The sequence below is a fragment of the Pseudomonas sp. NPDC090203 genome (assembly GCF_044746765.1).
GTDB lineage: Bacteria > Pseudomonadota > Gammaproteobacteria > Pseudomonadales > Pseudomonadaceae > Aquipseudomonas > Aquipseudomonas putida_AD.
Genome location: NZ_JBIVCV010000001.1, coordinates 517,293 through 565,555, shown reverse-complemented (window position 1 = coordinate 565,555; position 48,263 = coordinate 517,293). Strand labels below are relative to the sequence as shown.

Here is a 48,263-nt window from a genome sequence, read left to right as displayed (position 1 = left end):
TTTTTGGGGGGGTGGTTTTTCCTTTTCCTTGTTTTTTGCGTGTTTTTGTTGGGGGTGTGGGGGGCGGGCGGGGCGGCCCCCCCCCCCCCCCCCGGGGGGGGCCCCCCCCCCCCGCCCCCCCCCCCCCCGCGACGGCGTCAGATGCATCTGCAACGATGCATCCGGCCTGCGCCGTTTACTTCAAATGAACCTTCAATTCCTGCGAAGCCTGCAACATTGCCGAGCGCACTTCCGGCACCTGGCTGACCACGTTCAGCAGACCGTAGTCATGGATCATGCCGTTGTAGCGCACCGCCGTGACTGGAACACCCGCCTGATCGAGCTTGCGGGCATAGGCTTCGCCTTCGTCGCGCAGCACGTCAGCACCGGCTGTCTGCACCAGCGCAGGCGGCAGGCCCTTCAGCTGATCCAGGGTTGCGCGCAGAGGTGATGCGTAAATCTCGGCGCGTTGCTTTGGATCGGTGGTGTAGTTGTCCCAGAACCACTTCATCATGTTGCGAGTGAGGAAGTGCCCCTCGGCGAACTGCTCGTAGGAACCGGTATCGAAGTTGGCGTCGGTCACCGGCCACAGCAGCACCTGGTAACGAATGGCCGGGGTGCCCTTGTCTTTGGCCATCAGGCTGACGACCGCCGCCATGTTGCCGCCGACACTGTTACCCGCTACCGCCAGACGCTTGCCGTCGACGTTGATCTCCTTGCCATGTTCAGCCACCCATTTGGTCGCTGCGTAGGCCTGGTTGATCGCCGTCGGGTAGTGCGCTTCAGGCGAAGGGGTGTAGTTGACGAACACCGCCACCGCACCGGAACCCTCTACCAGATCACGCACCAGACGCTCGTGGGTCGGGTAGTCGCCCAGCACCCAGCCGCCGCCGTGGAAGTACATGAACACAGGCAAGGTGCCCTTGACGCCAGCCGGACGCACGATGGTCAGGCTGATGTTCTGGCCGTCAACCGAGATGGTCTTCTGGCTGACATCGGCCTTGGGCAGGGTCAGCTTGACCCCTGCCTGGGCGCCGGTCAGTACGGCGCGGGCGTCTTTGGGCGAAAGCTGCTCAATCGGTTTGCCGGTGCCCGAGTTCAGGGCATCGAGGAACGCTTGAGTGTTGTGCTCAACGCCGGTATCGGTTGCCGCGAAGGCATTGCCGATGGACAGCGCGAGCAGCGAACCAGCCAGAATCTTGCCGAACGTGTTCATGTTCATCTCCTGAGCAGGCGGGTGAGTTAGACGGTCACGTGCAGACGGACGTCAACGTTGCCACGGGTGGCGTTGGAGTACGGGCAGACCTGGTGAGCCGCATCGACCAGCGCTTGAGCGTCGGCTTGATCCAGACCCGGCAGGTTGATGTTCAGGTCGATGTCCAGACCGAAACCGCCAGGAATCTGGCCGATGCCGACGTGGGCAGTGATCGAGGCATCAGCCGGGATGCTGCGCTTGCTTTGACCGGCAACGAATTTCAGTGCGCCGATGAAGCAGGCCGAGTAGCCGGCAGCGAACAGTTGCTCAGGGTTGGTCGCTTCGCCACCGGCGCCGCCCAGTTCTTTCGGGGTGGCCAGTTTCACGTCGAGAATCTTGTCGCTGGAAACAGCACGGCCATCACGGCCACCGGTTGCGGTTGCGACTGCGGTATAGAGAGCTTGCATGATATTTCCTCACTTGATGATGTTGGGCTGAAGCTGGTTGTGCTTCGCGCTAAAGGTTTGTGCGCTAAGCAAGTGAGATGAAATGTACTGCGCAAATAGTTTGCGCGCAAGATTAATTTTCAGATTTTCTTCGCTTGCAGCTCATTTTTTGCTTATCTATCTGATTTATAAGCGTAAAAAAATCACGTAGGAGCGGCGCTTGCCCGCGACCGCGGTGTTCCAGTGGATACATCGACATCTGACTTACCGCGGTCGCGGGCAAGCGCGCTCCTGCAGCCAAAAAAAAGGCCAGCGCGATGGCTGGCCTTTCGGAAAGAGAAGCGGCTTACAGACTGTCGTGCAGATTCCCACGCACGTTGACCAGATCTTCCTGCAGCGCCTTGAGCTGTTCCAGCGAAATGCCGCTGGCGGAAAGAATGCACGGCGGGATGCTGCGCGCCTTGTCGTACAGGGCCTTGCCCTGATCGGTCAGGTACAGTTGCACAACACGTTCGTCTTCCTTGCTGCGAGTGCGGCGGATCAGGCCTTCGCCTTCGAGGCGCTTGAGCAGGGGGGTCAGCGATCCGGGGTCGGTCAGCAGCCGTGAGCTGATTTCGCCCACCGTGATCCCTTCGCGCTCCCATAGCACCAGCATCGCCAGGTACTGCGGATAGGTCAGGTTCAGTGCCTGGAGCAGCGGTTTATAGACCTTGGTCATCATCAGCGAGGTGGAATACAAGGCAAAACACAATTGGCTGTCCAGCAGCAATTCGTTACAGCTGCCAGCGCCGGCTGCGGTGTCGCTTGGGTCGGCGGTCATCGTGGGTGTCCTCGGGGTGTCAGTCATGGGCGCTAATTTAGTGTGGTGATGTTTAATGCACCAGATAATTTAGGCAATCGGTCATGAGGCTTTTCTCTATCGGCCTGCTCACAAGGCCCAGGCGTCAATTGGAACACGAACTGTGAATCAACTCATCACAGAACGTCGATGTTATTGGCCCGCTGCGGATTTCCTCGGCCGGCCCGACTGCGTAGCATGCGCGCAGAATTCATACAGAGGACCGGTCGTGATCGTGGATGTTGTGATGTACCTGTTGTTGGGCGCGGCCATGGGCACCTTGGGCGGGCTGTTCGGAATCGGCGGCGGGCTGGTGGCGATTCCGGCGCTGGGCGTGCTGTTTGGCCTGGATCAGCAACTGGCCCAAGGCACGGCTCTATTGATGGTACTGCCCAATGTGCTGTTGGCGCTGTGGCGTTACAACCAGCGTAACCGGATTTCCGTGCGCAATGCGATGATGCTGATCGTGCCCAGCTTCGTCGTGTCCTGGCTGACCTCGCTGTGGGCCGTGCGGGTCGACGCCCAGAGCATGCGCATCGGCTTCGTCGCATTTCTGGTGGTGCTGACCTTGTTCAACCTGATCCAGATGTACTGGCGCAAGGGCAACGCCGATGCGCAGCTGCGTCACAGCAAGTGGCTGTGGATGCTGGGCGTGGGGTCTGGTGTGACGGCGGGCATGTTTGGCGTGGGCGGCGGTGTGATCGCGACGCCGATCCTGACCGGCGTTTTCGGCGCGACCCAGGTGGTCGCCCAAGGCCTGGCGCTGGCCCTGGCGGCCCCTGCGACGGTGATCACCCTGACCACTTACGCCTTTCACGGTCATGTGAACTGGCTGATGGGCATCCCGCTAGCCATTGGCGGCCTTGCGAGTATCAGCTGGGGTGTCGCGCTGGCCCACAGCCTGCCGGAGCGCCTTTTGCGCTCGCTGTTCTGCGTGTTCCTGGTGATCTGCGCGATCATGCTCTGCTTCAGGATCTAGAGCTTGAAGCCCTCGGCGATGTGATCGGCCAGGCATTCGGTGATCGGCGAGGGATTGTTCGGGTTGCGCAGCAGCACGATGCTGGCCGAGGGCAGTTGCGGCAAGCCCTCGTCCTCGCCGAGTACCCGCAGATCCGAGGTGATCAGGCTCTGCAGTTGGGCCGTGACCGCAAGCCCCGCGCTGACCACCGCCATGATCGCCGAGAGGCTGGCGCTGGTGTAGGCCACACGATATTCACGGCCTGCTGCATCCAGTGCGTTGCTTGCCCACAGCCTGCAGAAACAGTCGCTGTTGAACATCGCCAGGGGAATCGGCGTTTGTTCGTGTGGGCAGAATCCGGCAGCCTCGGCCCAGACGAAACGCTCCTGACGCAGGATCTGCCCGATTTCCTTGCCGGGCTCGCGAGTGACGATGCTCAGGTCCAGGTCCTGACGTTGCAGCAACTGCGCCGATGACTCGCAGTGCACCTCCACTTGAATCAGCGGATAGGCTTGTGCGAAGCGCGAGAGAATGCCGGGCAGGAAGCGCATCACGTAATCGTCCGGCGTGCCGATTTTCACCGTGCCGACCATGTGCGGCTCGCGCAGGGTGTTGAACACTTCGCTGTGCAATTTGAGGATGCGCCGGGCATACCCCAGCAGGACCTGGCCTTCAGCGGTGAGGTTCAGCACGCGGCCGTCTTTCTGGAACAGCGGGCGCTGTACGACGTCGTCTTCCAGCCGCTTCATCTGCATGCTCACCGCCGACTGCGTGCGGTTCACCACCTCGCCGGCCTTGGTGAAACCGCCCTGATCGGCAATGGCGACAAAGGTGCGCAGCAGCTCGCTGTCGATACTTGGATAGGTGGCCATTGCATCAATCTCCCAGATGGGGTGCATCAGAAACATTCGTTGGTTTGATCTTATTCCCAGGCAGACAATCTAGCCATCCCCACTTGGAGGGCAAGACGATGAAAGGTCAAAAAGGTTATGTACTGGTACTGAAAACCCTGTCGGGTGAGTCCACCCTTGAGCGCTGGATGAAATCGGGCGTGGCCCAGGTAGCCCGCTGGCGCAAGCTGCATCACGAGCGCGCCATACTGGCGAGCCTGAGCGATGACGCCCTCAAGGACATCGGCCTGAGCCGTGCCGATGTGCTGGAGGAAACCGACCGCCCGTTCTGGGACGACCCGCTCAAGCATTGATGCGATGTCGCGCGCCCGTAGCAGCACGGCTTGCCGGCGGGGCGGTTTCAAGATCGCTCCCGCCGGCAAGCCGTGCTGCTACGGGCCCGTGTTATGCCTCACCTGATCGCACCACCCCCAAGCCCACACATGGCGGCGTTGGCCCGGATCAGGTAGCTTTGCGGATCGATCAGGAGGTTCTGAATGTCCGCAGATCTGTCGACTCAACAACTGTCCGTCAAGCAAGCACGCCGGGTGGCATTGGTCGCCCAGGGGTTCAACGGCCGCCAGCCGCCTGCGACGGTCACTTCGCGTCACGTCATGCAACTGATCGAACGCCTGGGTGTGGTGCAGATCGATTCGGTCAACGCCCTGGTGCGCTCGCATTACCTGCCGCTCTATTCGCGCCTTGGCAATTACCCGCAGAAGCTGCTGGATCAGGCCGCATGGAGCCAGGGCCGACAACGCAAACTCTTCGAATACTGGGGCCATGAGGCCTCGTTGTTGCCCATCGAACTGTACCCGCTGATGCGCTGGCGCATGCAGCGTGCATCCCAGGGCGAAGGCATTTATCAACAGCTGGCCAAATTCGGCCGTGAACAAGCCTCGACCCTTGCCCGTGTCCTGCAGGCCGTGCGCGACCAGGGCGCATTGGGGGCGGGCAGTATCAGCACCCGCGAAGATCGCGCCGGGCAATGGTGGGACTGGAGCGCCGAGAAGCTCGCGCTGGAATGGCTGTTCGCTGCGGGCGAGGTGACGGTCGCCGGGCGCCGTGGGTTCGAACGACTCTACGATCTTCCGGAACGTGTGCTGCCGTCCCCGATCATCAATCATCCCGAACTGACCGAAGCCGATGCCCAGCGCGGCTTGCTGCTGCACGCGGTCAAGGCCTTGGGCATCGGCACCGAGAAAGACATCCGCGATTATTTCCGTCAGGATCCGGCGCCCGCCAAGATTGGGCTTGCAGAACTGGTAGAAGAGGGCGCCATCGAGGTGGTTCGGGTCAAGGACTGGAAACAGCCGGCCTATGTGCTGCCGAACACCAACGTGCCGCGAAAAGTCACTGCCAGCGCACTGCTTTCGCCTTTTGATTCACTGGTGTGGGAGCGGGCGCGCACCGAGCGTCTGTTCGATTTTCACTACCGGCTCGAGATCTACACCCCGGCGCACAAGCGGGTGTACGGCTACTACGTGCTGCCATTCCTGCACAACGAACGCATCGCCGCGCGCATCGATCTGCGTGCCGAGCGCGCAGCCGGGCGGCTGGCGGTGCATGCCGTGCATGAGGAGCAGCCGGGGCTGGACGAGGAGGGGATGCACGCGCTGGCCGCTAACCTGCGGCAACTGGCGAACTGGCTGGGGTTACCAGAGGTACTGATCAACTGCCAGCGCGCCAGTGCGGCACGCCTGCGGGTGGCGTTTGTTGCGAAAGGGTTGGACCATTTGTAACTCTTTGATGGACGCACACCCACTGTAGGAGCGCGCTTGCCCGCGACGGCGGTTTACCTGTGACGCCTATGTCGACTGACACGACGTCGTCGCGGGCAAGCGCGCTCCTACAGGAAGCGCCGGCTACCTGCGCACCTGCTTCAACGTCTCGGCAATCAGAAACGCCAGTTCCAGCGACTGATCGGCGTTCATCCGTGGGTCGCAGTGGGTGTGGTAGCGATCCGACAACCCATCCTCGGTGATCGGCCGTGCGCCGCCGATGCATTCGGTGACGTTCTGCCCGGTCATTTCGATGTGGATGCCGCCGGCGTAGGTGCCTTCCGCCTGGTGCACCTGGAAGAACTGCTTCACCTCGCCAAGAATCTGCGCAAAGTCGCGGGTCTTGTAGCCGCTGCTGGCCTTGATGGTGTTGCCGTGCATCGGGTCCGAGCTCCACAGCACCTTCTTGCCTTCGCGCTCGACGGCGCGAATCAGCCCCGGCAGATGGTCGCCGACCTTGTTGGCGCCCATCCGCGCGATCAGGTTCAGGCGGCCGGGGTCGTTGTCCGGGTTGAGAATGTCGATCAGGCGAATCAGGTCGTCGGTGTTCATGCTCGGGCCGACCTTCACGCCAATCGGGTTCTTCACCCCGCGCAGGAACTCCACATGGGCACCGTCCAGCTGGCGCGTGCGATCGCCGATCCACAGCATGTGCGCCGAGCAATCGTAGAAGTCGTTGGTCAGGCTGTCGCGCCGCACGAAGGCTTCTTCGTAGTTCAGCAGCAGGGCTTCGTGGGCGGTGAAGAAACTGGTTTCGCGCAGTTGCGGCGAGGTGTCCATGCCACAGGCGCGCATGAAGGCCAGGGTTTCGTCGATGCGGTTGGCCAGTTGGCTGTACTTGTCGGACAGCGCCGAGCCCGCGATGAAGTCCAGGTTCCACTGGTGCACCTGATGCAGGTCGGCAAAACCGCCCTGGGCGAACGCGCGCAAAAGGTTCAGGGTCGCGGTGGACTGGTGATAGGCCTGCAACAGGCGGTCAGGGTCCGGTACGCGGCTCTTCTCATCGAAACCGATGCCGTTGACGATGTCGCCGCGGTAGGCGGGCAGGGTCACCCCGTCGATGGTCTCGTCATTCGACGAACGCGGCTTGGCGAACTGACCGGCCATGCGCCCGACCTTGACCACCGGGCAGCCGGCGGCGAAGGTCATGACGATTGCCATCTGCAGCAACACCTTGAAAGTGTCGCGGATCTTCGCGGCGGAGAATTCGAAGAAGCTCTCGGCGCAATCGCCACCCTGCAACAGGAAGGCGCGGCCTTCGGTGACCTCGGCAAACTGGCGGCGCAACTCGCGGGCCTCACCGGCGAACACCAGCGGCGGATAACTGGCCAGCGTCTGCTCGACACGCAGCACGTGCTCGGCGTCAGGGTACTGGGGTTGTTGCTGGATAGGCAGGGTCCGCCAGCTGTCGGGGCTCCAGGGTTGGCTCATCATGAACTCGAAGTCAGTGCGATCGGACAGCCATGTTAGCAGCAAGCCCCGAGAATTTGCGTGACCTGCCGGGGCGCAATCGCTGACAATCCGCCGCTTATCCAGGCCGTTGTCGCGGCCCGTAGCAGTCCGGCTTGCCGGCGACCGCATTTTTGCAGCCGCCGCGCCCCTCAAGCCGTACACCGACCGACCATTGGCAAGAGAACAGCAATGACCCAGGAGCGTGTAGAGCGCGTGCTGGCCGAAGTCCATGATGACTTCGGCATGATCCGCGTGCTGGAAGTGGAAGACTACCGCTTCCTGGAGTTCGGCGACGCCATCGAGCAGAGCTGCACCTTCACCGCCGATCCCGCGTGGCTGGAGTACGACTACACCCGCGCCATGCTGATCGGCGCGCTGTGCCATGAAGCGCCGGAAAGCGCCCTGTTCATGGGCCTTGGCGCGGGTACTCTGACCCAGGCTTGCCTCAAGTTCCTGCCGCTGGACGACGTCGAAGCCATCGAGCTGCGCCCCGATGTGCCGCGCCTGGCCATGGAATACATGGGTCTTTCGGACGATCCCCGGCTGTACATCCGCATCGGCGATGCCCTGGAACTGCTGCCCACGGCCGAAAGCGCCGACCTGATCTTCGTCGACCTGTACACCGACACCGGCCCTGCAGTCGGGCATCTGGCGTGGGGCTTTCTGGAGAAGTGCCAGCAGCGGCTGAACCCCGGTGGTTGGCTCATCATCAACCAGTGGGCGTCGGACGACGGCAAGCCGCTGGGCGCGGCGCTGTTGCGCGGCCTCTATCACCGCCACTATTGGGAGCTGCCGGTGAAGGAGGGCAACGTGATTCTCATGGTGCCGGCCGACCTTGACCAGACGCTGGACATCGACGCCCTGACCCAGCGTGCCGAGGCCCTGGCCCCGCATCTGGGTTATTCCCTGCTGTCGTTGATCCAGAGCGTTCGCCCGGCCACCTGAGCCGCCTGTTCATTGACCGGTGAAGTGCCCCGGCCTGCGTTCTATCAGGGCGCGCAGGCCCTCCTTGGCATCCTCGCTGGACATCACCTGCCTGACCTGAGCCAGCAACTGTAGCGCGGCGGCCTGCTCGCCTTCGCGCACCGCCTGGCGCGCCGAGGCCAGAGTCGCCCTGACCCCCAGCGGCGCCCGCTCGGCGATGCGCCCGGCCAGGTGCAGCGCGCAGGGCAGCAGGTCCTCCTGTGCCATGATTTCCTGCACCAGCCCCAGGCGCAGTGCTTCGTGGGCATCGAATTCATCGCCCGTCAGCAACCAGCGCATGGCGTTGCCCCAACCCGCCAACTGGTGCATGCGCAGGGTCGCGCCACCAAAGGCGAACAGGCCGCGCTGCACCTCGATCTGCGAAAAGCGGGCGTTGCTCGCGCACAGGTTGATGTCGGCGGCCAGCATCAGTTCGATCCCCAGCGTCAGGCAATAGCCCTGCGCTGCGACGATGACCGGCTTGGTAACTCGCGGCCCTGCGAAAACACCCCAGGGATCGTAGCCGCCTTCGGGCAGTTGCCAGCCATTGGCGAGGGTCGGGCCGGTGTCGGCCAGGTCCAGCCCGCCGGTGAAGTGATCACCATGGGCGAAGACCACGGCCACCCGCACCTCTGGGTTGCGCTCGAACTCGCCGTAAGCGAGGCTGAGCTGGTTGAGCATTTCCATGTCGAATGCGTTGCGCTTGGCCACGCGATCCAGCCCGATGAGCAGGATGGCGCCGCGCTGTTCCCGGGTGACGTGGCCTTTGGTCGGAGAGGTCATGTCGCAAGTTCCTGCTGATGAGTAGGAAAGGAGAGTGGGCTGCCTGACTGATCAAGGTGAATCGTTTAAGCTGCTACCACCAGTAATACCGGGCACTAGAAAAATAGACAGTGGCACAGCTTTGCGCAAAGCCTGTGACACTTGGACGCAAGGTCTTATCCGGCCGAAAAAAATCCTCACATTTTTCGGCATTTCCGGTATAGTGCGCGCCGGCCTTTCATAGGGCCCTCGTCACGGTATGGTTTGTGAAGCCTTCTTCACTGGCCGGTTCGCTTGCGAACAGTCCCTGACGATCCATTCATCCATACGTTTTCGCAAATCCCCGCCGACAAAGCAGCCAGGGTGACCTTCGGGTCTTACACGGCACGCGCAGCTTTGAAGCATGGGTCTTTGCGGATGCACTCAGAGGCAGACCCATGACCCAGGAAACCGGCGGCTTCGCCGCTCTTGATCTTCACCCAAGTATTGTTGCCGCCGTAATCGCCACTGGCTACGAAGAGCCTTCGGCCATTCAGCAGCAATCGATCCCTATTATTCTTGCCGGCCACGACATGATCGGTCAGGCGCAGACAGGTACCGGTAAAACCGCAGCCTTCGCCCTGCCAATCCTGAACCGCATCGACCCGGCAAAACGTGAGCCGCAAGCGCTGATCCTCGCGCCGACTCGCGAACTGGCCCTGCAAGTGGCCACCGCGTTCGAAACCTACGCCAAGCAGATGCCAGGCGTGACCGTGGTTGCGGTCTACGGCGGTGCGCCAATGGGCCCGCAGCTCAAGGCCATCCGCAACGGCGCGCAAATCGTCGTCGCTACCCCGGGCCGTCTGTGCGACCACCTGCGTCGTGACGAGAAAGTCCTGGCGACCGTGAACCACCTGGTTCTCGACGAAGCCGACGAAATGCTCAAGCTGGGCTTCATGGATGACCTGGAAGTGATCTTCAAGGCCATGCCGGAAACCCGCCAGACCGTACTGTTCTCGGCAACCTTGCCGCAGTCGATTCGTGCGATCGCCGAGCGTCACCTGAAAGACCCGAAACACGTCAAGATCCAGAGCAAGACCCAGACCGTCACCGCGATCGAGCAGGCTCACCTGCTGGTTCACGCCGACCAGAAGACCTCTGCCGTTCTGAGCCTGCTGGAAGTCGAAGACTTCGACGCCCTGATCATGTTCGTGCGCACCAAGCAGGCCACCCTGGACCTGGCCAGCGCCCTGGAAGCCAAAGGCTACAAGGCCGCTGCGCTGAACGGCGACATCGCCCAGAACCAGCGTGAGCGCGTCATCGACTCGCTCAAAGATGGCCGTCTGGACATCGTTGTCGCGACCGACGTTGCTGCCCGTGGTCTGGACGTTCCGCGCATCACCCACGTATTCAACGTGGATATGCCGTACGATCCAGAGTCCTACGTTCACCGTATCGGTCGTACCGGCCGTGCCGGTCGCGAAGGCCGCGCGCTGCTGCTGGTCACCCCGCGTGAGCGCCGCATGCTGCAAGTGATCGAGCGTGTCACCGGTCAGAAGGTTGCCGAAGTTCGCCTGCCGGACTCCCAGGCCGTTCTCGATGCCCGCATCAAGAAACTGACCAACAGCCTGGCGCCGCTGGTTGCCGACGCTGAAGCCAGCCACGGTGATCTGCTGGATCGTCTGACTGCCGACATCGGTTGCTCGCCACGTGCACTGGCCGCTGCGCTGCTGCGCAAGGCTACCAACGGTCAGGCCCTGACCCTGGCAGCCATCGAGAAGGAACGTCCACTGGTGCCGAACAGCGCGCCACGTGGCGATCGTCCGGATCGTCCATCGGGTGACCGTCCTGATCGTGGCGACCGCGAGCGTCGTGCGCCAATGCCGCTGGCCGAAGGCCGTGCCCGTTGCCGTACCGCGCTGGGCGCGCGTGATGGCATCGCTGCCAAGAACCTGCTGGGCGCCATCCTCAACGAAGGTGGTCTGGCCCGTGAAGCCATCGGTCGCATCCAGGTGCGTGACAGCTTCAGCCTCGTCGAGCTGCCGGAAGAAGGCCTCGAGCGTCTGCTGGCCAAGCTGAAAGACACCCGCGTTGCCGGCAAGCAGCTGAAACTGCGTCGCTACCGCGAAGACTGATCAGCCCCTGTGCTGATCGTCTGAAATAAAAAATCCCCGACTGGTTCGGGGATTTTTTTTGCCTCATGGAATGCTATCCGCCGTTATCGCAGCGACGACCTTGCGACCGACCCGCCGGCAAGCCGTGCTGCTACGTGATGCAGGGTGTCATCCTTCCAGCGGTGACCACGAACCCGTAGCAGCACGGCTTGCCGGCGGGAGCGATCTCGAGGATGTCGTCGCCGGCAAGCCGTGCTGCTACGGTTTTGTGGTGTCCGACAGAGCTCGATCAGACCGCCCCATCCCCGTAGCAGCACGGCTTGCCGGCGGGAGCGGTCTTGAAGTGCTCACCCAAACCGGTAGATATCCATCCCCAGCGCACCCATGGTGAAACCCTGATGCGCAATGCTGAACTGGCCACCCGCACCACGGGCGAAGTAGAGGGGCAGCAGGTGCTCGTCACTCGGATGATTGCGCACCGCGTTCGGCGCCTGTCGGCGGTAGTCGTGCAGGGCTTCGTCGTCGCCAGCGGCGAGTCTTTCCACCATCCAGTCGCGGAATGACAGCGCCCAGGGCTCGACGCTCTCTGGCCCTGCATGCCAGTCCAGTTCGCGCAGATTGTGAGTAATGCTGCCCGACCCGATCACCAACACCTCTTCCTCGCGCAATTTCGCCAGCGCCTGGCCGACGCGGGTCTGCAGCTCAGGACCCATACGTGTTGGCAGGGATACCTGAACAACCGGGATGTCCGCCTGCGGGTACATCAACGACAGCGGCACCCACACGCCATGGTCGAACGGTCGGCGAGTGTCCATGCGCGCAGTCAGATCGGCGTCCGCCAGCAGCTCCATGACGCGATGAGTGATGTCCAGCTGGCCCCGCGCCGGGTATTGCACGGCGAACAGCGCCGCCGGGAAGCCTCCAAAGTCATGCCAGGTTTCCGGCTGTGGGTTGCCGTTGACCAGCAACTCGTTGCTCTCCCAGTGGGCAGAGACGATCACGATGGCCTTTGGTCGGGGAAGCTCGGCCGCCAGACGTGCCAGCGCCGGGCCGCTTTCGCCGGGTTCCAGTGCAAGCATGGGGGAGCCGTGAGAAATGAACAGGCTGGGGAGCATGTCGGGAGTCCTGAGCGTATAAGATGACTGCATGATCGGGCAGATCATCGATCTAAATCTAATATAAGTTTTAGGGCTTTTTGATCGAAGTATCAGGAGTATTTATGGAGCCGCAGTTTTGGCATGAACGCTGGGCGATCAATCAGATTGGTTTCAATCAGTCGGACGTGAATCCATATCTGGTGAAGTTGTGGCCCGAATTGAATGTGAATCGAGGTGAACGGGTCCTGGTGCCGTTGTGCGGCAAGACCATCGACATGACCTGGCTGGTTTCCCAGGGGTTGCACGTGGTGGGCGCCGAGCTGTCGGAAACGGCAGTGGCGGCCTGGTTCAGTGAAAACGGGCTGACGCCGGTGGTCGAGGAGCGACGGGGATTCAAGGTATACCGTCACGACAATTGTGAAATCTGGTGTGGTGATTTCTTTGCGCTCAAACCGGGAGATGTGGGTAATTGCACGGCGTTCTACGACCGCGCGGCGTTGATTGCGCTGCCTGCGGACATGCGCTGGCGCTATGTCGAGCAACTGAACCGGCTGGTGGCTCAGGATTGCCGAGGCCTGCTGGTGACGCTGGACTATGATCAGTCGCAGATTCCCGGGCCGCCTTTTTCGGTCGATGAAGACGAGGTGCAACAGCTGCTGTCGCCGGAATGGCGGGTGAAGATGGTCGGCGACTGGGATGTGCTGGAGCAGAGCGCCAAGTTCAAACAGGCAGGCGTGACACGCTTGATGGAGTACGCCTACCGGCTGTTCCGCCGCTGAGCGTAGCAGCACGGCTTGCCGGCGGGGGCGGACTTGAGATCGCTCCCGCCGGCAAGCCGTGCTGCTACGGGGCCGTGTTCGGGCGTTGATTGTGGTTGGTTGAGGACGAGAAAGGGCGACTCGAAGTCGCCCTTTCTGGTTTGCCTTGAATCAACCGCGACGGCGCAGGGCCTCGATGCGGTCTTCCAGGGCCGGGTGGCTCATGAACAGGCCGGCGAGGCCGTGTTTCAGGCCGCCGTTGATGCCGAAGGCGGTCAGGCTGTCGGGCATCTGTACCGGAACGCCTTGTTCCGAACGCAGGCGCTGCAGGGCGCTGATCATCGCGCCAGTACCGGCCAGGCGTGCACCGGCGTCGTCGGCGCGGTATTCGCGTTTGCGCGAGAACCACATGACGATGGCGCTGGCCAGGAAGCCCAGCACGATTTCGGCGAAGATGGTCGCGATGTAGTACGCGATGCCCTGGCCTTCCTCGTTCTTGAAGATCACCTTGTCGACGAAGTTGCCGATGATCCGGGCGAAGAACATCACGAAGGTGTTCACCACGCCCTGCACCAGCGCCAGAGTGACCATGTCACCGTTGGCGACGTGGCCGATCTCGTGGGCCAGCACCGCTTTCACTTCCTCGGGCGAGAAACGCTCCAGCAGGCCCTGGCTGACGGCGACCAGCGCGTCGTTCTTGTTCCAGCCGGTGGCGAAGGCGTTGGCTTCATAGGCCGGGAAAATCCCGACTTCCGGCATCTTGATGCCAGCGTCGCGGGACAGTTGTTCAACGGTCTGCATCAGCCATTGTTCGTGGCGGGTGCGTGGTTGGGTGATGATCTGGGTACCGGTGCTCATCTTTGCCATCCATTTGGAGATGAACAGCGAGAACAGCGAACCGGCGAAACCAAACACGGCGCAGAAAATCAGCAGCTGATTGAGGTTCAGGTCAACCCCGTTGGCCGCCATGAACCCGTTGAAGCCAAAAAGGCTCAGGGTGATGCTGGCAATCAGCACGACCGCAAGGTTAGTGGCCAAAAACAGCAAGATGCGCATCATGGTGTGGAGTGTCTCCTCGTGAAGAATGTGTAACGTGTTGCGGGGTATATAAGGTGATGTCGGTGGCTATTCAACCGGGCGACTATTTCAAACTGTGTCGTTTCGAGCCGCCAGGGCAATTATGGCCCATTGGCGAGAGGGCGGGGGTAGAGCGATTGGTCGCGCAGACCTGTAGGAGCGCGCTTGCCCGCGACCGCGATCTGCGGGGAAATCATGTGCCTGCTGACACACCGCAGTCGCGGGCAAGCGCGCTCCTACAACAAAGCGGGATTACTGCTTGTAGGATTTGAGGAAGTTGCCAATCCGCCCAATGGCCTGTTCCAGATCGTCCACGCGCGGCAGGGTCACCACGCGGAAGTGGTCCGGCCATGGCCAGTTGAACGCCGTGCCCTGAACGATCAGCAGCTTCTCGGAAAGCAGCAGGTCGAGTGCGAACTTCTCGTCGTTGTGGATCGGGCAGACTTTCGGATCGATGCGCGGGAAGGCGTACAGCGCACCCATCGGCTTGACGCAGCTCACGCCCGGAATGTCGTTGAGCAACTCCCAGGTGCGGTTGCGCTGCTCTAGCAGGCGCCCGGGCGGCAGGATCAGGTCGTTGATGCTCTGGTAGCCACCCAGCGCGGTCTGGATCGCGTGCTGGCTCGGCACGTTGGCGCACAGGCGCATGTTGGCCAGGATGTCGATGCCTTCGATGTAGCTCTGGGCGTTGTGTTTCGGGCCCGAGATGGCGATCCAGCCGGAGCGGAAACCGGCCACGCGGTAGGACTTGGACAGGCCGTTGAAGGTCAGGCACAACAGGTCCGGCGCCAGCGAAGCGGTGCAGATGTGCACGGCGTCGTCGTACAGGATCTTGTCGTAGATTTCGTCGGAGAACACCACCAGGTTGTGCTGACGGGCGATTTCCAGCATCCCCAGCAGCACTTCTTTCGAATACACGGCGCCGGTCGGGTTGTTCGGGTTGATGATGACCATGGCCTTGGTGTTCGGCGTGATCTTGGCCTTGATGTCGTCGAGGTCCGGCCACCAGTTGGCCTGCTCGTCGCACAGGTAATGCACCGGGTTGCCACCGGACAGCGCCACGGCGGCAGTCCACAGCGGGTAGTCGGGAGCTGGGACCAGCACTTCGTCGCCGTTGTTGAGCAGTGCCTGCATCGACATCACGATCAGCTCGGAAACGCCGTTGCCCAGGTAGATGTCTTCGATGCCGACACCTTCGACCTGCTTCTGCTGGTAGTACTGCATCACCGCCTTGCGCGCGCTGAACAGGCCTTTGGAATCGCTGTAGCCCTGGGCGGTCGGCAGGTTGCGGATCACGTCCTGGAGGATTTCGTCCGGCGCCTCGAAACCAAACGGCGCCGGGTTGCCGATGTTCAGCTTGAGGATGCGATGGCCTTCCTCTTCCAGGCGTTTGGCGTGCTTGAGCACGGGCCCGCGGATGTCATAGCAGACGTTGGCGAGCTTGTTCGATTTGCTGAACTGCATGTGATTGATCCCAAAATATAAGGGTGCGCGCTGGATGGAAAAGGCGGACCGCTAAGCACAACGCCATCAAAATGAATTTGTATGCCTGTAAGGCCGGTGACAGACTGGCGTCAAACGAAGGCGCAATCATACGTGCCACCCGACCCGTGGAAAAGACACAGATCGGGCTTTTTCAGCTGTGGAGGTGTACCCGTGGAGAAGCTTGCGAAAACCCTTGAAGAATGGAAGCAGATGCTTGACCCAGAGCAGTATCAGGTCTGCCGCCTGAAGGCCACCGAGCGGCCTTTCACCGGCAAGTACAACAGCACCAAGACCGCCGGCGTCTATCACTGCGTGTGCTGCAACGAGCCGTTGTTCGACTCCGAAACCAAGTTCGATTCGGGCTGCGGCTGGCCCAGCTTTTATGCGCCGATCGAGGGCAGCGCGGTGGTGGAAGTGCGTGACGTCAGCCACGGCATGATCCGCACTGAAGTGGTCTGTGCCAAATGCGATGCTCACCTGGGCCACGTTTTCCCGGACGGCCCGCCGCCGACCGGTTTGCGTTACTGCATCAATTCGGTCTGCCTGGACCTGGTGCCCCGAGACGCCTGATGCACTGATATCACCGTGGATAATTCGATAGCGCGCCAATCAGTGGCGCGCTAACTTGGCGGTTTAACTTTCGAGGCATCGTCATGAGCGACAATTTGCTGAACATCCCGGTGCAGACGATCAAGGGCGAGCAAAAGACCCTCGCCGATTACGCAGGCAAGGCAGTGCTGGTGGTCAATACCGCGAGCAAGTGCGGCTTCACCCCGCAGTACAAGGGGCTTGAAGAGCTGTGGCAGCGTTATCGCGACCAGGGGCTGGTGGTGCTGGGGTTTCCCTGCAACCAGTTCGGCAAGCAGGAGCCAGGTAATGAAGGTGCAATTTCCGAGTTCTGCGAGCTGAACTACGGGGTGAGCTTTCCGCTGTTCAAGAAGATCGATGTCAACGGCAGCGCCGCCCATCCGTTGTTCGTGCAATTGAAAAAACAGGCGCCGGGGTTGCTGGGCTCTGAGCGGATCAAATGGAATTTCACCAAATTCCTCATCGGCCGCAACGGCCAGTTGGTCAAGCGCTACGCGCCATTGACCAAGCCCGAAGACCTTGAGTCCGATATCAAAGCCCTCCTGAAGTAAACACCCCGTAGCGGTCCGGCTTGCCGGCGTCGTCGATCATGAGGCCGCCCCCGCCGGCAAGCCGTGCTGCTACGAGTCAGCGTTCAGACTCCAATCTCGCATACGCCCACGCCCCCGTAGCAGCACGGCTTGCCGGCGGGGGCGATCTTGAGGGCGCCGGTCAGTGATCCTGCGTGACCGGGATCCACTGGTCGAGAATGGCGATAAGCTCTTCGCGATGGAACGGCTTGGCCAGGTAATCGTTCATGCCGGCGGTTTTGCAATGCTCGCGTTCTTCGGGCATGGCGTTGGCGGTCAGGGCGATCACCGGCAGGTCTGGCCATTTCTCGCTCTGGCGAATCTGCCGGGTGGCTTCATACCCGTCCATCACCGGCATGTTGCAGTCCATCAGCACCAGGTCGAACTGGCCGCGCTCAAGCTGCTGCAACGCCTCACCGCCATGGCTGCTGACCACCACTTCACACCCCAGCTTGCCCAGCATGCCCTTGGCGACGAGCTGGTTCACCGGGTTGTCCTCGACCAGCAGAATCCGCGCGCGATACGACGCCGACTGGCTGCTGGCCAGGCGCGCACTCGGCTGTTGGCCTTCGATCCCCAGCACCCGGCCCAGCGCCCGATGCAGGACACTGCGCGACAGCGGCCGCGCCTGCTGCTGCAGCGGCGCCATCGCCTGCACCTGCTCGCCGGGCATGAAGTTGCCGTAAGCGGTCACCAGCAGGATCGGAATGCGGGTGGCGGGACGGATGCCGATCAGGCATTCGGGGCAGTCGGTAATCAGCAGGTCGGGCTCGATCTGCGGCTGGGGCGCGTTGGCCGAAAAATGCCGATACTCGATGCCCCATTCCGGCAGCAGGCCGCTGAGCAACTCCACCAGGCCACTGCCCGGCGTGCTCACCACCACCACCCGGCCTTTCATCGCAGGCCAATGCGGTGCCGGCGTGTGAGCGGGCAGGGGCAGGTCAACATAGAAGCGGCTGCCGACCCCGGGGGTGGATTCGATGCGCAGTTGCCCGTCCATCGCTTCGCACAGGTTGTGCGTCAGGCTCAGGCCCAGCCCCGTTCCGCCGTACTGACGAGTGATGGCGGCCTCGGCCTGGGTGAACGGCTGGAAGATCCTGGCCTGGGCGTCCTGGGCGATCCCGATGCCGGTGTCGCAGACCTCGATCCGCGCCTTGTCCGCCTGTTGGGTCAGACGCACGTCCACACGTCCGACCTGGGTGAACTTGAGCGCGTTGGAGAGCAGGTTGCTGACGATCTGCCGCACCCGCGTCGGGTCGCCCAGCACCAACGCCGGGAAATGCGGATCGATCAGGCAGGTCAGCTCCACTTTTGGCGCGGCGTTCTGTGACAGCAGGTTGGCCGTGTCTTCGATCAAGGTGCCCAGGTCAAACGGAATGCGTTCGAGCTCCAGTTGACCCGCATCGAATTTCGACAGGTCGAGGATATCGTTGAGCAACTCCACCAGCACTTTGCCCGAGTCATGGGCGATCGACAGTTGCTGGCGTTGTTCGGCACTCAGAGGGCCGTCGAGCGACAGCGCGAGCATGCCCAGCAGGCCGTTGAGCGGGGTACGGATCTCGTGGCTCATGTGCGCCAGAAAGGCCGAGCGGGCATTGGCCATGTCCAGGGCGGTGCTGCGGGCAATTTCCAGTTCCTCGTTGGACTGGCTCAGCCGCGTGTTGCTGGATTTGAGTTCCTGGGTGCGCGCCTCGACGATGTCTTCAAGCTCGTTGAGGTGGTCGGTCAGGCGGTTTTCCGCTTCCAGGCGCCGGCCGAACTCGCTGGCGACATGATCGAATTGCTGGTTGGCGACGTGGATCAGCACACCGATCTCGTCATTTTCATGGCCGGGCGGGCAGGGTAGCGGGGCCTGTTTGGGGCTGCGCGAATCGCGACTGGCCAGCGCGCGAATGATCCCGGTCAACGGCTTGGTCAGCGTCAGGTAGAACAGCCCCATGAGAATGCAGGTCAGCACCAGGCTGCGCACGAAGCCGTTGAGCAGGGTGATTTCCGCCCGTTGCAGGAAGTGGCTGCCGAACGCGAAGGTGTCCACTTCCAGGAACAGCGTGCCGATGGCCTCCTTGGGCATGTGGTCCAGATGCAACACGTCCTCGAACTGCCGGCTCTTGCCAAACAGGCTGTCGCTGAGCATCCGGTAGCGGCTTTCGGCCAGCGGGCGGGACACTGCGGCCAGCAGCACATTGTTGTTATCGGTCAGGCGTGCGCTGACCACCGCAGGCGAATGCAGCAGCCCCAGGGTCAGCTCCTGGGCCAGTTCAGCGTCGATGTTGTAGGCGATGCGCGAGGCGGGGTTGTGACTGATTTGCAGCAGGGAGCGAATTTCACGATCGATCGAGGCGTCTTCGCTGGCATAATCGATGGCAATCTGAACAAAGCTGAGCAGGGTTCCCAGCAGGAAGCCGATCAGAACGGTCAAACGGGCCTGTTTGAACGATAGCCGGTGGGTGATCGGTATTTCCATAAGGGCGCTGTCACTTCCTGGGTCCTTCGCGGGCAAAGCATAGCCGATCGCAGACCGGCTTTAACCAGTTAAATCAAGGAGACATCGTGGATTCTAGGTTGAACGCATTCCTGGAACGCGCCGAATCGGTTCTGGCGCGACTCGAACCTCTGCTGCCTGCCGTGCGCGAGCCAGTGGACTGGGACAAGGCACTGGCGGCGCGCTGGGTGCGCGAGGGCCGCAGCGGCTATCTGCTGCCGCTGGACGTGACCCTGGACATGCGCCTGTCGGACCTGATCGGCGTTGACCAGCAGCGCGCTCAACTGGGGCGCAACACCCAGCAATTCATCGACGGGCTGCCGGCCAACCACGCGCTGCTCTGGGGCTCGCGCGGCACTGGCAAATCGTCGCTGGTACGTGCGCTGCTCGCCGAGCATGCCAAGGCCGGCCTGCGCCTGATCGAGATCGAACGCGATCATCTGGGGGACCTGCCGCGGGTGGTCGAGCAACTGCAAAAGCTGCCGCAGCGTTTCGTGCTGTTCTGCGATGACCTGTCGTTCGATTCCGGCGAAGGCGACTACCGCGTGCTCAAGAGCGTGCTCGATGGCTCGCTGGAGCAGGCGCCGGACAACGTCCTGCTGTACGCCACCTCCAACCGCCGCCACCTGGTGCCGGAGAAGGAGAGCGACAACGCCCATTGGCAACGGGGCGATGACGGCGAAATTCATCCAAGCGAAGCGGTCGAGGACAAGATTGCCTTGTCTGATCGTTTCGGCTTGTGGCTGTCTTTCTATCCATTCACCCAGGAACATTTCCTGGACGTGGTGGAACACTGGATTGGCGAACTGGCGGCCAAGGCCGGGCTCTCGTGGCAGCGGGACCATGAACTGGACATCCTGGCCGTGCGCTGGGCGACCGGTCGTGGCAACCGCAATGGCCGCTGCGCCTATCAGTTCGCCCGTTATTGGGTTGGTTTGAAAATGCTGGAGCAACATCCATGATCGATTTGAGTGCAGCAGGCCAGGGTCTCGACGGCTACCGCCTGCTGGCCGCACAGCTTGAGTCCTTGCTTGCGGACGAGCGCGATTTCATCGCCAACGCCGCGCAGTTCTCGGCGTTTCTTTACACCCAACTGGACGACCTCAACTGGGCCGGGTTTTACCTGAACCGCAACGAAGAGCTGGTGCTCGGGCCGTTCCAGGGCCAGATCGCCTGCGTGCGGATCCCGTTTGGCAAGGGCGTGTGCGGGGCTGCGGCACAAAGCCGTGAAACCCAGCGCGTGCTGGACGTGCATGAGTTCCCGGGGCACATCGCCTGCGACAGCGCGTCCAACAGTGAGTTGGTGGTGCCGCTGGTCAAGGAAGGGCGCCTGATTGGCGTGCTGGACCTGGACAGCCCGAGCCTGGCGCGTTTCAGCGAGGCGGATCAGGTGGGTATCGAAGCGCTGGCGCAGATTTTCCTGCGTCTGACTGACTGCTGAGGCCTCAGCTTTAAACCGTAGCAGCACGGCTTGCCGGCGGGAGCGGTGTGTCTGTGACGAATATACCGTCTGACACACCGCCCCGCCGGCAAGCCGTGCTGCTACAGGATCAACGTCAATCGTAGATGGCTTTCTTCTTCCACTGCGCATCCGATTCGTCGGCTTTCAGGCCTTCGGTCAGCTCGTTGTGGTCGTCTTCGGTGGGGGCGATGGTGTCCAGCACCATGGCGTTGGCCCGCGCCAACTGACGCTCCATGGCCTGCAGGTGGGTTTTCCACGGTGCCGGCTCGGCCTGGTTCTTCAGGTATTGCACGCCACGCTCGAACGCCAGCCGCGCTTGCCCCGGCTGATCCTGATTCAGTGCCTGGGTGCCCAGGTTATTGAAGAACTCAATGTGCAGCAGCACCAGCATGTTGCGAATCTCGCGAATCCAGTGCTTGGCTTCGGCGGTCTGCAGGAAACCGTCGTGGGCGGCGCGCGTCACCTGACCATGCATGGCTTCGAGCAGAAAGCGCACATCCTTGGCCTTGGCTTCGGTCTGGATGGGGCTGGCCGGGTTGTCCACCTTGATGTTGTCGCCCTGGGCCACCAGCGCTTCGAGTTCGGTTTCGCGTTCCTGGATGCCAGGGTTGTTTCTTCTTTCCAGGGCGATCAGCCGTTTGACGACGTTCAGCTCCAGACGCACCAGCAACAGCTTGAGCGCCGGGCTCATCAATTGCCCGGGGAAGGTCTCGGACAATTCGCAGCAGCGACGCAGGCGATCGTTGAGCTCGACCAGCGTGCGCGCGCGCTCGACCTTCTTCGCCTCTGCGACGTGGTTCAGATAGCCGACGGCGATCAAGAGTACGATGCCTGTTACAACCATCAGGGTGATAATGAGTGGTGTCACCGTACAAGCCTCAATCCGGGTAAATGTGCGCCGAGTGTAGTGGCTATGCACTAGCACTGGAAGGGTGGTGGTCGGGATGTCCATATAGAGATACATCCGCCTGATCCCTGTATCGGCCACCCATTACCTAAATAGAGGGGGAAGTCATTGATTTGAATAAATTTTCATTGGGGGGTTGACGACCTCCCCAACCATCCATAGAATGCGCGCCACTTGCAGCGTAAAGCACACAGCGAAGCGCAGCAGGGAGTGAATGTTGTAGTGTGTCCCCTTCGTCTAGTGGCCTAGGACACCGCCCTTTCACGGCGGTAACAGGGGTTCGAGTCCCCTAGGGGACGCCAAAGCGGGAATAGCTCAGTTGGTAGAGCACGACCTTGCCAAGGTCGGGGTCGCGAGTTCGAGTCTCGTTTCCCGCTCCAATTTTAAGCAGCTTGGCCTTCGGGCGGAGCTGAGTGAAACCAGGAAGCATCTTCGGGTGTATTTCTGGAACTGAAACACTACACCATGGTGTTTCAGGCAGTGTCCCCTTCGTCTAGTGGCCTAGGACACCGCCCTTTCACGGCGGTAACAGGGGTTCGAGTCCCCTAGGGGACGCCATATTGCGGGAATAGCTCAGTTGGTAGAGCACGACCTTGCCAAGGTCGGGGTCGCGAGTTCGAGTCTCGTTTCCCGCTCCAAATTCACAAGAACGCCGCTCAATAGAGCGGCGTTTTTGTTTGTGCGCGTTTTTTAGTTCCTTCCTTTATATGGCTGCGCGAACCTGCCGCGCAGCATCTCTGCGAATCAGCGGGCCGCCTGCGTATCCTTTTTCAGTGCCGCCTGTTCGGCAGCCAGTCGAATGGCGTTGAAGTCCGGATCAAATCCCTGCGACACATCGACATGTTTGTTCAGAATGCCTTCGCGCTGATAAATGTCGGCGGTGTTTTGCAGGCCCTTGATCACGCCGTCATCAATGCTCACGCGCTCCATGGTGGTTTCCCTGGCGGTGGCCAGGTGCACTTCAACCGGTAGGCCGGTGACTTTGGCCTGGGCGGCGGCGTACTCGGCAGGGTGAGTGTTGACCCAGCGATAGGCGCGATCCAGGCGCACGACGAAGTCGTCCAGTTGAGCGCGTTTTTCGGTGATGGCCTTGCTGGTGGCGGCGAGGTAGGAGTGATTGGTCAAAAGGTCCGGGCCGTTGGGCAGGATACGTGCGCCACTCTGGGTGGCCACGGTGGTGTAGGGCGCCCAGGTGGCCCAGGCGTCGGCGTTGCCATTGTCCAGGATCAGCCGGGACTCGCTGGGCAGCAGATACACGAAGCTGACATCGCTGGATTGAAGGCCGGCCTCGTTCAGCGCGCGGATGGCCAGGTAGTGCCCGATCGAGCCGCGTCCGGTGACGATGCGCTTGCCTTTGAGATCGGCCACGCTCTTGATGGAAGAGTCGTTGCGCACGATCAGGGCCGTGGTGTAGCGGCCACTGACATGGGTGATGCTGATGACTTTCAACGAAGCACCGGCGCCCAGTGCAAACACATAAGGCGCATCGCCCAGGGCGCCGACGTCTACGGCCCCGGCATTCAGGGCTTCACCCAAGGGCGAGGCCGACGGGAATTCGGAGAATTTGATTTCGTAAGGCACGTCCTTCAGTTCGCCCGAGGCCTGAAGCAGGACTTTGAGCGCCGATTTCTGGTTGGCGACGAGCAGTGGCTCCAGGGCTTCGGCAGCCTGGGTAGATTGATTGACGGCCAACAGCAGTAATGCGGCAGACAGGAGGCGGGTGAGAGGGATGTTCATGGGGGATCTCCAGGCTTGAATGCGAGAGCGGCCTCCGCCTGGAGAAGGGGTCGGCCATCGAATGGGTGAATGCCCGCGGTGGGGCGATTTAAGGCGGTGGAAATGTGGGGGATGAGCCATCGCCGCCGCGGGCAAGCGCGCTCCTACAGCGCGCGCTGATTATTTGCCTTGCACCAATCCTGTAGGAGTGAGCTTGCTCGCGATAGCGGTGTGTCTGCGAGACATGTGCTCACTGACACACCTCAATCGCGGGCAAGCGCGCTCCTACAGGAGGGGGCGGTCAGATCACGTAGAAACCATGGGTGCCGTCGCGAGCCAGTTGGTCCACCAGGCCGAACTCCCAATCCAGATACGCCTGCATCGCTTCGCGGGGGGCATCGGTGCCTTCATAGGGGCGGCGGTAGCGGTCGATACGCTGGGAGGCGAGGTGGCTTTCGCCAGTTTCCAGTTCAAAGCCTGCCGCGACCCAGCTCGCCGTGCCGCCGCCCAGCAGAAACACTGGCTTGCCGGTCAGGGCCTCGACTTCCGGCACCACCAGGCGCGCCAGCTTGCTGCTGCCGCAGGTCAGCACGTAGCGTTCGGCGGCGGGGATCTTCTGCAGGGCGCTTGAGAGGTTGGCGCGCAGTGTCCACCAGGCGCCGGGGATGTGCTGTTTCACGTAATTGGCGCTGGCGGTGAAATCCAGCACCGCGACGCCGCCCTGTTGCTGCCACTGGCGCAGGGTGTCGGGGCTGATCTCTTCGACCTGCCACGGGGTCGGGATCGGGGCATTCCAGGCGCCTTTTTCCTTGAAGTCCTGCGGCTTGAGGCCGTCCAGCACGAAGACTTCCCAGCCCATTTGCGCCAGCCACGAGGCCGACATGTTGGCGCGTACGCCATCGTCATCCACCAGCACGATCCGGGCGCCGCGCACACTGGCGTAGTGATCGGTTTCCTGCACCAACTGGCCGCCTGGCGTCGAGCGCGCGCCCGGCAGGTGGCCTGCTTCAAATTCTTCGGGAGTACGCACATCGAACAGGTAGGTGGTGCGCGTCGTCTCGGCCTGCCAGGTGTCCAGATCAGCGCGGATGCCGCGTTTCACTTTCGCCGTGTCGGCCACTTTGCGCGCATCGGCCTGGGCGGCTTGTTGGGTCTGCTCGCTGACTGCGCCAAAGCGCTGTGCCTGGCCGTGATCCAGGGTCTGGCCAGCCAGCAGCCAGCCGATGGTGCCGTTGCGCAGTGCGGAGATCGGGTTGGGCAGCCCGGCATTCACCAGCGACTGGGTGCCGATGATGCTGCGGGTGCGGCCAGCGCAGTTGACGATGATCCGGGTCTTGGGATCGGGCGCCAGCTCGCGGGCGCGCAGCACCAGTTCGGCACCGGGCACGCTGACGCCGGTGGGTATGCTCATGGTCTGGTATTCATCGAATCGGCGGGCATCGAGTACTACCACATCAGCCTTGCTGTCGAGCAGGGCTTTGACTTCCTCGGCAGCCAGGGACGGGGTGTGGCGATGATGCTCCACCAGCTCGCCAAAAGATTTGCTCGGCACGTTGACGTCGATGAACAGCTCACCGCCGGCCTCGCGCCAGCCTTGCAGGCCTCCTTCCAAAGCCTTGGCGTTGGTGTAGCCCAGCGCGGCCAGACGGGCGAGGGCCGGCTGGACCAGGCCTTCGCCGTTGTCATAGACCGTGATTTGCGTGTCTCGGCGCGGGATGCGGGAGAACACTTCCAGTTCCAGCTTCGACAGCGGAATGTTGGCCGCGAATAACGGGTGCGCCTCGGCGAAGGGCGCTTCCTCGCGTACATCCACCAACGCCACTTCCTGGCGAGCGAGCAGGGCATTTCGGATATCGCTGTAGGATCGAGTGCTTTGAGTCATCAGTTCTGGTTCTCTTTGGACAGGTCCCAAATGTTGGGGAGAAAGGCGTTGGAATAGCCGGAGATGAACAGTTTTTCGCTGCCGTCAGCTTGATAGACGGCACGCTTGACCGCGCCGATGTTGGCGCCGTAGACGTGGATGCTGATCGACACCTGGTCGGCGAAGGCGTTGCTGACCTGATGGATATCGTTGCTGCGCGGTGACAGGGCTTCGACGTGGCCGGGGTCCAGGCGAATGGCCGGGCCTTCCTTCTCAAGCCGGCCGTCGGTGGTGCGGGCGAACCCCTGGGAGAACTCGGCGCCGCGCAACATGCCGATCAGGCCCCAGACGCGGTGATCGTGAATGGGCGTGCTCTGACCCGGCCCCCAGACAAAACTGACAATCGAAAAGCGCTGCCGGGAGTCGGCATGCAGCAGGAATTGCTGATAACGGGTGGGGTCGGGTATGGCGAACTCGTCCGGCAGCCAGTCGTCGTGCCTGACCAGTTGGCCCAGCAGCTTGCCGCCACGATGCAGCAGGTCGGTTTCGTGGGGGTGACTGTCCACCAGTTCAGCCAGTGCGGCGATGAAGGCCCGGAGTCGTTCGGGGTGTCGAGAGGTAGGCATGTCGGCTCCGCATCTAAGGATTACGACAATATAAGCATAATACCGGCGTTTAATATGCTATTTATTAATGATTAGGTTATAACGAAAAGGCATTTGATAACCCAAGTGAAGGTCGGCGGGCTATCCATGGGCGGCATTTGGAATTATGCTTTTTGCCTATCTCTTGCCTTTTTTATATGTGCCTTTCGAATGAAAATTGATGATATCGATGCCTTTGTCGCGGTGATTCGCTGTCAGTCGATCAGCCATGCGGCCGAGTCCCTGGCGCTGACCCAGCCGGCGATCACCCGACGGGTGCAAAACTTCGAGCAGGCGCTGGGGGTCGAGCTGTTCGACCGCAACACCAAACCGCTCAAGCCGACGCCCATGGGTACACAGGTGTATCAGAAGTGTCTGGCCATCCTGCGGGAAATGGACTCGCTGCGCGAACTGGTGGCCAACGATACGCCGCCCAGCGGGCTTCTGCGCCTGGGCGTGCCGCAGACCATCGGCGATGTGGTGCTGCTCGATGCGCTCAAACACTTGCGCGGGCAGTTCCCGGAACTGCGTGCCCAGGTCGCCACGGGCTGGGGCAGCCATCTGGTGAGCAAGATCGAGAATGGCGAGCTTGACGCTGCAGCGGCGCTGTTTCCTGCGGGCAAGATTTTCCCGGAAGGCATCATCGGCGAGTCCATTGGCAAAATGGAGCTGGTGGTGGTTTGCGCCGCAGACCGCGTGCCGAAGAAGCCGGTCAAACTGGCCGACTGTTATGACCAGGGGTTCGTGCTCAACCCGGACGGTTGCGGTTTTCGCGCGGGGCTGCAGCGTACCCTGGCGGATCAGGGGTTGAGCCTGAAGGTCAACCTGGAAACCTTTGGCACTGAATTGCAATTGGGCCTGGTGGCTGACGGCATGGGCCTTGGCCTGGTGCCGCGACCTTTGCTTGAGCGCAGCGCCCACCGGGAATCCCTGGCGGTGTTGCCACTCAAGGATTTCAAACCGGTGATGGATTTGTGGCTGATCTACCCAAGGTTCCTGGGCAACCTGCAGGCGCCGGTGGCGTCGTTCGGGCGTCTGGTGGCGGATGCATTGAGGCAGGGGCAGGAGGCAGCGTAATCAGTGCCTCCCTGCTCCTGTAGCAGCACGGCCGGGCGGCGTTCCGATGCCGGCGGGGGCGATCTTGAGGCCGCCCCCGCCGGCAAGCCGTGCTGCTACGGGGTATGTATTCGCAGGATTCTCAAGCAACCTTCTCACGCTTCTCCCGTTCGCGCCTGGCCACCAGTTCGCGGGTCAGCGGGATCAGTTTCCTGCCGTAATCGATGGCATCGTCCAGCGGGTCGAAACCGCGGATCAGGAAGGTGGTTATCCCCAGGTCGTAGTAATCGAGCAGCGCGTCGGCCACCTGTTCGGCAGTGCCCACCAGTGCAGTCGAGTTGCCCTTGGCGCCCAAGAGACCCGCGATTCCGGTCCACAGGCGCTTGTCCAGGCGCGCACCCTGCGCGGCCGCTTGCAGCAGGCGTTTCGAGCCTTCGTTGGCTGGCTCCCGGCGCTCGAATCCACTGGCCTGCGCCAATGCCTTGGCTCGCTCCAGTATACTGTCGGCGCGGGCCCAGGCCTTTTCCTCGGTCTCTGCCAGAATCGGCCGCAATGACAAACTGAAACGCACCGTACGCCCGTGCTTCGCGGCTTCGGCACGCACCTGTTTGACGATATCCCTGACCTGCTCGTAGGTCTCACCCCACAATGCATAGACATCGGCATGCTTGCCCGCGACTTCGATGGCCGCCTGTGAAGCACCGCCGAAGTACAGCGGGATATGCGGCTGTTGTGGCGATTTGACCAGCGAGTGCGCGCCTTCGAACCGGTAATAAGTGCCGTGGTGGTCGAAGGGTTTTTCTTCAGTCCATTCCTTGCGCACCACGCTCAGGTATTCGTCGGTGCGTGCATAGCGCTCGTCCTTGCCGATGAAACTGCCGTCGGCACGCAGCTCCTGATCATCGCCCCCGGTAATGATATGCACCGCCGTGCGCCCGCCGTTGAACACATCCAGCGTGGTGAACTGCCGGGCGGCGACGGTGGGGGAGATGAAGCCTGGGCGGTGAGCGACGAGAAACTTCAGCTTTTTCGTGACGCTGGCGGCGTAGGATGCAACGAACGCGCTGTCCGGGCTGTTGGAGTGGTAGGCGACCAATGCGCGATCGAAGCCCGCTTCCTCGTGGGCGCGAGCGACCTTTTCGACATATTCGGGCTGAATCGTCTGACCGCTGCGTGGGTGGATTTCCGAGCCGGGTTGCGTGGCGATATAGCCGATGAATTCGACGCTCATGACAATTCCTTGTGTTGATGAAAGACCGGGCGCAGGAGTAGGCGCCAGCGCTAGTCAGCAACATAAGGGGATGGGCGCAAGCTGTGAAATTCGATTTGGCGCTAAGCTAATTATAAAAATAATGCATTTACTTGAAATGCTTATATTACAAAACCGTAGCAGAACGGCTTGCCGGCGTCAGCGATCCCAGATACGCCGACGCCGGCAAGCCGGATTGCTACTTGGGTGTCGATATCAGTGGCGCGGGCCGTCCTGTCCCAGGGCCAGCAACTGTTTTTCCTGTTCCCAATCGAACGGTTCTTCGTTTTCTTCAGCCTCGAAACGGCGCTCTTCGAGGGCGGTGTACATGTCGATTTCTTCGTCGGGCATGAAGTGCAGGCAGTCGCCGCCGAAGAACCAGAGCAGGTCGCGGGGCACCAGATGGGCGATTTGCGGATAGCGCTGGATCACCTGGCAGAGCAGGTCCTGGCCCAGGTACTGGCTTTCGATCGGCTCCACAGGCAGCAGGGCCATCAGTTCGTCATAACGCTCCAGGAACAGGTCATGGCTTTCTTCGGGAACCTGTTCTGCTTCACCCAGCGCGACCAGGATGCCGCGCAGGTGCGTCAGCAGGTTCAGAGTGTGGTCGAGATTGGCGTTGGCCATGATGAGGTCCTCAGAGACAAAAACAGGCGCGGGAGTATAGATCTCCCCAAGGCCTGCCGATAGTCCGCCGAGGACCTGCGGTCGTGCAAGGCGTGCGGGTTCAGTGCCAGAGGCCGGCCAGGTATCGGTGCCCGGCTTCGGTCAGGGCGATGTGGGAGAAGGTATTGTCAGGGCTGGGCTGGCGTGTCACGAAGCCGATGAGTAACAGGGTTTGCAGGGTCTGGGTGGGTTTGCCGCTGTGAAGGTCCTCCCCCGAGGCGATTTCAGCAAGCAGGCAGCGATGAGTCATGCGTTGATCGATCATGATGCGTCCCCTTGGTGTTTTCTTGTTGTTACCGGGGAGTGTAGGACAAGGTTGGGGGATGTGCAGGCTAGAGCGGTAATCGAGCCGCCGGCCGCGCAAATTTCTGTAGGAGCGCGCTTGCCCGCGACTGCGATCTTGCCGTGCCATATCGGCTGGCTGAACGATCGCGGTCGCGGGCAAGCGCGCTCCTACAGGTGTTGCCCCTAGCGGATTTTGCCTTCGGCTGCGGTCAACTGCTCCTTGTCGAAATCATCCACGTCAATCACCTTGCGCCGCGCGGTTTCGGCGGCGCGCAGTTTCTCGGCTTCGGCCACCTGCAACACTCCGGCATTGAGCGCGGCATCGACCACATGCTCGCCAGCAGCGGGTTTCACCTGCCCACCTTTGAGCGCCTGATGCAGCCGAGCATGCAGCGGTTTGGCTTCGTGCAGGCGGTCCGCTGCGTGTTGCAGGGCACCGACCGGATCGTCTTCGGCGGTGGGGCGGTAACAGCCGGCCAGCACCGACTCTAGCGCCGGATCGCCCTTGGCGCGGCCGATGATCTGCGCGACCTCGGCATCCAGTGCATCGGACGGGCCTTTGTGGCGGCGGCCAAACGGGAACACGATCACCCGCAGCATCCCGCCCAGAATCCGGTTCGGGAAGTTGCTGAGCAACTCATCCAGTGCGCGTTCCGATTCGCCAAGCGCCTCTTCCATCGACCAGCACAACAGCGGCGCCAGTGCTTCGGGGTAGTCCAGGTCGTGGTAGCGCTTGAGGGCCGCCGAGGCCAGGTACATGTGGCTCAGCACATCACCCAACCGCGCGGACAGACGCTCGCGGCGTTTCAGTTCGCCGCCCAGCAGCATCATCGACAGGTCGGCAAGCATGGCGAAGGCCGCAGCCTGACGATTCAGCGCGCGGAAGTAGCCCTGGCTCAGGCGGTCCCCCGGCTGGTTTTCGAAATGCCCGAAGCCCAGGTTCAGCACCAGGGTGCTGGCGGCGTTGCGCACGGCGAACCCGATGTGTTGCAGCAGCAGGTCATCGAATTCGACCACGGCCTGGTCGTGATCTTCACGTCCGGCCAGGGCCATTTCCTTGAGCACGAATGGATGGCAACGGATCGCGCCCTGACCGAAGATCATCAGGTTGCGCGACAGGATGTTCGCGCCTTCCACCGTGATGAAGATCGGCGCACCTTGCCATGCGCGGCCGAGGTAATTGTTCGGCCCCATGATGATGGCCTTGCCGCCGTGCACGTCCATGGCGTGGGTGATGCACTCGCGGCCGCGTTCGGTCAGGTGGTACTTGAGTATCGCCGACAGCACCGACGGTTTTTCGCCCAGGTCCACCGCATTGGCGGTCAGCATCCGCGCGCTGTCCATCAGCCATGCATTGCCGCCGATGCGCGCCAGGGCTTCCTGAATTCCTTCGAACGCCGCCAGTGGCACGTTGAACTGCTCGCGGATCTGCGTGTACTGGCCGGTGACCAGGCTCGCCTGCTTGGCCGCGCCGGTGCCTACAGCAGGGAGGGAAATCGAACGGCCCACGGACAGACAATTCATCAGCATCATCCAGCCTTTGCCGAGCATGTCCTGGCCGCCAATCAGATACTCCAGCGGGATGAACACGTCCTTGCCGGAGTTGGGCCCGTTCATGAACGCGGCGCCCAGCGGCAGGTGACGACGACCGATTTCCACGCCCGGCGTGTCGGTGGGAATCAGCGCCAGGCTGATGCCCAGATCTTCTTCCTCACCCAGCAGGTGTTCAGGGTCGTAGGCCTTGAACGCAAGGCCCAGCAGGGTGGCGACGGGCCCGAGGGTGATGTAGCGCTTTTCCCAGTTCAGGCGCAGGCCAATCACTTCTTCGCCCTGCCACTGGCCTTTGCAGATGATCCCGGTGTCGGGCATGGCGCCTGCGTCGGAGCCTGCCAGCGGGCCGGTCAGCGCAAAGCAGGGAATGTCATCGCCACGGGCCAGGCGCGGCAGGTAGTGATTGCGCTGCTCGTCAGTCCCGTAATGCAGCAGCAGTTCTGCCGGTCCCAAGGAGTTGGGCACCATGACGGTAGACGCCAGATCGCCGCTGCGGGTCGCCAGCTTCATCGCCACCTGCGAGTGGGCGTAGGCCGAGAAACCTTTGCCGCCGTACTCCTTGGGGATAATCAGGGCAAAGAAGCCGTGGGTCTTGATGTGCGCCCAGGCTTCTGGCGGCAGGTCCATCGCCTGGCCGATTTCCCAGTCGCTGACCATGGCGCACAGCTCGTTGGTCGGGCCATCGATAAACGCCTGTTCTTCTTCGGTCAACTGACTTTTCGGATAGCTGAGCAGGGTGTTCCAGTCCGGGCGGCCACTGAACAGTTCGCCGTCCCACCAGACCGTGCCAGCGTCGATGGCATCACGCTCGGTTTCTGACATAGGCGGCAACACTTTCTGGAACCAGGCGAACATCGGCGCACTGAAATACTTGCGGCGCAGGTCCGGCAGCGCCAGCGGCAAGGCCACTGCCAGCCACAACGCCCAAGGGACTATCATCCAGCCATGGGCATGGCTGAGCGCCCCCATCACCAGCAGGTAAACCGCCACAATTCCAAGGGCGGGGAAGGGCGCGACGCGCCGATGGGTCAGCCAGGCCACGCCGATCACCAGAACCACGATCCACAACAACAGCATAGGAATCCCTCCATAAAGACGGCGAAACAGGCGCCATCGAGCACGCAGACAAGGCTCTGCCCTGCGCATCGATAGTGACCCCTGCCTGCCATGGGAGTTCGAACCGTGGCCGATGCGCGTGAGGGTGTGGCTCTAATACCCCCTTGGCCCTGCGGTCGGGTAGACTGCCTGCCCACAGGCATATGCCACTAATTCGTTGTCACCGTACGCAGGAGAATAAAAAGATGCTGAAGATCTGGGGTCGCAAGAATTCGTCCAACGTTCGCAAGGCGTTGTGGATCGCGCAGGAACTGGGGCTCGAATACGAGTCGATCAACGCGGGCGGCGCGTTCGGCCTCAACGATCAGCCTGAGTACCTGGCAAAGAACCCCAACGGCGTGGTGCCGATGATCGAAGACGGCGACTTCGTGCTGTGGGAATCCAACGCTATCGTGCGCTACCTGGCGGCGCAGTACGGTGCCGATGCGGCGCTTTATCCTGCCGACCCCAAAGCCCGGGCCCAGGCCGATAAATGGATGGACTGGACTACCTCGACCTTTGCCGGCCCATTCCGCACCGTGTTCTGGGGCGTGTTGCGCACCCCGGCCGAGCAGCAGGACTGGAACCAGATCAACGCGGCCAGGGCGACGGTCGAAAATCTGCTGCACATCGTCGACAAGACCCTGGCGAGCCAGCCGTACCTCTCGGGCAATGAATTCGGCATGGGCGACATTCCGTTGGGCAGCTTTATCTATGCCTGGCTGGAAATGCCGATTGAACGTAGCGAGCTGCCTCACCTCAAAGCCTGGTACGAGCGTTTGCAGCAGCGTGAAGCCTATCGCACGGCGGTCATGACGCCGCTGACCTGAATGCCCGCCGCGTTGAATTAATATCTACTATCAATAGAACTCGCTGTACTTGCGCGGCCTCGGCAAGCACCATGGCTATCCGGGCCGCGTTTGCAACGGAATGTTTCAGTGGCGGTCGTTTTGTATTAGTCCTCTTTTCCCTTTTCCCTTTTCCTTTTATTGGTGTGTTTTCAGTCATGAGTTCAGCTCTGTCCATCCGGCAGCTAACCAAGACCTACGGCAATGGATTCCAGGCCCTCAAGGGCATCGATCTGGACGTTGCCGAGGGTGATTTCTTCGCATTGCTCGGCCCTAACGGTGCCGGCAAATCCACCACCATCGGCATCATCTCGACCCTGGTCAACAAGACCACCGGCACGGTGAACATCTTCGGCAACGACCTGGACCGCAATCCGGCGCAGCTCAAACGCTCGATCGGCGTGGTGCCCCAGGAGTTCAACTTCAACCAGTTCGAGAAGACCTTCGACATCGTGGTGACCCAGGCCGGTTACTACGGCATCCCGCCGAAGATCGCCAAGGAACGCGCCGAGCAGTACCTGACCCAGCTCGGACTGTGGGACAAGCGCGGTGTGCCGTCGCGGTCACTGTCCGGCGGCATGAAACGACGTTTGATGATCGCCCGTGCGCTGATTCACGAGCCGCGTCTGTTGATCCTCGATGAGCCCACCGCGGGCGTCGATATCGAGCTGCGCCGTTCGATGTGGACCTTCCTCACCGAGCTCAATGAGAAGGGCATCACCATCATCCTCACCACCCACTATCTGGAAGAGGCTGAGCAGCTGTGCCGCAACATCGGCATCATCGACCACGGCACCATCATCGAAAACACCGGGATGAAGACGCTGCTCAACAAGCTGCACGTCGAGACTTTCCTGCTGGACCTCAAGGATCCGATGGCCGTTGCTCCGCAACTTGCCGGCTATCCGTCGCGTCTGGTGGATAACCATACCCTGGAAGTGCAGGTGGACAAGACCATCGGCATTACCGCGCTGTTCGGTCAACTGGCCCTGCAAAATGTTCAGGTGCTGAGCCTGCGCAATAAAACCAATCGCCTTGAGGAGCTGTTCGTGGGCCTGGTCGAGAAGAATCTGTCGAAGGTGGCGGTATGAGTTCGGAGCTGCGCCCCAACCTGATCGCCATGAACACCATCGTCTACCGGGAAGTGCGTCGCTTCATGCGCATCTGGCCGCAGACCCTGCTGCCGCCTGCGATCACCATGGTTCTGTACTTCGTGATCTTCGGCAACCTGATCGGCCGGCAGATCGGCGACATGGGTGGCTTCACCTACATGCAGTACATCGTGCCGGGCCTGATCATGATGTCGGTGATCACCAACTCCTACGGCAACGTGGTGTCCAGCTTCTTCGGCGCCAAGTTCCAGCGCTCGGTGGAAGAGTTGATGGTGTCCCCGGTGTCGCCACACACGATTCTGATCGGCTTCACCCTGGGCGGGATGTTGCGCGGGTTGATGGTGGGCGTCATCGTCACCATTCTGTCGATGTTCTTCACTGACCTGCAGGTGCACCATCTGGGCGTGACCATCGTCGTGGTGCTGCTGACCGCAACGATCTTCTCGCTGCTGGGTTTCATCAACGCGGTCTTCGCACGTAACTTCGACGATATCTCGATCATCCCGACCTTCGTCCTGACCCCGCTGACGTACCTGGGCGGTGTGTTCTACTCCATCAACCTGCTGCCGCCGTTCTGGCAGACCGTGTCCCTGGCCAACCCTGTGCTGCACATGGTCAACGCCTTCCGCTTCGGGATCCTGGGTGTGTCGGACATCAAGATCAGCATCGCCCTGGCGTTCATGGTCGTGGCGACGATCGTGCTGTACCTGGGCTGCGCTCGCCTGCTGGTGAGTGGGCGCGGGATGCGGCAGTAATCCCGTCAGGTTTTGCGGCGGTTCTAGGGGCGCCGCAAATCCTGTAGGAGTGAGCTTGCTCGCGATTGCTGGCTGTCATCCAACCCATGCGTGACTGATACACCGCGATCGCGAGCAAGCTCACTCCTACAGGACTGGATTGTTGGCTTTAACTGCGTTTGGCCTTGCGTTGGCGCCACTGCCGTCCCACCCACCAACGCCAATACCCCATCGTCCCGAAATACCCCACCAAGCCCAGCACAATCCCCGCCACCACAGAACCCAGCAGAAACGGCTGCCACAGCGTCGAGAGCTGGCCGCTGATCCATTCCCAGCTCATCTCGTCCGGAAAACTGCGCGGCGGCAGGCCCATCAGCAGCGCGCCGATCTTGTAGGTGCAGTAGAAAACCGGTGGCATGGTCAGGGGGTTGGTCAGCCAGCACAGGCTGACGGCAATCGGCATGTTGGCCCGTACCCAGACAGCCAGAAAGGCGGCCAGCAACATCTGCAGCGGCATGGGCATCAGCGCGGCGAACAGACCGATGCCCATGGCACGAGCCACGGAGTGCCGGTTCAGGTGCCAGAGGTTCGGATCGTGCAGCAGGCGCCCGAGAAAACGTAAGGACTTGTGTTCCCGGATGCTGTGCGGATCGGGCATGTAGCGTTTGATCAAGTGACGTGGCATTCGGTAATCCGGCGGCTGGACGGAAAAGTGCGGGCAAGTATGCATGGATGGTGACCGATGCAAATTCAGACTTTGTGACAATTAATAAAAAGCGCTCGCTGTCCAGTGGGCTAAGCCATGGGGGTGTCTTTCATACACCTGCAAGGAAAGCCTTATGCGCACAGGGATGGTGGCGCTTGCGCTGGGGCTGTTGACCCTGCGCTTTCTGCCGGAATTACCGCCGGTCTGGTTGCTGCTGGTCATGCCGGTGCTGGGGTTGATGCTGCTGCCGTTTCGCACCTATCCGCTGGCGTTGTTTCTGTTAGGGCTGACGTGGGCCTGTGTGTCGGCCAAGTCCGCGCTGGATGATCGGCTGCCCGCGCGCCTCGATGGCCAGACCTTGTGGCTGGAGGGCAGGGTGGTTGGCCTGCCGGGCGCGGTGGACGGCGTGGTGCGGTTTCAGATCGACAGCCCGCAGTCCCGGCGTACGGCGCTGCCGCAACGCATCCGTGTCGCCTGGTACAACGGCCCTGCGGTGGGTTCAGGCGAGCGCTGGCGGCTGGCGGTCAAGCTCAAGCGTCCGGCGGGCCTGGTCAATCCGGGTGCGTTCGACTACGAGGCCTGGCTGCTGGCGCAGCGTGTGGGCGCAACCGGGACGGTGATCGACGGGCAGTTGCTTCAGGCGGCTGCTCCTTCATGGCGCGATGGCGTTCGTCAGCGCTTGCTGGCGGTTGACGCACAGGGGCGTGAAGGCGCGCTGGCGGCACTGGTGCTGGGGGACGATTCCGGGCTGAGCGCCGCCGACTGGAAAGCCTTGCAGGACACCGGCACGGTTCACCTGCTGGTAATTTCCGGCACCCACATCGGGCTGCTGGCCGGATTGCTCTATGCACTGATAGCGGGCCTCGCACGCCTGGGCCTGTGGCCGCGCTTTGTGCCGTGGCTGCCCTCGGCGTGCGGCCTGGCGTTCGGCGGGGCGCTGGCCTATGGCCTGCTGGCGGGTTTCGAGGTGCCGGTGCAGCGCGCCTGCGTGATGCTCGGGCTGGTGCTATTGTGGCGGCTGCGCTTCCGGCATCTGGGCATGACCTGGCCTTTTCTGATCGCCTTGAATCTGGTGTTGATCGCCGAACCGCTAAGCAGCCTGCGACCGGGGCTGTGGCTTTCGTTCGCGGCGGTGGCGATCCTCATGCTGATTTTCAGTGGTCGCCTGGGCGCCTGGAGCTGGCTGCAAAGCTGGTCGCGGGCACAGTGGCTGATTGCCCTGGGGTTACTGCCTGCGTTGCTGGCGTTGAATCTTCCGGTGAGCCTGAGCGGTCCACTGGTCAACCTGATGGCAGTGCCCTGGGTCAGTGTTTTCATTCTGCCGCTGGCGCTGTTCGGCACACTTCTTCTCGGGCTTGAGCCGATTGGCCAGGGATTGCTCTGGCTGGCAGGCGGCTCGATGGAGTGGCTCTTCGCGTTTCTGGGCTGGGCGGCGGACCTGCAGCCTGCCTGGACCGGTCCGGCCGTACCGCCTTGGGTCTGGCCGCTGAGCCTGCTGGGCGCGTTCCTGCTGTTGCTGCCCAGAGGCTTGCCAATGCGCCCGCTGGGTTGGCCCATGTTGCTGCTGTGTGTGTTCGCCCCGCAGAAGAGCCTGGCGCCCGGCCGCGTCGAGGTGATGCAGCTGGACGTTGGGCAGGGCCTGGCAATCCTGCTGCGCACCAAGGGGCACAGCTTGCTGTATGACGCGGGGCCCAGGGTCGGGGATGTCGATATCGGCGAGCGGGTGGTGCTTCCCGCGATCCGCCGGGCGGCAGTCAGGCAACTGGACATGATGCTCCTCAGTCATGCCCATCTGGACCACATCGGCGGTGCCCAGGCCATCGTGCGCGCACTGCCGGTGACCAGAGTCCTGGCCGGTGACCATCAGCGCATGCCCCGCTCACTGCGCGGCGACGCCTGCCGGGATGGCGAGACATGGACCTGGGACGAAGTGACGTTCACCACCTGGGTCTGGAGTCAGGCGAAAGAGAGCAACCCTGCATCCTGCGTGCTGCGGGTCGAAGCCAACGGCGAACGGCTGCTGCTGACCGGGGACATCGATGCGCACGCCGAACGCGCCATGCTGGCCCAGGGGTTTGATGTCAGGGCCGACTGGCTGCAATCGCCCCATCACGGCAGCCGCAGTTCTTCGTCCCAGGCGTTCCTGCGGGCCGTGGCGCCTCGCGCTGTGTTGATTTCCCGTGGACGCAACAACACCTTTGGTCATCCACACCCGCTGGTGATGGCGCGCTATCAGCGACTGGGCATGCAGATTCACGACAGTGCCGAGCTGGGTGCCATCACCTTGCAATTAGGCGAGTTTGCCGATGCCCAGGCCGAGCGTAGGACGCGTCACTTCTGGCGTGAATGAAATGGCTGGTTTTTCGTCGCCGGGTTCGGTGAGGCTGCGACGCTATGTTAGAGTACCGCCACTTTTTTTCAGGGGGTGGTCGCTGTGTGGGAGCTGGTCAAATCTGGTGGCTGGATGATGCTACCGATCATTTTGAGTTCCATCGCCGCCGTCGGGATCATCATCGAGCGCCTGTGGACCCTGCGTGCCAGCCGCATTACGCCACCGCATCTGCTCGGTCAGGTGTGGCGCTGGATCCAGGACAAACAACTGAGCAGCGACAAGCTCAAGGAGCTGCGCGCCGACTCGCCGCTGGGTGAAATCCTGGCGGCAGGCCTGGCCAACTCCCGGCATGGTCGCGAGATCATGAAGGAGTGCATCGAGGAAGCCGCCGCCCGGGTCATTCATGATCTGGAGCGCTACCTGGCAACCCTGGGCACCATCGCCGCGATGGCGCCGCTGCTGGGGCTGCTGGGCACCGTGCTCGGCATGATCGACATCTTCAGTTCGTTCACCGCCACCGGCATGACCGGCAACGCAGGCATGCTCGCCGGCGGTATCGCCAAGGCGCTGATCTGCACCGCGTCGGGCCTGACCGTGGCGATTCCTGCGATCTTCTTCCATCGTTACCTGCAAAACCGGGTCGATGAGCTGGTCGTCGGCATGGAGCAGGAAGCCATCAAGCTGGTGGAAGTGGTGCAGGGCGACCGTGACGTCGACCTGACCGACGCCCAGCCAGACCTCAAGGCCGCAGCCCGTGGCGAGGGTCGCAAGAAGTGAAATTCCGCCGTCGCAAACCCCGGGAGACCATCGACATCAACCTGGTGTCGCTGATCGACGTGGTGTTCATCCTGCTGCTGTTCTTCGTGGTCACCACCACCTTCACCCGTGAGACACAGTTGCGCGTGGATCTGCCCCAGGCCGTGACCGGCGCCTCGGCCGATGATGTCGACAAGAAACACGTCGACATCACCATCAATGCCGATGGCGTCTATTCGGTGAATAACACCCTGTTGGCCGACAGCAAGCTGGACACGCTGATCGATGCCCTGCAGAAGGAATCCGGGGGCGACACCAGCCTGCCGCTTTCCATCAGCGCCGACGGCAAGACCCCGCACCAGGCGGTCATCACCGCCATGGACGCTGCCGGGAAAATGGGCTTCGCCCATCTGCGCATGACCACTGTCGAGGCCGCCTCGGGTAACTGATGGCACTGACCGACCGCTTGCTCGATGCCTGGTACAACGGCCATCCGGCCCTGGCCTTGCTGCGTCCGCTGGAATGCCTGTATCGCCGGGTGGTCAACGGCAAGCGTGCGCGGTTCGTGGCGGGGCAGGGCGACATCTACAAGGCGCCGGTACCGGTGATCGTGGTGGGCAACATCACGGTGGGCGGCACGGGCAAGACGCCGCTGATCCTGTGGATGATCGATTACTGCCGCCGTCGCGGGTTGCGGGTTGGCGTGGTCAGCCGTGGCTACGGTGCCAGGCCGCCGAGCCTGCCGTGGCGGGTATTGGCGCAGCACAGCGCCGATCAGGTCGGGGACGAGCCGCTGCTGATCGTCAAGCGCACCGGCGTGCCGCTGATGATCGACCCGGATCGCGCACAAGCGGTCCGTGGCCTGCTGGCACAGGAGCCGCTGGACCTGATCCTCACCGACGACGGCCTGCAGCATTATCGCCTGGCCCGGGACCTTGAACTGGTGCTGATCGACGCCGCCCGTGGCCTGGGCAATCGCCGCTGCCTGCCTGCTGGTCCCTTGCGTGAGCCGGTGGAGCGTCTGCAGAGCGTCGATGCGCTGCTGTACAACGGCGCCAGCGAGGACCGCGACGATGGCTACGCCTTCAAGCTGCAGCCGTCGGCACTGGTCAACCTGCTGACCGGCGAGCGCCAGCCTGTGGACTATTTCCCGGCCGGCCAGGCGCTGCACGCGGTGGCCGGTATCGGTAACCCGCAGCGTTTCTTCAACACCCTCGAAGGGCTACACTGGCGGCCTGTTCCTCATGCATTCGCCGATCATGCCGTTTTCAGCCCGCAGGCGCTGGCGTTCACGCCGTACCTGCCGTTGGTCATGACCGAAAAAGACGCCGTGAAGTGTTCATCCTTCGCGGCGGCCAACTGGTGGTACCTGGCGGTAGAGGCCGTGCCCTCCGCAGCGTTCGTCAGTTGGTTCGATTCCCAGTTAAACCGCCTTCTTCCATGACTCGTTCAGGATCTCCTATGGACACCAAATTGCTCGACATCCTCGCCTGCCCGGTCTGCAAGGGTCCGCTCAAGCTCAGCGCCGACAAGACCGAGCTCATCAGCAAGGGCGCAGGCCTTGCGTTCCCGATCCGCGACGGCATTCCAGTCATGCTGGAAAGCGAAGCCCGCACCCTGACCACCGACGAGCGCCTGGACAAATGACCGCAGCGTTTACCGTTGTCATCCCGGCGCGTTACGGCTCCAGCCGTTTCCCCGGCAAGCCGCTGAAAACCATCGCCGGCAAGCCGATGATCCAGCACGTCTGGGAACAGGCGCGCAAGAGCAGCGCCCAGCGCGTGGTGGTAGCCACCGACGATCAGCGCATCGTCGAGGCCTGCCAGGCATTCGGCGCCGAGGTCCTGATGACCCGCGACGACCACAATTCCGGCACCGATCGCCTGGCTGAAGTGGCTTCGCTGCTGGGGCTGGCCAACGATGCCATCGTGGTCAACGTTCAGGGCGACGAGCCTATGATCCCGCCTGCAGTGATCGACCAGGTCGCTGATAACCTGGCGGCGCACACCGAGGCGCGCATGTCGACCCTGGCCGAGCCTATCGATGACGTGGCCGCGCTGTTCAATCCCAACGTGGTCAAGGTCAGTTCCGACCTCAACGGCCTGGCCCTGACCTTCAGCCGCGCGCCGCTGCCATGGGCGCGTGATGCCCTGGCCAAGAGCCGCGACGAATTGCCTGAAGGCGTGCCGTACCGTCGTCACATCGGCATCTATGCCTACCGCGCCGGTTTCCTGCATGACTTCGTCAGTTGGGGCCCGTGCTGGCTGGAAAACACCGAGAACCTGGAGCAGCTGCGCGCCTTGTGGCACGGCGTGCGTATCCACGTTGCCGACGCGCTGGAAGCACCGCCCGCCGGTGTGGACACTGCCGAGGATCTGGAACGCGTGCGCCGTCTGCTGGAGGTTTGATGTTGCACGTGCAATCGGATGTTTCTCTCAAGCCGTTCAACACCTTTGGCGTTGAGGTCAAGGCGCGCTGGTTCGTCGAAGCTCACAACGACAGCGATGTGCGTGATGCGCTGGCCTGGGCCTCTGAAAAGAACGTCGAAGTGCTGGTGGTCGGCGGCGGCAGCAACCTGCTGCTGACCGGCGACATCGATGCGCTGGTGCTGCGCATGGCCAGCCGCGGGATTCGCATCACCCACGAAGACTGTGGAGGGGCGATTGTCGAGGCCGAGGCAGGCGAACCCTGGCATCCCTTCGTGCAGGATATGCTGGCGCGCGGATTGTCGGGGCTTGAAAACCTCAGCCTGATTCCCGGCACGGTCGGCGCTGCACCGATGCAGAACATCGGCGCTTATGGCGTCGAGATCAAGGATGTTTTCCACAGCTTGGTCGCGCTGGACCGTCAGACTGGCGAGTTGCGCGAGTTTGCGTTGCAGGACTGCGCCTTTGGCTATCGCGACAGCGTGTTCAAGCATCAGGTGGGGCGCTGGCTGATTCTGCGGGTCCGGTTCAAGCTGAGCTTTGCTGCGACGCTGCATCTGGATTACGGCCCGGTGCGCCAGCGTCTGCAGGAGCAGGGCATCGAGCAGCCGACGCCGATCCACGTAAGCCGTGCGATCTGCGCAATTCGCAGCGAGAAGTTGCCGGATCCCGCCGTGCTGGGCAATGCCGGCAGTTTCTTCAAGAATCCTGTGGTTCCTGCTGAACTGGCGGGGCGCATCAAGCAGGAACATCCGGGGCTGGTGGCTTATCCACAGGCCGACGGGCAAGTGAAGCTTGCTGCTGGCTGGCTCATCGAGCAAGCCGGCTGGAAGGGCTTTCGCGAGGGGGATGCCGGTGTTCACGCCTTGCAGTCGCTGGTACTGGTGAACTACGGCGCTGCCACCGGGCTTGAGTTATTGAAGCTGGCGCAGCGCATCCAGGCCGATATTCTTGAACGCTTTGGTGTTTCGCTGGAAATGGAGCCTAACCTCTACTGAGGTTGGGCGTTCAGGCCCGGCTTTTGCTTTTACGACCTCATCGGCCATCCATGAGTAAGCGCCATGAACCAGACCCTGTGCGCCATCGTCCTTGCCGCCGGGCAGGGCAGCCGCTATCGGCAGGTGGCCGGCGAGCATCGCAACAAGCTCCTTGCGCAATGCACGGGGCGTGATGGCGTCGAGCGCTGCGTCCTGGAGCATGTGCTGTTCAATCTGAGCGCAACGGTCGACAAGATCGTGTTGCTGACCCGTCCCGATTATTCCTGTGTGGCAGAGATCGGCCTGCGCCATGGCTGTGAGGTGGTGGTGCTGGATTCGTCAGGCATGGGCGACAGCATCGCTGCTGCGGTAGCGGCGCAGCCGAACCATCGCGGTTGGCTCATCGCCCTGGGCGACATGCCATTCATTCATCCGGATACCCTCGAAAAGGTGGCTGCCTCTCTGGAACCGGGGGCGATCAGTGTGCCTGTCCATGATGGGCGGTACGGGCACCCCGTGGGGTTTGGTCGAGAGTTTGGGCCTGCATTGATGGGGCTAGCCGGGGAGAAGGGCGCCAGACGCCTGTTCGAGGCCGCCAGGGTAATCGAGCTTGAGGTGAATGACCCAGGTGCGCTGTGGGATGTGGACGTGCCTTCGGCGCTGGTGTTCAGAGAAAGGCCTTGACGCACACTTCGTAGGAGCGCGCTTGCCCGCGCTTGGCCGTGCAGGCGATGAAGATGTGTGGATGTGCCCGCGACAGGGCCGTTTCCGGCGATGCAGATGTATCGGATGTACTCCGCGGGTGTAGGAGCGCGCTTGCCCGCGACGGGGCCGTGTCCGGCGATGAAGATGTGTCGGATGTGCCGTCGTCATCGCGGGCAAGCGCGCTCTTACAGGGTGGTGGTGTTCGTTCGTCTGGTGCAGATCCTGTAGGAGTGAGCTTGCTCGCGATTGGGCGGGTCAGACGATGGTGGATTGGCGGATGTGCCACCAAATCCCAGGCATAAAAAAGCCCCGGCTGCTTGCGCAGGCGGGGCTTTTTTTACCTGGAGATTACACGAGCGGTTTGTGCTCTTTGTTTTCTTCCAGTTCTTCACCGTTTTCAGTCACGACTTCCCGCGCTGGCTCGAAAGCTGGCGCAGGTGCTGCGGCTGCAGCGGCCTCCGCTTCTTTCTGCAGGCGTTCTGCTTCCAGGCGGCGACGGCGGACTTCACGAGGATCGTTCGGTGCGCGACCCGAGCTTGCCATCGGCAGCGCAGGCTTTTCCTCGACCGGAGCCGGAGCCGGCTCGACCGCAGCAGGGGCTGCGACGATTTCCGGTGCGGCCAGTTCAACCGGTGCAGGTGCCGGAGCCACAGGCTCGGCGACCACTGGCTGTTCTACCACTGGCTTCTCGACAACCGGCTGCTCAACCACTGGCTCGGCGGCTTTCGGCGCTTCGACAGGGGCTGCTGCAACAGGGGCCTCGACGACCGGAGCCGGTGCCGGAGCAACAGGCGCTGGGGCGACAGCTTCAACCGCTGGCGCTTCAACATCAGCAGGGGCTTCGACCTGTTCGGCTTCAGCGGCGGCTTTCACCTGGCGCTCGAACGGGCTGAGGCTGGCGTCGAACTGTGCCACTGCAACTTCCGGCAGGATCGAACGCTTGGCCGGTGCTGCTGGAGCCTCGACAACTTCCTGCTGAACCACTTCGGTTTCAACGACAGTCGCTTCGACAGCGGCAGTCGCACGCTCAGCCTGACGATTCGCATCGGCTTCGGCTGGGGCGCTGATCACGCTTTCTGCAACGGCGGCAGTCACGGCCAGGCCTGCGGCGATTTCCGCGCCGGTGCCTTCGCTGCGTACGGTTGCGTTCGCGGCGGACGGTTCCTGTTCGCCTTCGTTGCCTTCGCCGTTCTCGATCACGTCACCGTTGGCGTCACGCTGACGCTCACGGCGGTTGCTGCGACGACGCTGGCCACGGGAGCGACGACGAGGACGATCGCCTTCGGCGGCTTCCTGGTTGTCATCCTGCAGCTCTTCGCTGTTCGGCAATGCTTCGTCTTCGGCTGCTACAGCGGCCTGTTCGGCGCGTGGCTGGCGTTCTTCACGCGGTGGACGTGGCTGACGCTCTTCACGCGGGGCGCGCTCAGGGCGTTCTTCACGTGGCACGTTGACGGCAGGAGCGGCGTCCAGCGGCTCGCGCAGTTCACGCACGCGCTCTTCACGCGGCTTGCGCTCACGCGGTGCACGCTCTTCACGAGGGGCACGCGGTGCGCGTTCTTCACGCGGTGCGCTGTCTTCGCGGGCTTCACGTGGCTCGCGAGGAGCACGTTCTTCACGCGGGGCACGTTCCTCGCGCGGTGCACGCTCTTCACGAGGTGCACGCTCTTCGCGTGGGGCGCGTTCTTCACGCTCGGCACGCGGCGCACGTTCTTCACGCGGCTTGCGCTCTTCATCGCGGCGGCCGTTACGGCTGCGGCTCTGCTGGCGACCGTTGCGGCGCTCTTCGTTGCGCGCAGGACGCTCGGCAACCGGTTTCTCGACCACGGCAGCCGGTGCGACAGGCTCTTCCTTGGTGGCGAACAGGCTCACCAGGGATTTCACCAGGCCCTTGAACAGGCTTGGCTCGTGAGCGACCGGAGCAGGGGCCACCGGTGCTGCGACTTCGGTCGGGACCGGAGCGTTGGCACGGGCAGGTGCGGTCTTGACTGCTGCTTCCTGGCGAACCAGGGTGCGGGTGGCTGCGGTCGGCTGGACTTCTTCCACTTCGGCGGCAGCGGCTGCGATCTCGTAGCTCGATTGCAGGCTGTGGGCTTCAGGGCTGTCGTCACGCAGGCGCTGCACTTCGAAGTGCGGCGTTTCCAGGTGATCGTTCGGCAGGATGACGATGCGCGCACGGGTACGCAGTTCGATCTTGGTGATCGAGTTGCGTTTCTCGTTGAGCAGGAACGCGGCGACCGGGATCGGCACCTGGGCGCGTACTTCGGCAGTGCGGTCCTTCAGGGCTTCTTCTTCGATCAGGCGCAGGATCGCCAGCGACAGCGACTCGACGTCGCGGATGATGCCGGTGCCGTTGCAACGCGGGCAGACGATGCCGCTGCTTTCGCCCAGGGATGGACGCAGGCGCTGACGGGACATTTCCAGCAGGCCGAAGCGCGAGATGCGGCCAACCTGAACGCGGGCGCGGTCGGCTTCCAGGCTTTCGCGGACTTTCTCTTCCACGGCGCGCTGGAAGGCGGTTTCGATCTGGCTTTCGATCTGGAAGCGGTTGAACAGCGGAACGCTGTCTTCGTACAGCTTGATCTTGCTGGCGTACTGCGGCATCACCTGGCGGATGAAGGTCAGGGCTTCTTCCTGGGCTTCGACGCTGTCGATCAGGACTTCACCGATGTCCTGGCGCAGGTAGTCGCGGATGGCGCGGATGATGACGTTGCTTTCCTGGTAGATCAGGAACGGCGCGGCGCGATCCTGGGACGCTTCCTTGATGGCGGTCCACAGTTGCAGCAGGTAATCGAGGTCCCACTGCATTTCTTCGCTGCTGCGGCCAAGGCCGGCAGTGCGCACGATCAGGCCCATGTCGGCAGGGGCGATCAGGCCGTTCAGCGCTTCACGCAGTTCGTTGCGCTCTTCGCCTTCGATGCGGCGCGAGATGCCGCCGGCACGCGGGTTGTTGGGCATCAGCACCAGGTAACGACCGGCCAGGCTGATGAAGGTGGTCAGGGCGGCGCCCTTGTTGCCACGTTCTTCTTTCTCGACCTGAACGATGACTTCCTGGCCTTCGCTCAGGACGTCCTTGATGTTGACGCGGCCTTCAACGGACTTCTTGAAGTATTCGCGGGAGATTTCCTTCAGCGGCAGGAAGCCGTGACGCTCGGAGCCGAAGTCGACGAAAGCCGCTTCCAGGCTCGGCTCGATGCGCGTGATCCGGCCTTTGTAGATGTTGGCCTTCTTCTGTTCGCGGGCCCCGGATTCGATGTCCAGGTCGTATAGGCGCTGGCCGTCTACCAGCGCAACACGCAACTCTTCGGGTTGAGTTGCGTTAATCAGCATTCTTTTCATGTAGTACCGTCGGTTTCCGGGCTGCCGGAAACGGCGTTCGGCACACACGACTTCTCACGGTCGGTGTCAGGGCACGTCAGGAGTGCTTGAACACTCCAGTGTCTAACGATGTTCGGCCAGCGGGGCCGGAGTCGCGACGACGTTTCCTGCTTGCTGTGGTGACAAATGACACCCTGTCAGCAAAAGCTTTGTCAGGAGGAGGAATCAACCATCGGTAGCGGACGGGGTTAAGCGTCTTGATAAAGCCTTGTGCTACACAGTCCGACGGTTGTGCGTCTCCACCCCACACGTATCCCTGATAATTCGGGTGCTGCCGCGCGCTGAATCCGCAGCGGGTTTGCATTTACGCGAGCTTCGATGGGAAGTTCGCGCCTCATGGCTCAAATTAAGGCGTGGTTTGCGAAACGTTCGCCCGGATCGATCACCAGCGACTGCACTTTGTGAACTGCCCTGGAACGTGGGCCTCGATGGCGAGTGATTGACTCTGCGATCGGACTTGGTTCAGGCCTCATGTCACCTGCGCCTGTTACGCCTGCTGACCTTCCGTTGTCACCGAAAGTCCCGTGGGACGGCCTCGCGCCCCTGTGAATTGCGTTGGTCAGGGCCGGCTGTTTTGCCGTTGGTCCGCTGTCCAGGCCGCTTTTGGCGGCGTTCGCGACTATAGCAGCAATCATTAAGTGCTTCAAATCCATAAAAAATTGTTATGATTTGCGGCATGACGAATTCTACTCCTCCAACCCCCGGCGTTCAGCTGGTAGAGGTTGCCCCGGAACTTGCCGGTCAACGCATCGATAATTTTCTGATCACGTACCTCAAGGGCGTTCCCAAGACCTTGATTTACCGCATATTGCGCAAGGGCGAAGTGCGAGTGAACAAGGGTCGGATCAAGCCGGAGTACAAGCTTCAGGCGGGCGATATCGTGCGCGTTCCACCCGTTCGAGTGCCTGAGCGCGACGAACCTGTGCCTGTCGCCCAGGCTTTGCTGCAGCGCCTGGAAGCGGCCATCATCCACGAAGACAAGGGGCTGATTGTCCTCAACAAGCCCGCTGGCATCGCGGTTCATGGCGGCAGCGGCCTGAGTTTCGGCGTGATCGAAGCCTTTCGTCAGTTGCGTCCCGACGCCAAGGAGTTGGAGCTGGTCCATCGCCTTGACCGGGACACCTCGGGCCTGCTGATGATCGCCAAAAAGCGCAGCATGCTGCGGCATTTGCACGAGCAGTTGCGCGGTGACGGCGTCGACAAGCGCTACATGGCGCTGGTGCGCGGCAACTGGCCGACCTCGCAGAAGCAGGTCCGCGCGCCGTTGCTCAAGAGCAACCTGCGTTCGGGCGAGCGCATGGTCGAGGTCAACGACGAAGGCAAGGAGGCGCTGACCCTGTTCAAGGTGCTGCGCCGCTTCGGCGATTTCGCGACCATGGTCGAGGCCCGTCCGATTACCGGGCGCACCCACCAGATTCGCGTGCACGCCCTGCATGCCGGGCACAGCATTGCCGGGGACAGCAAGTACGGCGACGAAGATTTCACCAAGGAAATTCGTGATCTGGGCGGCAAGCGTCTGTTCCTGCATGCTTACGCTCTGACCGTGCCGCTGCCCGATGGCAGCAAGCTCGAATTGACAGCCCCTGTCGATGACATGTGGGCCAGTACCGTGGAGCGATTGCTGAGTGCGCCGTGATTACGATCTGCTGATTTTCGACTGGGACGGCACGCTGTCCGATTCCATTGGCCGGATTGTCGTCGCCATGCGCGAAGCCGCCGGGCTTGCCGGGCGGCCGGTGCGTGATGATTTCGCCATCAAGGGCATCATCGGCCTCGGCTTGCCGGAGGCGATCCGCACCCTCTACCCGGATATCACCACCAACGACCTGATCGATTTTCGCCAGCACTACGCCGATTGCTACATGGCGATGGATGTCGAGCCGTCGAAGCTGTTCGACGGTGTGCTTGAATCCCTGGAAGCGTTCCGCGCCGAGGGCTATCGCATGGCCGTCGCGACCGGCAAGGCCCGCCGCGGACTGGACCGGGTGCTCAAGGCCCATGGCTGGCTGGATTATTTCGATGCCACCCGCGCGGCGGATGAAACTGCCAGCAAGCCCGACCCTCTGATGCTCAATGAAATCATGGCGCATTGCGCGGTGCCCCCTGAGCGCTCGCTGATGGTGGGCGATGCGTCGTTCGACCTGATGATGGCGCGCAATGCGGGCATGGATTCGGTCGCGGTCGGTTACGGCGCCCAGGCGCTGGACTCCCTGCGCCAGTACGAGCCGCGTCTGGCCATCGAACATTTTTCCGAATTGCGCACCTGGTTGGGTGCGCGGACTGCCTAATCTCTGTTGTCGGGGTAATTGATCTATGTCGGACGAATGGAAATCACCGTCTTCGCAAGAACGCGACGATACCGGTGACGCAAAAAGCTGGAAGCTTTT

Annotated in this window: 45 protein-coding genes and 4 tRNA genes (1 of these 49 only partly in view); 29 read left to right on the top strand and 20 right to left on the bottom strand. The window is 62.2% G+C overall.

Annotated features, from left to right (window positions below; translation table 11 throughout):
• Nucleotides 1–175 precede the first annotated feature (175 nt).
• The 3 genes from ACIPO9_RS02575 to ACIPO9_RS02565 form a co-directional block, all read right to left on the bottom strand.
• Nucleotides 176–1,195, bottom strand: a complete 1,020-nt coding sequence (locus tag ACIPO9_RS02575) for an alpha/beta hydrolase (protein WP_274132253.1) — start codon at nt 1,193–1,195, stop codon at nt 176–178.
• Nucleotides 1,196–1,221: 26 nt separating this feature from the next.
• Nucleotides 1,222–1,641 carry an organic hydroperoxide resistance protein gene (locus tag ACIPO9_RS02570; protein ID WP_274132252.1) on the bottom strand — a complete coding sequence of 140 codons (420 nt, stop codon included), beginning with the start codon at nt 1,639–1,641 and terminating at the stop codon, nt 1,222–1,224.
• Nucleotides 1,642–1,966: 325 nt separating this feature from the next.
• Nucleotides 1,967–2,440, bottom strand: a complete 474-nt coding sequence (locus ACIPO9_RS02565; protein WP_400778702.1) for a MarR family winged helix-turn-helix transcriptional regulator — start codon at nt 2,438–2,440, stop codon at nt 1,967–1,969.
• Nucleotides 2,441–2,705: 265 nt separating this feature from the next.
• On the opposite strand from ACIPO9_RS02565, the gene ACIPO9_RS02560 reads away from it, so the two are divergent.
• Complete coding sequence (locus ACIPO9_RS02560; RefSeq protein ID WP_400778783.1) at nt 2,706–3,437, top strand: sulfite exporter TauE/SafE family protein; 732 nt, start codon at nt 2,706–2,708, stop codon at nt 3,435–3,437.
• Here the strand turns inward: ACIPO9_RS02560 and ACIPO9_RS02555 are convergent.
• Complete coding sequence (locus tag ACIPO9_RS02555) at nt 3,434–4,288, bottom strand: LysR substrate-binding domain-containing protein (RefSeq protein WP_274132249.1); 855 nt, start codon at nt 4,286–4,288, stop codon at nt 3,434–3,436. The genes ACIPO9_RS02560 and ACIPO9_RS02555 overlap by 4 nt on opposite strands.
• Nucleotides 4,289–4,455: 167 nt before the next feature.
• Between ACIPO9_RS02555 and ACIPO9_RS02550 the strand changes: the two genes are divergently transcribed.
• Nucleotides 4,456–4,620 (top strand): DUF1127 domain-containing protein, encoded by a 165-nt coding sequence (locus ACIPO9_RS02550; RefSeq protein WP_400605157.1) that lies wholly within the window; start codon nt 4,456–4,458, stop codon nt 4,618–4,620.
• A gap of 183 nt (nt 4,621–4,803) precedes the next feature.
• Entirely contained in the window at nt 4,804–6,048 is a 1,245-nt protein-coding gene (locus tag ACIPO9_RS02545) for a winged helix-turn-helix domain-containing protein (protein WP_400778700.1), read from the top strand.
• Nucleotides 6,049–6,171: 123 nt separating this feature from the next.
• On the opposite strand, the gene ACIPO9_RS02540 is transcribed toward ACIPO9_RS02545, so the two are convergent.
• On the bottom strand, nt 6,172–7,518 hold the full coding sequence (locus tag ACIPO9_RS02540) for a class II 3-deoxy-7-phosphoheptulonate synthase (protein ID WP_274132243.1): 1,347 nt from the start codon (nt 7,516–7,518) through the stop codon (nt 6,172–6,174).
• Nucleotides 7,519–7,728: 210 nt separating this feature from the next.
• Here ACIPO9_RS02540 and ACIPO9_RS02535 point away from each other — a divergent pair, with 210 nt between their 5' ends.
• Nucleotides 7,729–8,484 carry a spermidine synthase gene (locus ACIPO9_RS02535; RefSeq protein ID WP_400778698.1) on the top strand — a complete coding sequence of 252 codons (756 nt, stop codon included), beginning with the start codon at nt 7,729–7,731 and terminating at the stop codon, nt 8,482–8,484.
• A 9-nt stretch (nt 8,485–8,493) separates the two neighbouring features.
• Here the strand turns inward: ACIPO9_RS02535 and ACIPO9_RS02530 are convergent, their stop codons facing one another.
• Nucleotides 8,494–9,285 carry a crotonase/enoyl-CoA hydratase family protein gene (locus ACIPO9_RS02530; RefSeq protein WP_400778696.1) on the bottom strand — a complete coding sequence of 264 codons (792 nt, stop codon included), beginning with the start codon at nt 9,283–9,285 and terminating at the stop codon, nt 8,494–8,496.
• A gap of 416 nt (nt 9,286–9,701) precedes the next feature.
• Here ACIPO9_RS02530 and ACIPO9_RS02525 point away from each other — a divergent pair, with 416 nt between their 5' ends.
• Nucleotides 9,702–11,378, top strand: coding sequence for a DEAD/DEAH box helicase (locus ACIPO9_RS02525; protein WP_274132239.1), 1,677 nt, complete (start codon nt 9,702–9,704; stop codon nt 11,376–11,378).
• A 326-nt stretch (nt 11,379–11,704) separates the two neighbouring features.
• Here ACIPO9_RS02525 and ACIPO9_RS02520 read toward each other — a convergent pair whose 3' ends face one another.
• The gene (locus ACIPO9_RS02520) at nt 11,705–12,472 is read right to left on the bottom strand and encodes a DODA-type extradiol aromatic ring-opening family dioxygenase (protein ID WP_400778694.1); all 768 of its coding nucleotides are present in this window, start codon (nt 12,470–12,472) and stop codon (nt 11,705–11,707) included.
• 104 nt (nt 12,473–12,576) lie between these two features.
• Here ACIPO9_RS02520 and ACIPO9_RS02515 point away from each other — a divergent pair, with 104 nt between their 5' ends.
• The gene (locus ACIPO9_RS02515; protein WP_400778692.1) at nt 12,577–13,233 is read left to right on the top strand and encodes a thiopurine S-methyltransferase; all 657 of its coding nucleotides are present in this window, start codon (nt 12,577–12,579) and stop codon (nt 13,231–13,233) included.
• Nucleotides 13,234–13,383: 150 nt separating this feature from the next.
• Here ACIPO9_RS02515 and htpX read toward each other — a convergent pair whose 3' ends face one another.
• Together htpX and ACIPO9_RS02505 are read right to left on the bottom strand one after the other, a co-directional pair.
• The gene (gene htpX / locus ACIPO9_RS02510) at nt 13,384–14,271 is read right to left on the bottom strand and encodes a protease HtpX (RefSeq protein WP_274132236.1); all 888 of its coding nucleotides are present in this window, start codon (nt 14,269–14,271) and stop codon (nt 13,384–13,386) included.
• 270 nt (nt 14,272–14,541) lie between these two features.
• A complete protein-coding gene (locus tag ACIPO9_RS02505) occupies nt 14,542–15,753 on the bottom strand; it encodes a pyridoxal phosphate-dependent aminotransferase (RefSeq protein ID WP_074757687.1) in 1,212 nt (403 codons plus the stop codon).
• A gap of 192 nt (nt 15,754–15,945) precedes the next feature.
• Between ACIPO9_RS02505 and msrB the strand changes: the two genes are divergently transcribed.
• On the top strand, nt 15,946–16,344 hold the full coding sequence (gene msrB / locus ACIPO9_RS02500; RefSeq protein ID WP_274132235.1) for a peptide-methionine (R)-S-oxide reductase MsrB: 399 nt from the start codon (nt 15,946–15,948) through the stop codon (nt 16,342–16,344).
• A gap of 83 nt (nt 16,345–16,427) precedes the next feature.
• Nucleotides 16,428–16,913, top strand: coding sequence for a glutathione peroxidase (locus ACIPO9_RS02495; protein WP_274132234.1), 486 nt, complete (start codon nt 16,428–16,430; stop codon nt 16,911–16,913).
• 160 nt (nt 16,914–17,073) lie between these two features.
• Here the strand turns inward: ACIPO9_RS02495 and ACIPO9_RS02490 are convergent, their stop codons facing one another.
• Nucleotides 17,074–19,395: a response regulator gene (locus ACIPO9_RS02490; RefSeq protein WP_400778690.1), complete on the bottom strand. Its 2,322-nt coding sequence runs from the start codon at nt 19,393–19,395 to the stop codon at nt 17,074–17,076.
• A gap of 86 nt (nt 19,396–19,481) precedes the next feature.
• Between ACIPO9_RS02490 and ACIPO9_RS02485 the strand changes: the two genes are divergently transcribed.
• The gene (locus ACIPO9_RS02485) at nt 19,482–20,375 is read left to right on the top strand and encodes an ATP-binding protein (protein WP_274132232.1); all 894 of its coding nucleotides are present in this window, start codon (nt 19,482–19,484) and stop codon (nt 20,373–20,375) included.
• Nucleotides 20,372–20,854, top strand: coding sequence for a GAF domain-containing protein (locus tag ACIPO9_RS02480; protein WP_400778689.1), 483 nt, complete (start codon nt 20,372–20,374; stop codon nt 20,852–20,854). The genes ACIPO9_RS02485 and ACIPO9_RS02480 overlap by 4 nt, the downstream gene beginning before the upstream one ends.
• Nucleotides 20,855–20,969: 115 nt before the next feature.
• Here ACIPO9_RS02480 and ACIPO9_RS02475 read toward each other — a convergent pair whose 3' ends face one another.
• Entirely contained in the window at nt 20,970–21,743 is a 774-nt protein-coding gene (locus ACIPO9_RS02475) for a hypothetical protein (protein ID WP_274132230.1), read from the bottom strand.
• A 265-nt stretch (nt 21,744–22,008) separates the two neighbouring features.
• Between ACIPO9_RS02475 and ACIPO9_RS02470 the strand changes: the two genes are divergently transcribed.
• The 4 genes from ACIPO9_RS02470 to ACIPO9_RS02455 all read left to right on the top strand — a co-directional run bounded on the left by ACIPO9_RS02470 (nt 22,009) and on the right by ACIPO9_RS02455 (nt 22,420).
• A tRNA-Glu gene (locus ACIPO9_RS02470) sits at nt 22,009–22,084 on the top strand.
• A 2-nt stretch (nt 22,085–22,086) separates the two neighbouring features.
• Nucleotides 22,087–22,162 (top strand) — tRNA-Gly (locus ACIPO9_RS02465).
• Between the two features lie 102 nt (nt 22,163–22,264).
• Nucleotides 22,265–22,340: transfer RNA gene (locus tag ACIPO9_RS02460), tRNA-Glu, on the top strand.
• A 4-nt stretch (nt 22,341–22,344) separates the two neighbouring features.
• A tRNA-Gly gene (locus ACIPO9_RS02455) sits at nt 22,345–22,420 on the top strand.
• 106 nt (nt 22,421–22,526) lie between these two features.
• On the opposite strand, the gene ACIPO9_RS02450 is transcribed toward ACIPO9_RS02455, so the two are convergent.
• The 3 genes from ACIPO9_RS02450 to ACIPO9_RS02440 all read right to left on the bottom strand — a co-directional run bounded on the left by ACIPO9_RS02450 (nt 22,527) and on the right by ACIPO9_RS02440 (nt 25,985).
• Nucleotides 22,527–23,519 carry an ABC transporter substrate-binding protein gene (locus tag ACIPO9_RS02450; RefSeq protein ID WP_400778687.1) on the bottom strand — a complete coding sequence of 331 codons (993 nt, stop codon included), beginning with the start codon at nt 23,517–23,519 and terminating at the stop codon, nt 22,527–22,529.
• 280 nt (nt 23,520–23,799) lie between these two features.
• Nucleotides 23,800–25,383 (bottom strand): rhodanese-related sulfurtransferase, encoded by a 1,584-nt coding sequence (locus ACIPO9_RS02445; RefSeq protein WP_400778781.1) that lies wholly within the window; start codon nt 25,381–25,383, stop codon nt 23,800–23,802.
• Nucleotides 25,380–25,985 carry a cysteine dioxygenase gene (locus ACIPO9_RS02440; protein WP_274132228.1) on the bottom strand — a complete coding sequence of 202 codons (606 nt, stop codon included), beginning with the start codon at nt 25,983–25,985 and terminating at the stop codon, nt 25,380–25,382. The genes ACIPO9_RS02445 and ACIPO9_RS02440 overlap by 4 nt, the downstream gene beginning before the upstream one ends.
• A 189-nt stretch (nt 25,986–26,174) precedes the next feature.
• Here ACIPO9_RS02440 and ACIPO9_RS02435 point away from each other — a divergent pair, with 189 nt between their 5' ends.
• Entirely contained in the window at nt 26,175–27,080 is a 906-nt protein-coding gene (locus ACIPO9_RS02435) for a LysR family transcriptional regulator (RefSeq protein ID WP_400778686.1), read from the top strand.
• Between the two features lie 121 nt (nt 27,081–27,201).
• Here the strand turns inward: ACIPO9_RS02435 and ACIPO9_RS02430 are convergent, their stop codons facing one another.
• From ACIPO9_RS02430 to ACIPO9_RS02415, 4 genes are all read right to left on the bottom strand, one after another.
• On the bottom strand, nt 27,202–28,290 hold the full coding sequence (locus ACIPO9_RS02430; RefSeq protein WP_400778685.1) for an LLM class flavin-dependent oxidoreductase: 1,089 nt from the start codon (nt 28,288–28,290) through the stop codon (nt 27,202–27,204).
• 234 nt (nt 28,291–28,524) lie between these two features.
• Nucleotides 28,525–28,935 (bottom strand): PA2817 family protein, encoded by a 411-nt coding sequence (locus tag ACIPO9_RS02425; protein ID WP_274132225.1) that lies wholly within the window; start codon nt 28,933–28,935, stop codon nt 28,525–28,527.
• A gap of 100 nt (nt 28,936–29,035) precedes the next feature.
• Entirely contained in the window at nt 29,036–29,239 is a 204-nt protein-coding gene (locus ACIPO9_RS02420; RefSeq protein ID WP_274132224.1) for a hypothetical protein, read from the bottom strand.
• Nucleotides 29,240–29,442: 203 nt separating this feature from the next.
• The gene (locus ACIPO9_RS02415; RefSeq protein ID WP_400778684.1) at nt 29,443–31,887 is read right to left on the bottom strand and encodes an acyl-CoA dehydrogenase; all 2,445 of its coding nucleotides are present in this window, start codon (nt 31,885–31,887) and stop codon (nt 29,443–29,445) included.
• Between the two features lie 224 nt (nt 31,888–32,111).
• Between ACIPO9_RS02415 and ACIPO9_RS02410 the strand changes: the two genes are divergently transcribed.
• From ACIPO9_RS02410 to ACIPO9_RS02400, 3 genes are all read left to right on the top strand, one after another.
• On the top strand, nt 32,112–32,735 hold the full coding sequence (locus tag ACIPO9_RS02410; RefSeq protein WP_400778682.1) for a glutathione S-transferase family protein: 624 nt from the start codon (nt 32,112–32,114) through the stop codon (nt 32,733–32,735).
• 176 nt (nt 32,736–32,911) lie between these two features.
• Complete coding sequence (locus tag ACIPO9_RS02405; RefSeq protein WP_400778680.1) at nt 32,912–33,844, top strand: ABC transporter ATP-binding protein; 933 nt, start codon at nt 32,912–32,914, stop codon at nt 33,842–33,844.
• Nucleotides 33,841–34,620, top strand: a complete 780-nt coding sequence (locus ACIPO9_RS02400) for an ABC transporter permease (RefSeq protein WP_274132220.1) — start codon at nt 33,841–33,843, stop codon at nt 34,618–34,620. The genes ACIPO9_RS02405 and ACIPO9_RS02400 overlap by 4 nt, the downstream gene beginning before the upstream one ends.
• A gap of 148 nt (nt 34,621–34,768) precedes the next feature.
• Here ACIPO9_RS02400 and ACIPO9_RS02395 read toward each other — a convergent pair whose 3' ends face one another.
• Complete coding sequence (locus ACIPO9_RS02395; protein ID WP_400778678.1) at nt 34,769–35,284, bottom strand: DUF2062 domain-containing protein; 516 nt, start codon at nt 35,282–35,284, stop codon at nt 34,769–34,771.
• 154 nt (nt 35,285–35,438) lie between these two features.
• On the opposite strand from ACIPO9_RS02395, the gene ACIPO9_RS02390 reads away from it, so the two are divergent.
• From ACIPO9_RS02390 to ACIPO9_RS02355, 8 genes are all read left to right on the top strand, one after another.
• Nucleotides 35,439–37,655, top strand: a complete 2,217-nt coding sequence (locus ACIPO9_RS02390) for a DNA internalization-related competence protein ComEC/Rec2 (protein ID WP_400778675.1) — start codon at nt 35,439–35,441, stop codon at nt 37,653–37,655.
• An 84-nt stretch (nt 37,656–37,739) separates the two neighbouring features.
• A complete protein-coding gene (locus tag ACIPO9_RS02385; protein WP_274132217.1) occupies nt 37,740–38,414 on the top strand; it encodes a MotA/TolQ/ExbB proton channel family protein in 675 nt (224 codons plus the stop codon).
• Nucleotides 38,411–38,842, top strand: a complete 432-nt coding sequence (locus ACIPO9_RS02380; protein WP_400604061.1) for an ExbD/TolR family protein — start codon at nt 38,411–38,413, stop codon at nt 38,840–38,842. Before ACIPO9_RS02385 ends, ACIPO9_RS02380 begins: the two co-directional genes overlap by 4 nt.
• A complete protein-coding gene (gene lpxK, locus ACIPO9_RS02375) occupies nt 38,842–39,837 on the top strand; it encodes a tetraacyldisaccharide 4'-kinase (RefSeq protein ID WP_400778672.1) in 996 nt (331 codons plus the stop codon). Before ACIPO9_RS02380 ends, lpxK begins: the two co-directional genes overlap by 1 nt.
• 17 nt (nt 39,838–39,854) lie before the next feature.
• Nucleotides 39,855–40,040: a Trm112 family protein gene (locus tag ACIPO9_RS02370; protein ID WP_274132214.1), complete on the top strand. Its 186-nt coding sequence runs from the start codon at nt 39,855–39,857 to the stop codon at nt 40,038–40,040.
• Nucleotides 40,037–40,801 (top strand): 3-deoxy-manno-octulosonate cytidylyltransferase, encoded by a 765-nt coding sequence (gene kdsB, locus ACIPO9_RS02365; protein WP_274132212.1) that lies wholly within the window; start codon nt 40,037–40,039, stop codon nt 40,799–40,801. Before ACIPO9_RS02370 ends, kdsB begins: the two co-directional genes overlap by 4 nt.
• Nucleotides 40,798–41,817: a UDP-N-acetylmuramate dehydrogenase gene (gene murB, locus ACIPO9_RS02360; protein ID WP_400778669.1), complete on the top strand. Its 1,020-nt coding sequence runs from the start codon at nt 40,798–40,800 to the stop codon at nt 41,815–41,817. The genes kdsB and murB overlap by 4 nt, the downstream gene beginning before the upstream one ends.
• A gap of 63 nt (nt 41,818–41,880) precedes the next feature.
• On the top strand, nt 41,881–42,480 hold the full coding sequence (locus ACIPO9_RS02355) for an NTP transferase domain-containing protein (RefSeq protein ID WP_400778666.1): 600 nt from the start codon (nt 41,881–41,883) through the stop codon (nt 42,478–42,480).
• A gap of 369 nt (nt 42,481–42,849) precedes the next feature.
• On the opposite strand, the gene ACIPO9_RS02350 is transcribed toward ACIPO9_RS02355, so the two are convergent.
• On the bottom strand, nt 42,850–45,828 hold the full coding sequence (locus ACIPO9_RS02350; RefSeq protein ID WP_400778663.1) for a ribonuclease E/G: 2,979 nt from the start codon (nt 45,826–45,828) through the stop codon (nt 42,850–42,852).
• Between the two features lie 724 nt (nt 45,829–46,552).
• Here ACIPO9_RS02350 and rluC point away from each other — a divergent pair.
• The 3 genes in view from rluC to sppA are tightly spaced (at most 25 nt apart) and all read left to right on the top strand, a layout consistent with a single transcriptional unit that may run on beyond the window.
• Nucleotides 46,553–47,512: a 23S rRNA pseudouridine(955/2504/2580) synthase RluC gene (gene rluC / locus ACIPO9_RS02345; protein ID WP_274132206.1), complete on the top strand. Its 960-nt coding sequence runs from the start codon at nt 46,553–46,555 to the stop codon at nt 47,510–47,512.
• Complete coding sequence (locus ACIPO9_RS02340; RefSeq protein WP_400604049.1) at nt 47,502–48,164, top strand: HAD-IA family hydrolase; 663 nt, start codon at nt 47,502–47,504, stop codon at nt 48,162–48,164. Before rluC ends, ACIPO9_RS02340 begins: the two co-directional genes overlap by 11 nt.
• Before the next feature lie 25 nt (nt 48,165–48,189).
• Nucleotides 48,190–48,263, top strand: partial view of a signal peptide peptidase SppA gene (sppA, locus tag ACIPO9_RS02335; RefSeq protein WP_274132203.1) — the 5' portion only. Its footprint extends 919 nt past the window's final position; 74 of the gene's 993 nt are visible here — the first part of the coding sequence; its start codon is at nt 48,190–48,192; the stop codon falls past the right edge of the window.

What these genes read in the sequence shown, in the direction of transcription:
- ACIPO9_RS02555 (WP_274132249.1), bottom strand. Translation starts at nt 4,288, where the DNA reads ATGGCCACCTATCCAAGTATCGACAGCGAGCTGCTGCGCACCTTTGTC.
- ACIPO9_RS02430 (WP_400778685.1), bottom strand. Translation starts at nt 28,290, where the DNA reads ATGAGCGTCGAATTCATCGGCTATATCGCCACGCAACCCGGCTCGGAA.
- ACIPO9_RS02520 (WP_400778694.1), bottom strand. Translation starts at nt 12,472, where the DNA reads ATGCTCCCCAGCCTGTTCATTTCTCACGGCTCCCCCATGCTTGCACTG.
- ACIPO9_RS02370 (WP_274132214.1), top strand. Translation starts at nt 39,855, where the DNA reads ATGGACACCAAATTGCTCGACATCCTCGCCTGCCCGGTCTGCAAGGGT.
- ACIPO9_RS02440 (WP_274132228.1), bottom strand. Translation starts at nt 25,985, where the DNA reads ATGCCTACCTCTCGACACCCCGAACGACTCCGGGCCTTCATCGCCGCA.
- rluC (WP_274132206.1), top strand. Translation starts at nt 46,553, where the DNA reads ATGACGAATTCTACTCCTCCAACCCCCGGCGTTCAGCTGGTAGAGGTT.
- ACIPO9_RS02490 (WP_400778690.1), bottom strand. Translation starts at nt 19,395, where the DNA reads ATGGAAATACCGATCACCCACCGGCTATCGTTCAAACAGGCCCGTTTG.
- ACIPO9_RS02350 (WP_400778663.1), bottom strand. Translation starts at nt 45,828, where the DNA reads ATGCTGATTAACGCAACTCAACCCGAAGAGTTGCGTGTTGCGCTGGTA.
- ACIPO9_RS02400 (WP_274132220.1), top strand. Translation starts at nt 33,841, where the DNA reads ATGAGTTCGGAGCTGCGCCCCAACCTGATCGCCATGAACACCATCGTC.
- ACIPO9_RS02535 (WP_400778698.1), top strand. Translation starts at nt 7,729, where the DNA reads ATGACCCAGGAGCGTGTAGAGCGCGTGCTGGCCGAAGTCCATGATGAC.
- ACIPO9_RS02505 (WP_074757687.1), bottom strand. Translation starts at nt 15,753, where the DNA reads ATGCAGTTCAGCAAATCGAACAAGCTCGCCAACGTCTGCTATGACATC.
- ACIPO9_RS02540 (WP_274132243.1), bottom strand. Translation starts at nt 7,518, where the DNA reads ATGAGCCAACCCTGGAGCCCCGACAGCTGGCGGACCCTGCCTATCCAG.
- ACIPO9_RS02570 (WP_274132252.1), bottom strand. Translation starts at nt 1,641, where the DNA reads ATGCAAGCTCTCTATACCGCAGTCGCAACCGCAACCGGTGGCCGTGAT.
- ACIPO9_RS02545 (WP_400778700.1), top strand. Translation starts at nt 4,804, where the DNA reads ATGTCCGCAGATCTGTCGACTCAACAACTGTCCGTCAAGCAAGCACGC.
- ACIPO9_RS02560 (WP_400778783.1), top strand. Translation starts at nt 2,706, where the DNA reads ATGTACCTGTTGTTGGGCGCGGCCATGGGCACCTTGGGCGGGCTGTTC.
- ACIPO9_RS02575 (WP_274132253.1), bottom strand. Translation starts at nt 1,195, where the DNA reads ATGAACACGTTCGGCAAGATTCTGGCTGGTTCGCTGCTCGCGCTGTCC.
- ACIPO9_RS02565 (WP_400778702.1), bottom strand. Translation starts at nt 2,440, where the DNA reads ATGACCGCCGACCCAAGCGACACCGCAGCCGGCGCTGGCAGCTGTAAC.
- ACIPO9_RS02355 (WP_400778666.1), top strand. Translation starts at nt 41,881, where the DNA reads ATGAACCAGACCCTGTGCGCCATCGTCCTTGCCGCCGGGCAGGGCAGC.
- ACIPO9_RS02450 (WP_400778687.1), bottom strand. Translation starts at nt 23,519, where the DNA reads ATGAACATCCCTCTCACCCGCCTCCTGTCTGCCGCATTACTGCTGTTG.
- htpX (WP_274132236.1), bottom strand. Translation starts at nt 14,271, where the DNA reads ATGATGCGCATCTTGCTGTTTTTGGCCACTAACCTTGCGGTCGTGCTG.
- ACIPO9_RS02425 (WP_274132225.1), bottom strand. Translation starts at nt 28,935, where the DNA reads ATGGCCAACGCCAATCTCGACCACACTCTGAACCTGCTGACGCACCTG.
- ACIPO9_RS02480 (WP_400778689.1), top strand. Translation starts at nt 20,372, where the DNA reads ATGATCGATTTGAGTGCAGCAGGCCAGGGTCTCGACGGCTACCGCCTG.
- ACIPO9_RS02415 (WP_400778684.1), bottom strand. Translation starts at nt 31,887, where the DNA reads ATGCTGTTGTTGTGGATCGTGGTTCTGGTGATCGGCGTGGCCTGGCTG.
- ACIPO9_RS02410 (WP_400778682.1), top strand. Translation starts at nt 32,112, where the DNA reads ATGCTGAAGATCTGGGGTCGCAAGAATTCGTCCAACGTTCGCAAGGCG.
- ACIPO9_RS02550 (WP_400605157.1), top strand. Translation starts at nt 4,456, where the DNA reads ATGAAATCGGGCGTGGCCCAGGTAGCCCGCTGGCGCAAGCTGCATCAC.
- ACIPO9_RS02515 (WP_400778692.1), top strand. Translation starts at nt 12,577, where the DNA reads ATGGAGCCGCAGTTTTGGCATGAACGCTGGGCGATCAATCAGATTGGT.
- ACIPO9_RS02525 (WP_274132239.1), top strand. Translation starts at nt 9,702, where the DNA reads ATGACCCAGGAAACCGGCGGCTTCGCCGCTCTTGATCTTCACCCAAGT.
- ACIPO9_RS02395 (WP_400778678.1), bottom strand. Translation starts at nt 35,284, where the DNA reads ATGCCACGTCACTTGATCAAACGCTACATGCCCGATCCGCACAGCATC.
- ACIPO9_RS02495 (WP_274132234.1), top strand. Translation starts at nt 16,428, where the DNA reads ATGAGCGACAATTTGCTGAACATCCCGGTGCAGACGATCAAGGGCGAG.
- kdsB (WP_274132212.1), top strand. Translation starts at nt 40,037, where the DNA reads ATGACCGCAGCGTTTACCGTTGTCATCCCGGCGCGTTACGGCTCCAGC.
- ACIPO9_RS02530 (WP_400778696.1), bottom strand. Translation starts at nt 9,285, where the DNA reads ATGACCTCTCCGACCAAAGGCCACGTCACCCGGGAACAGCGCGGCGCC.
- ACIPO9_RS02435 (WP_400778686.1), top strand. Translation starts at nt 26,175, where the DNA reads ATGAAAATTGATGATATCGATGCCTTTGTCGCGGTGATTCGCTGTCAG.
- ACIPO9_RS02405 (WP_400778680.1), top strand. Translation starts at nt 32,912, where the DNA reads ATGAGTTCAGCTCTGTCCATCCGGCAGCTAACCAAGACCTACGGCAAT.
- lpxK (WP_400778672.1), top strand. Translation starts at nt 38,842, where the DNA reads ATGGCACTGACCGACCGCTTGCTCGATGCCTGGTACAACGGCCATCCG.
- ACIPO9_RS02390 (WP_400778675.1), top strand. Translation starts at nt 35,439, where the DNA reads ATGCGCACAGGGATGGTGGCGCTTGCGCTGGGGCTGTTGACCCTGCGC.
- ACIPO9_RS02420 (WP_274132224.1), bottom strand. Translation starts at nt 29,239, where the DNA reads ATGATCGATCAACGCATGACTCATCGCTGCCTGCTTGCTGAAATCGCC.